Raw genomic sequence first — 57,249 nt, 5'->3', positions numbered from 1 at the left:
TCGGCTTTGGCGTCATCATGTATGTTTTGATGGACGGCTTCGATCTGGGTGTGGGCATTCTGTTCCCCTTCGCCCCATCGGAGCAGGATCGTGACATTATGATGAACTCGGTCGCGCCAGTATGGGACGGTAACGAAACCTGGCTGGTCCTCGGCGGCGCCGGTTTGCTTGGCGCCTTCCCTCTGGTCTACAGCGTTGTGCTTCCAGCACTGTACATTGGCGTATTCCTGATGCTGGCGGGCCTGATTTTCCGTGGCATTGCTTTTGAGTTCCGCTTCAAAGCACGCACCTCGCGCTATCTCTGGAACTGGGCGTTTGCCGGCGGATCCACCGTGGCCGCCTTCGCCCAAGGTGTCGTCGTTGGCACTTACATCCAGGGCTATGAAACTGCCAATGGCGTATTCACAGGGGGCGCTCTGGACTGGCTTACCCCATTCACCGTTTTGACCGGCCTTGGCCTGCTTGCAGGCTATGCGCTGCTGGGCTCTACCTGGCTAATCATGAAAGCCGAAGGCCGCTTGCAGGAGTGGGCGTATAAAATCACCCTGCCCCTGTTGGCGGCTGTGTTGGTGGTGTTCGGTATTATTGGCGTATGGACACCGTTTATTGATGAGATGGTGCGTGAGCGCTGGTTCAGCAATCTGAGCATTATCTGGGTGTTGCCCGCACTGACTCTGCTGTGTGCTTTCCAGATTTTCCGCTCTGTACGTAACCGGTTTGAAGGTATGCCCTTTGTGGCCACTATGGGGCTGTTCATAACGACCTACCTGAGCCTGATTGTCAGCCGCTGGCCCTACCTGATCCCGCCCGACTACACCTTATGGGATGCCGCGTCGGCATACGACTCGCAGCTGTTCCTGCTGATCGGTTTGCTGATAGTGATTCCTTTCGTACTGGTGTACACCGCCTGGACCTACTGGGTATTCCGGGGCAAGGTACGTGCCGGCGAGGGCTACCACTAAGTGACAAAGCCAGCTCTTGACCAGCGCGCAGTCCGGCGCTGGCTGTCAGGGCTTACAAGCGGCAACCGACGCTGGATTCAGGGTACGGTTGCCGCTGGTACCCTGGCCGGCGTCGCAACCATCATACAAATGGTCTTTCTGGCGCAAATTGTTCACCTCGGAGTAATTGAAAAAGCGCCAGCCTCCGCGTTGGCGCCTTTCTTTATCGGGCTTATTCTGGCCATTGTAGTAAGGGCTATAGCTCAGGGCGCTCAAGCTCATCTTGCTGCAAGGTGTAGCGAGCAGGTTCGCCGCACTGCCCGGCGGCAAATCCATCAGCATTGGCGTAATGCCGGCCCTTTGGCACTGGGGCAAACCTCTGCGGGCAGCCTGGCGCGGGAGTGGATTGACCACGTTGATGCACTGCACGGATACTTTGCCCGCTTTCTTCCACAGATGACGCTTTCCGTTGTGGTTCCTCTGCTGATTCTGGCCCTTGTGTTCTATCTGGACTGGCTGGCGGGGATCTTTCTGCTTCTATCAGCCCCTTTGATTCCTTTTTTTATGGCACTCGTCGGCATGGGAGCCGAGAAGCTTAACCAGCAGCATTTTGAGACCATAAGCCGGTTATCTGGCCAGTTTCTGGACAAGGTGCGAGGCCTGACCACCCTGCAACTGTTTGGCCAAACCGAAGAAGCGGCAGAGGTGATTCAACAGCGCTCGGATCACTACCGAAAAATCACCCTGAAAACCCTGCGCGTTGCATTTTTATCATCGGCAGTTCTGGAATTCTTTGCTTCTGTCGCGATCGCCGTTATCGCCATTTATATCGGCTTTGGTCTTCTTGGGTACATCACTTACGGGCCTTCTGCCGATTTAACCCTGTTCTCTGGACTACTGATTCTGCTGCTGGCACCGGAATTCTTTCAACCGTTGCGCACGCTCTCCCAGCATTACCATGACCGCGCTGAAGCTCTTGGCGCCGGTACGGAGATTCTGGCAAGGCTGGCCGATGACGAATCCGCAGGCCCCGTCAGAAACACCGATGCAGAGGATTCTGGTGCAAGGCCTTTAATCGGTGAATCCATTACCGACAACGATGCGATTGAGGTTAACTCCGTATCACTGGGATTCCGCCCGGATCACAAGGTTCTGAAGGATGTATCTCTGGCGGTCAACAAAGGTGATGTAATTGCACTCACGGGCCCTTCAGGAGGCGGTAAATCAACGCTGCTGAATCTTCTGGCAGGCTTTCTGACGCCACACAGCGGCGACATTCACCTGTTTGGCAGGCCCGCAGGCAGTTTTGCCTTTGGCTGGCTGGGGCAGAGCGGCTTTCTTGTGCACGGCACCTGGGCCGACAACCTTCGACTGACCAGCCCGGACGCTTCCGATGTAGCCATTGAAACCGCGCTGCGAAACGTTGGCCTTGGGCCCTTGCTGGACAGCCGGGAAGACGGCATTTTCAGCAGGGTTTCAGAAGATGGCCAGGGTTTGTCCGGCGGGCAGGCCCGGCGCTTGAGTCTGGCCCGGATTTTTGTGGCTGATTATGATGTGATTCTTCTCGATGAGCCCACTGCCGGTCTCGACAGCGACAGTGAGATTTTCGTGTTGGAAGCCCTGCACAAGCTTGCGCTAGCTGGCAAAACACTGATCTTTTCCACCCACCATCAGGCGCTGCTGGCGCTTGCCAACCGTGTGCTTCTGGTTTCTGCTGGGGAGGTCAAAGATGTCTGAATTAAAACCCTGGTTGAAGCTGATTTTTGCACGCCCGGGCAGGCTTTTCGTTGGCGCCTTTTTGATGCTGGCCGCCCTGCTCTCCGGGCTTGGCTTGCTTGCGCTTTCCGGTTGGTTTATCACTGAAACCGCGCTCGTAGGCATTCTGCTGGCAGCCAGTATACCCGCCACCATAAACCTGTATGTGCCTGGCAGTGGTATCCGGTTTTTTGCGGTATCCAGAACGGTTTCCCGCTATGTGGAGCGATTGTATAACCACGATACCGTGCTGAGATTACTAACGGATATTCGCGTAGCCCTGTTCCGGAAGCTTGCCGCCGCCGGACGCGGCCAAAGGCGCGAACTGACCGGGGCCCAATGGTTATCCAGGCTCACCAGCGATGTGGATGCGCTGGATACCCTGTACTTGCGCCTGATTGCACCCGCAGCCCTGGCGGCTTTCGTAACCTTGCTGATCTTCGGACTGGCATGGATACTTTTTGATATCCGGATTGCCGCTTTCATCGCTCTGATACTCGCATTGGCTTTCGTGCTTGCGACCCTGGCGGTTTACGTGCGAACGGTAAACATTGCTTCGCGCCAGAGTGATCAGCAGGAATATCTTCGTATGGCAGTTGTTGAGCACCTGGAAGGCTTTGCTGAGCTTACAGCCGCTGGCCGCACCGGCAAACACGGCGCATGGCTTTTGCGCCAGGCGCATCAGGCCTCGTCGGATCAGGTAAAAGCAGACTCCCGCACTGGCTGGCATCAGGCCGGCTCTCATTTGCTGATCAACCTGTCTGCCGTGTTTGCACTCTGGGCTGGCTTCGAGCTGTTCCGTTCTGGCGCCATTTCCGGGCCGGTTCTGGTTCTGTTGCCTATTGCCCTGCTTGGCCTCGCAGAAGTGTACAGTATGCTGCCCGAGGCCTTCGGTAAGCTGGGTGCCACGCAGGCCTCCGCTGCACGCCTGAACCGGGACTGCAGGGATGCCGACCATGGTGATAGTACTGCTGAAGCTGCAAGCCTGCCTGAGTACACGGCGCTGCTGGCGAAGGGTCTGACAATAAAGCACCCCGAACATGCACCGCTGTTTACCCACTTTGATCTACAGGTAAAAACAGGCGAGCGGGTGGGTATTCTGGGGCATTCAGGAAGCGGTAAGTCATCCCTTGCAGATGCCTTCTCCGGGCTTCTGGCGCCCTCAAATGGGGCCTTTGCAAGCCTTCCGTCTGCTTATCTCACCCAGAAAACCGTGTTGTTTGAAGATACCTTGCGAGCAAACCTGCTGCTGGGCGCACCCGATGCAAGCGATGCACAACTGTGGCGTGTTCTGGAAATGGTGGATCTTGCGGAACGGTTCCATACAGAGGCGGACCAGCTTGATACTTGGCTGGGGAGCTCAGGAAGCCGTCTTTCCGGCGGCGAGGCACGTCGTGTTGCCCTTGCCCGGGTGCTTTTGAGCCCTGCCCCTTTGCTGATACTGGATGAGCCGTTTACCGGGGTTGATACAACCACGAGAGAAAAGATTACCCGGCAGATGGATACCAGGCTGCAAGGCCGAACCGTGATTAGCCTGGCGCACGGGCCGGACGCCCTTCCGGGCACCGACCGTGTGATTCAGCTTGGTTAATTGAACCTGCTTTTTAGCGGGTTTCAACAACCTCAAACGACAGCCCGGCTTTGTTGGTTAAACGCTCCAGAAGCTTGTCACTCAGTACTGAAGCGGGCGTCAAAAAACCGCCGGGCTGATCGGCCGGAACATCGAATGCCAGACACATACCGGCCTGCCCCAGCATCTTGCTGGTGGATCCATAGCCAGGATCAGCATCGCCAGTCACCTTGGTGATCATGGTTTTACCGTCCTGAGTACGCCCTACAAAGCGAATATCGTAAAACCCTGTTTTTTGTGCTTCCGGGCTCGGGCCCTCACCAGGCTGGGGCACAAACTTTTCGACCAACCACCGCGTTGGTTTGATGGCTGATGCCGTCAGGAACCCCGCCAGTGCTGCAGTAACACCGTAGGCTGTGAGGCGGCCCTTGGTACCCGCACCTGTCATTATGGCTTCATCGTAGGTAAATTCCGTGCCATAACGAGCACCTTGCAGAGCGTTAGAGCGGTGTACTACGCGAGTGTTGATAGCACCCATAACAAACGGTGCGAGCCATGTTTTAAACGTTTTGTCGAACTCAGCGCCTTTCAGGCTTGGCTGGCGCGCCTTTGAACGATGGCCCGCGGGGCTGATTGAGAATGGATTTGCCAGTTCCTTGCGCAGCTTTGGGTCCGCCGCAACTTCTTTGGCTATGTTGATCATGGAAGCCACTGTGCCGCCAGAAAGGCCGCCTTTAGCAACCTTCACGCGCATGCGCACATCCTGACAAGTCTCACCAAACGTTTTCTCTGACTGTTGTTGCAGGAACCACACGCCCATGTCCGATGGGATGGAATCAAACCCACAGCAGTGCACAATTCGTGCTCCGGATGCTTTCGCCTGATCTTCGTAGCGGTCAACCATACGGCGAATCCACTGAACTTCACCGGTCAAGTCGCAATAATCGGTGCCTGTCTCAACACAGGCTTTTACGAGCGGCTCACCGTATAAAGCGTAAGGTCCGACCGTAGAGATAACCACGCGGGTTTGCTCACACATTGTCTTCAGGGACGCGTCATTGGTGGAATCTGCGAGTATAACCGGCAGACCATCAGCGCCGGTTCCCAAACCGGATTTTAACGTGCTGAGCTTGGATTCCGAACGGCCGGCAATGGCCCACTTTACCTCGCCTGTCACGCCGTAAGAATCAAACAAATATTGCGTAAGTATCTGGCCAACGAAGCTGGTAGCGCCGAAGACAACCAGGTCGTAGGTGGATTCTGCTGATTTGGTCATTGCCTGTCCTTTTTATGGAGAATGCACATTATGAAAAGTTCACAGAGTTTGCGGAATGTTTGCCGGAATTCGTTATTAGTGGATCTTAGCAGTTTTATGTCGGTGATCTAACTTCACACTGACACCACTGAGTACGTCGTCACGGCCAATCGCACAGCCCGGGCTATAGGGCACACTGCTGACTAACGATCAGATGAATTCACGGAGACTTGAATTGGCTACTTTCCTTCTGATACTCAGTTTACTTCTCGCCATTTTCAGTGGTGTTCTTTGCTGGCAGTTTTTTGAGCAACGCACGATCATCGCCCGCCTGATGGATCAAACCCTGCAGGTTGATCCGTCGGCTGACCTCAAGAAAGAACCCGACTTGATTCTTACGCTTAAAGTGCTCAACCCGATTGCTGTGGCAAAGCGAGAATCCCGCTCTGCAAGGGTTCTTGCAGACAAATTACCCGTAATGGTCCGGAAAATGGTGTATCAGGGAGTAATGAAAGAGCTTGAGAAAGAGATGGTCGAGCGTGAAATCGACGTGGAGCTGAACATTGAGTATCGCTAGGAGTATTGCGGAGTGACTATTCAGCTGGCCTTTGCATTGGTGTTATTGCTTATAACCTCTTCCTCACTCGGCTATGGGCTTGTTCAGGCCCAGCGGTCGAGAACTCTCCTTCGCAAACTCAATGCGCATCGAATTTTTACTAACAGTGCTATTCAAAAACGCCGGCTGGATCTATATGAGGTTCGTAATCGAGCAAAACTTTTGGAAGACACTGTATCTGTAAGCGCAAGTGCAGTGGAAAAAATGCATAGAGCCATCGCCAATAGCACCTTCAGCCTGGTTGACCGGCTTTCTAAAGATGAAGAACTCCGGCAAAGTGCCTATAAAGCCCGCAAGACCCACGATCATGCCAGCAAACAGGTTTATCATGCCGTGCGCACCACTAACAAAGCCATTCACATCCTTGCCGACGCCCTGATTATTACAAAAGCTGAGAAACGAGTGTTAGTCAGAAAAAGTTCGAGAAACAAGCAAGACGATGATCAGTAGGCTGTCTAACCCGTGTTTCAGCTCTTTTTGAATCGACTCACTGTCGCTTCTACAGTCACTGTGAGTGATTCAAGTGCATTCGCTCGTGCAATACCTTCGGCGCTCGCTCGATAGAGATGCGGAGTCATGGCCAGCAAGTCCAAAATGGAGTTTTTATCTGGAAGTGTCAGGTTGTAGCGAACAACGCTTGCCTCCATAAACTCAAATCCTTCGGGCGCTGCATGCTTCGCTTGTCGTGGGACTTTAAGTTCCGGATAGATTATTTGCCGAAGCTCTACAAGATGCTCTGGCCCTGCATCTACCTGAATAACCTCACCTCCTGATTTCAGTACCCGCGCAAATTCCTGGTACACAGGAAAGCCAAACAAGCAGAGTATGCGGTCCAATGATTCAGCAAGCACTGGCAGGTTTGCGTTACTACCTACAACCCACGCTGGAGCTTTGAACTGCTTTGCAGCGGAGAGTATCGCCCACTTGGATATATCCACGCCGAGTAGACTCAAGCTCAATGCTCCCGGCGCAGTGTCGGCGAGACAGCGAAGGTAATACCCCTCTCCACACCCGGCATCAAGGCAGCTAATTTCTCCAAGATCAAGGCCGCTCTCAAGGACAGTTTGGCAAACGGCTTTTGCAATGGGCTGGTAATATCCCGAGTTCAGAAACCTCTGTCGTGCAGCAACCATTTCCTTGTTATCGCCCGGATCTTTAGATCGCTTATTCTGCACTGGCAACAGATGCACATAACCCTGCCGGGCAACATCAAAACTGTGGCCCTCACCACACTGCCAACTGCTCCTTTCTAGCTGAAGAGGGCCCCCGTCCAGCGGACAGGCAAGTGCATGGAACCGGCTGATAGTCATGAGGTTTTTCCTGGTTGGCAGATAGGATAAGGGTGTATGCAAACAGTTTATGATCCAGCAACAAAAAAGACACCCGAAGGTGTCTTTTTTGTTTCCTGAAAGAAGGTTACAGAACCTTCTTCAGCTCTTCCTCAAGTTGCGGCACTGCTTCAAACAGATCCGCTACCAAGCCGTAATCAGCAACCTGGAAGATAGGCGCTTCTTCATCCTTGTTGATCGCAACGATCACCTTGGATTCAGACATGCCCGCCAAGTGCTGAATAGCACCGGAGATACCAACTGCAATGTACAGCTGCGGAGCAACAATCTTACCGGTCTGGCCTACCTGCATGTCGTTCGGCACAAAGCCGGCGTCAACTGCAGCACGGGAAGCACCCATACCAGCGCCCAGCAGATCAGCAACTTGTTCCAACATCTTGAAGTTTTCGCCATTCTGCATGCCGCGGCCACCGGAGATAACAATGCCGGCACTGGCAAGATCAGGGCGATCAGATTTGGCTTTCTCTTCACCTGCAAACGAAGACAGGCCTGCGTCTTTTACAACATCTACCTGTTCAACGGATGCAGAACCACTGTCCGCTTCTACCGGATCAAATCCTGTCGGGCGTACAGTGACAACCTTGATACTATCGGTCGCCTTTACCGTCGCAATGGCGTTACCGGCGTAGATCGGGCGAACGAAGGTGTCTTCAGACTCAACGCGGATGATGTCAGATACCTGAGCAACGTCCAGCAGCGCCGCAACGCGGGGCATGAAGTCTTTACCGGTGGTACCGGCCGCGGCCAGGATGTGGCTGTAGCCTTTGCCCAGCTCGGCAACCAGTTCGCCCAAGTTCTCACCCAGGAAGTGGCCATAAGCGGCGTTATCGGCGACCAGTACCTTGGCAACGCCTTCAGCCTTGGCGGCGGCTTCTGCAACAGCGCCACAGTTTTCGCCAGCAACCAGTACATCGATATCGCCACCGATGGCCTTGGCAGCCGCTACAACGTTCAGGGTGGCCGGAGTCAGGCTGCTGTTGTCGTGTTCAGCAATAACAAGGATGCTCATTTAGATCACCTTCGCTTCATTCTTCAGTTTATCGACCAACTCGGCTACGTCCGCTACTTTAATACCTGCTGAACGGGCAGCCGGTGCTTCCACTTTCAAGGTGGTCAGGCGCGCCGCAATCTCAACACCCAAATCAGCCGGGCTCATGACATCGAGTGGCTTCTTTTTGGCCTTCATGATGTTTGGCAGAGACGCATAACGCGGCTCGTTCAACCGCAGGTCGGTAGTTACAACCGCTGGGAGGTTCAGGGAAACGGTCATCAGACCACCGTCTACCTCACGGGTAACATTTACTTTTTCGCCATCAACAACCACTTCAGAAGCAAAGGTACCCTGCCCCATGCCGGTCAGAGCTGCGAGCATCTGGCCTGTCTGGTTGTTATCAGAATCGATGGACTGCTTACCAAGAATAACCAGTTTAGGCTCTTCTTTCTCAACCACAGCCTTCAGCAGTTTGGCTGCATCCAGAGACTGAACTTCTTCGTCGGCTTCAATGTGGATGCCACGGTCAGCGCCCAGCGCCAAAGCAGTACGAATTTGCTCCTGGCAAGCTTTGGGGCCAATGGAAACCACGACAATTTCGGTTGCAATGCCCTTTTCTTTCAGGCGAACCGCTTCTTCAACAGCGATTTCGCAAAATGGGTTCATTGCCATTTTGACGTTGGCGAGATCAACACCAGTGTTATCCGGCTTGACACGTACCTTTACGTTGTAGTCGATTACTCGTTTTACAGCGACCAGAACCTTCATAGATTCCTCGTTCTTCTACGATGGGTTAATGACTCTCAATTAACAACACTCCAAGACAGGCCTTATACAGGGCGGGTACAGAGCATTCTCAATTGCTGCATCTCGGCAGATACCAGTAAAAAGGTATACAGACCGAACGTTACAAACAGCGGCCTCGCACTGGGGCCATCCGTCACGGCGCACTAATACTGAAGGCAAAGAGTAAATGGGTCAATAGTCCAGTTAGACGCGCCACTCATGTTTCCTGAGCCAATCAACCAGGGTGCTACCCGCAGTTAAGGGCCAAAACTCACAGGCTGAGCGGCTCAGCGCGCTGATTTACAGCACAAATCTACAATGCCAAACCTTTGTCTGAAATTCAAACAAACGTTTGTTTGAATAATCAAATACGTTATCCTTTAAGCGTATAAAAGCTGAGTATTGGCCTGTGGGTAGTCGTCTGGGCGCACATTTACCGGTATGATGGCGCCCCAGAATTTTAAAAAAGCCTGCGGGCATACAATATCCATTAAAGATGTTTGAGGAGACCAACGTGGAACGCGAATCGATGGAATTTGATGTTCTTATCGTCGGCGGCGGCCCTGCTGGCCTGTCGGCAGCTTGCCGAGTGATGCAGCTGGCACAGGAAGCCGACGAAGAACTGACGGTATGCGTAGTGGAAAAAGGTTCTGAAATCGGCGCACACATTTTGGCCGGAACTGTATTCGAGCCAACTGCCCTCAACGAACTCTTCCCGGACTGGAAAGAGAAAGGCGCTCCACTGAATACTCCGGTTACCCGTGATGATATTTTCCTGCTGAAAAACCAGGACAAGGGAACCAAGATACCAAACGCGTTCGTACCAAAGAACATGCACAACCACGGCAACTACATTATCAGTCTTGGTAACCTGTGCCGCTGGCTGGGCGAACGAGCGGAAGAGCTGGGCGTTGAAGTTTATCCAGGATTCGCTGCGGCCGAGACCATTGTGGAAGACGGGCAGGTAAAGGGCATTATCACCGGTGACATGGGTGTTGCGGCCGACGGCTCGGAAAAAGATGGCTATATGCCGGGCATGGAACTTCGCGCCAAGTACACGCTATTTACTGAAGGCTGCCGTGGCCATCTTGGCAAGCGCCTGATCAAGGACTTCAAGCTGGATGAGGGCAAAGACCCCCAGCATTACGGTATCGGCATTAAAGAGCTGTGGGACATAGACCCAGCCAAGCATGAGCCAGGCCTTGTTGTACACACCACGGGTTGGCCCCTGACCGAAAGCGGCTCTACTGGTGGTTCCTTCCTTTACCACACCGATAATGGTCAGGTTTATGTGGGTCTGATTGCCGACCTTTCGTACAGCAATCCCCATATGAGCCCGTTTGAAGAGTTTCAGCGCCTCAAGACTCACCCGGAATTCAAGCAATATCTGGAAGGCGGCAAGCGCGTGTCTTACGGCGCCCGTGCATTGACCAAGGGTGGGTATAACGCTCTGCCCAAAATGAGCTTCCCCGGTGGCCTGCTGCTTGGGTGTGATGCGGGTACGTTGAACAGCTCCAAGATCAAAGGTTCCCACACTGCCATGAAGTCCGGGTTGCTAGGTGCTGAAGCGGTATTTGAGGCGCTGAAAAACGGTCAGTCCGGTGAGGAAATCACCAGCTTTGCCGAGCGTTTTGAGAACAGCTGGTTGTATAAAGAGCTATACGACGAGCGCAACTTCGGCCCAGCGATGCACAAGTTTGGCAACTTCATTGGTGGCGCAATCGCATTCTTCGAACAAAATATTCTGCGTAGAAGCCTGCCCTTCACACTGCGCGACCTGACACCAGACTACGCAGCAATGAAGCCTGCGTCTGAGTGCAAAAAGATCAACTATGCCAAGCCGGATAACAAGCTGACTTTTGATCGCCTCACATCGGTGTTCATTTCCAACACCAACCACGCAGAAAACCAGCCGGTTCATCTGAAGCTGACCGATCCCGATATCCCCATCAATGAAAACCTGCCGAAGTACGATGAGCCCGCTCAGCGCTACTGCCCTGCGGGGGTTTACGAGGTGATTGAGAAGGATGATGGCAGCGGCAAGCGGTTCCAGATCAACGCCCAGAACTGTGTTCACTGCAAGACCTGTGACATCAAAGATCCTGCTCAGAACATCACTTGGGTAACGCCAGAAGGCGGCGGCGGGCCAAACTACCCCAATATGTAACTTGGCCTGATAACCAAAAGCACTAAGCCTCTTAGTGCTTCAAAAGCGGAAATGTGGTTAAAGCTGCATTTCCGCTTTTTTATGGGCGTTTGTTGAATCCCGCCCCCCCATTTTCAGTGCGGAGATTACCGTTACAGGCACAAAAAAGGCTCCCGCAGGAGCCTTCTTCAGAAACTGCGGTAACGCTCTTAGTGAGCGTGGCCGTGCTCCTGCTCTTCGTCAGTGGCGTCACGCGCTTCGATGATTTCAACATCAAAGTGCAGAGTCTCGCCAGCAAGCGGGTGGTTTGCGTCGATAGTGACGGTTTCTTCGCTCACTTCCACAACACGAACAACCTGGGGGCCGCCCGGAGTCTGTGCCTGGAACTGCATACCTGGCTCAATCGTGTCTACACCTTCAAACGCGGTGCGTGGAACTGGCTGAACCAGCTCTTCGTTGATTTCGCCGTAGCCTTCCGCAGGCTCAACGGAAACTTTAACCTGGTCGCCTGCGTTCTTTTCGGTCAGAGCACTTTCAAGCCCACCGATGATGTTCTGTGCACCTTCCAGATAAGCCAGCGGCTCGCGACCTTCGCCACGGGAAGAGTCCAGCTCTTCTCCCTGGTTGTTGGTGAGCGTGTAGTGGATGGTAACAACGCGAGGTTGGGCCATGTGATCTCCTTGAGTGTCGCAATGACTGTTTGATTGATTAAGGGTAATCGAAAGTAATCATGAACAGCCAGACTGAACAGAGGGACTAACGACCACCGGGCCTCATTTGAGAGCCGGGCTCATAACAAGCACGAAAGTACAGTTTAACAACTGACAGAGTACCTTTTCCACCGTCATTTCTGGGGGCACCGCCAGGCTTTTCAACCGCCCTGTCCGATTTTGTAGAAATTTCCCTGGCTGAATACGCCCAGTACCGGCGTACCGTCGATCACCTGCTCTACAACATGCTCTGTCAAATCGTAGTAAGCCGCGGTTACGAGGCGGGCATCGACACCATGGCGAACCCGAACGACAGGGCGTGGTTGCCCAGAGTCGTCGTAGCTGCCAACGTCCAGAGGGTGCTCTTCGCCGACTTCCAGAGTTTCGCCCACGTTGGTGGTTAACTTTATAATCTGCTGTTCGCCACTTCCCTCAACGGTAAGTGAGTGGGCAAGCAAGGGCGTATCCTCAACCTGAATCCGCCATTTCTCAACGGGCGTTACCAGGTAATAATTCTGGTCTTCTTCGCGGCGGAGTATGGTTGAAAACAGTTTAACAATGGCTTCGCGGCTGATTGGTTCGCCCTTATGTATCCATAGGCCGTCGCGGCTTACCCGCAGGTCCATGTCTCCGGACAATTCCGGGTGCCATTTATCCAATGGTGGATGGCTGAGGTTCTTTCCGGCTTTCTGCACCTGTTTAACAAGATTGTCCGGGCTCTGGCTCATATCTCTGCTCCGCTAACCGGTAAATTACAACCCACGCTGCCACTCGGCCCTGAGCGGCACAGCGCCGGGGCTTGTGATGGCCAGGTTAACCTGATCCAGAAGCTTCTGTTTGTCACGGCCCAGAGTCCCTTTGAGGATCAGATAGTTGGAGGCATGGTCGCTTCTGAATACGGTTCGCTCCAGCTCCAGGTGCTCAAGGAAGGTTCGAATCTCTTCAAATAAGCCTTGCTGGGTAAGCGGTACAAAATCCTCACCAAAACCCTCGCGGAAGCGCTCTTCACCCTGAGGGAAACTCACGACCAGGGTTGAAAGATAATCCGGCTGGGTCTCGTTGCAAAGAGTTGCCGTGTTGATGGCATGTTGGCGCGAAAGGGTTTCGCCGCCCAAGCCATTAAGCACCATGACGGAACTCGTTAACCCAGCTTCACGGATTTTGACCAAGGCTGACCGTGTTGATTCCCAGGTTTCACCCTTATTGATACGCCGAAGTACTTCGTCGTCACCGGACTCCATACCAACGTAAAGAATCTTTAGCCCGGCTTCCCGAAGCTGCCTGAGCTCTTCTACGGTCTTCTTCGCAAGGTTTCTCGGCAGGCAGTAGCTGGACACTCGCTGTAAATCAGGAAAAGCGTCATTCAACTGGCCCAGGATCTCCAATAAACGGCGGGTTGGCAGCACCATGGCGTCGCCATCTGCCAGGAAAACCCGCCTTACACCACCCAGGCTTTTCGCTGCATTTTCAATATCCTGTCGCACATCTTCTGGCTTGCGAGCCCGGAATTTCTTCTGGGGCTGGGTGTACATTTCACAGAAGGTGCATTTATTCCATGAACACCCGTTGGTAACGGGGAGAATCAGTGATTTGGCTTCACTGGGAGGCCGAAAAACGGGTTCGATGTAATCAATAGGAAAACTGTACATAGTCTGCACTCAAAAAAAGAAATACCTCTTAATCTGAATAGATCAGGGTAAAAACTGGGTTTTCAAGTCTGCACAGCCAGGGCCAACCACGGGCATATCCAGAACCACAGCCTGTGCTGTCATAAAGGGAATGCCGCGGCGGTGTCCGTCCACGAGCAATGTGGATAACGCACCTACCAACGGCATGTGTGATACCAGCATCAAGGGAGAGTGTTTGTTTTCAAGCAACGCATTCAGGCACAGCCCGGGGTCGTCTTCGGGGGTAATAAAGCTTTTTTCTTCTACAGGACAATTCAGGATTTCTGAAACAATCGCGGCCGTTTGCCTTGCTCGCACATAGGGGCTGGTCCAGATCTTTTCAGGCCGCCAAGGCGATTTGGCGATCTCTGTTGCACATTGGGCAACTTGCTGACGACCAGCTTCGGTGAGTGTTCTGTCTTGATCCAGCGAATGCCAGCCGGCTTCGCCATGGCGCATGATGAGTAGATGCACAGTTAACCTCCGGTGGCGGTTCCCCTATTGCTCAGCGATGGTTCGGGGAAGAATAAACTCCACGTCGGAATTCTGAATAGACATCATCAGACTGCTGATCACTGCACTGATGGATGCGTTGCCGTACAGAATTTCATAGAGCCCCTTAACCAGAGGCATATATATCCCTATAGCTTCGGCCTTTTCTTTCACCAGCTTCAGCGTATAGATGCCTTCGGCAACTTGCCCCAGCTCCGCCACGGCATCGTCCAACTTTTTACCTTCCCCTACCGCATAGCCAACACGAAAGTTACGGCTTTTTGGTGAGGTGCAGGTCACAATCAGATCGCCTACGCCCGCCAGCCCCATAAAAGTCATTGGGTTGGCACCGAGGCTCACCGCAAAACGGCTCATTTCCGCCAGCCCTCGAGTAATCAGCATAGCCTTGGCGTTCTCGCCCATATTCAGGGCAGACGCCAAGCCGGCAACGATGGCATAAATATTCTTTAGTGCGCCCGCCAGCTCAACGCCGTATATATCTACGTTGGCGTAAACACGGAAATATTCGCAGCCGAGCAGATTCTGAACAGTGCTGCGTAGCTCAGGGTCCTTGGAGGCGATCACCGTGGCGGTAAGATCCCGGTTTACAATTTCACTGGCCAGGTTTGGGCCGCTCAGTACACCAATCCGGCAGCGGGGAACCTCTTCCTGGAGTATTTCACTCATGAGTTTGAAGCCGTGGGCTTCGATGCCCTTTGTCAGGCTTACTACGATCTGTCCTTCCCGGAATTTATCGCAGTTCTCACGAATGACCGTGCGAAAAGCCTTGCTCGGGATGGCAACAAACACGATTTCTGCCTTGCGTACGGCACTGGCAAGATCGGTAGTCGGCTGTATATCGCCTTTTAGCTCGACTTCGGGCATGTACCGGCTGTTTATGCGGGTTTGGTTGATTTCCTCGACCTGGGCCTCATCTCGCATCCAGAAATGAACCCGGTGGCCATTCTCTCCAAGTACCTTTGCCATGGCAGAGCCAAAGCTGCCGCCTCCAAGAACCGCCACATCATGCACCGGCTCTTTGGCCCCGTTTTCAAGGAGCTCATTTTTTTCAGGCATAGTTCTTCCGTTTGTGTTGTATCAGGTCCGAATCTGCAAGCCACCACATGGACAGCACGGCAGGCACCCTGGCTTAGCCAGGTTCTTCGCATTCCAAAGCGCGCACCAGATTCTTGAACTCTTCCCGGTTTTGTTTGTTCAGCCCCATAAGTACTTTATGGGCGGCCAGTACACTGTCACGAACATCTTGTTCACTGGCTCTTAGCACAGGTATTTCTTCGAGTTCTTCAATGCGGGAGGCTGGCTCACGGACAATGATAAAGATTTTGTCAAAACCCATGGAGGTAATGATGCGGGTAATGTCCGGGTTGGTGGAAATCAACGTAGGCAAAAAGTTGCTTTGCTTGTGAGCAGCCATCGCGATTTTAGCGAGCAGCCCAAGGGTGGTGCTATCGATTATTTCCGTTTCCGTGAGGTCAATCACCACGGTTTTGAACAACGGATCCAAAGTGATGGAATCAACCAGGTTGTCCAGCGTGCAACATAAGTTCAGCCGGATTTCCCCAATAAACTTCAGGACATAAATGCCCTGTTTTTCAGCCTGTAGGATCTTATAACCAGCCATGTCTCTCACACTGCCACTATTTCAACGATGTGTTGTCTGACACTGTAACCGTATCAGTGACCGTCACTATACCGATATCGTCCGGTAACTCCGTGATCTCATCGAGATTGAGAGCCTCGCTTAGAGATGCGACAGTGTGACGACCTCCAGATACGAGTTCAAGTAGTCTCTGTTCCTTTTCGTCCAGACTCTTTTGCCGGATGACTTCGAGAATTCCATCTGAAAAAAGAATCAGGTGGAAAGGTTTATCCAGTACGACTTCGTAAACCTCCCACTGTGGGGATTCAAAAAGCCCCACTGGAAGTCCACTACCCTCCAGAAAAGCTGTCTCTCCGCCTTCAAAAGAGAGCACAGGCATCGGGAAGTGGGCGCCTACCGAATAACGTAATTTACGCTCACTAACCGAAATTATACCAACAAAAATTGTAACGTGTTTGCCCAGGCCAGTATCAAGCAACTCCGAGTTAATTCGCTCGAGGAATTTGTCTGGGTAAAGAATATCGTCTGTAGAGCCTCGGCGAAGATTCCTCTGCAATCGATTGCTGAGGTTTTTCAGCAGCACAGTTACGAACGCGGAGCTGGCTCCGTGGCCAGAGACATCCGCAATATAAACCAGTGTTTTGTCATTACTCAATGGAAAGTAATCGAGAAAATCGCCACTCAGATACAGTGAAGGTTTAATAAGGTGTTCGGCATGAAGGCCGCCAGTCAACTGCACTTTTTCCGGGAGCATCCGCATCTGAACTTTGCGCCCGGCCCTCTGATCAGCACGCAGCTCCGCGATGCCGTTTCGCAAATCCCGATTGGCATCTTCCAGTTCCTGACGGTATAGCTGGTTGAGACGGCTTAGCCTTACACGATCAAGCAACTTTCGAATCACATCGTTCAGGGCTTTTTTGTCTTTGCTGAACGGTTTGAGAACAAAATCGGATGCGCCGGCACGCAGTGCATCAACAACCTGCTTGCTGGACTCAGTTGATGAAAAGGCAACAATAGGCGTGGGGGATTCCACCTGATCCAGATGATCGGCAAGGCTCTCTATTTGAGGTGCTTGCAAATCTGCAAAGATCACATCGGGCATGTTACTGTCGAAAATCGAAATTGCCGTGGTGAGATCCCGATAGCCGGAAACGTAAAAGCCCCTTGTTTCAAGGTAGCGTGCAAGCTCGGTGCGAGCTTTCTCGTCTGCATCAATGATCAGTATTTGAATGAGTAGGCGCCCGGTGCGCGAGGTCATGGCTACTGCCCTAAACTACCAGCGATAAACGAAAATCGTCGTTTCAAAACCTATTTTGGCACGCCCTTGTGATATAACAAGGCCAGATTGACGAAACCCGGAGATTCCTGCGAATGAGAAGTGCGGTCAATGATCTGTTAGGCGCTTATGACAAGTTGATTATGGACCCGGTTCACGGTGCCATCCCTTTGTACCGGCATGAGGTTCAGGTGATTGACCACCCCCTGTTCCAGCGCCTGCGCAACATCTGCCAGAACGACATTCTTAGCTTGGTGTTCCCGGGGGCCACCCATTCACGCTTTCTTCACAGTATTGGTGTAATGCACGTTGGCACACGCATGTTCCGCTCAATGATCAACGCCTATTTGCGCGAGCGCAAACTTAGCGACCGTACCGACCTGAGCTTGAACCAGCTGGACGCCATTGATTACCTCGCCAAAACCATCCGCATGGGGTGTTTGCTCCACGACAGTGGCCACTCAAGCTTCTCCCACCAGTTCACCAAGGCCCAACGGATTCGTGAACTGATGAGCCGGCCCGGTCGGTTTACAGATCTCTGGGAAGGTACAGACTATTCGGCCTATCACAGCACCGTTCCGGAAGAGCTGGAGCATGAACACTATTCTGTTCGAGTAGCCCATGATGTGCTTGGTGCTATCGATCTCGCCTCCGCTGGGCTCCATGCCGAGGATATCATCGGGATTATGGAAACTACGGAAGTGACCCCCAGCGAGACCTTCTGCCGCCACGCCCGCACCTTCTGGGGGTTTATTGCAGGGGAAGATGCCGAGGCTGGTTCACTAATCAGTGAAAACATTCCACAACTGGTGTTAGGCCTGCTTTCATCCATTGTCTCCGGAGAAATTGATGCCGATCGTGCCGACTACATGCTGCGCGATGGGTTCCACTCATCCGTTACTATCGGCGGGTTTAACCTCGACCACCTGCTCAGTAACCTGCGCTTTGGCTGGGATGAGTCAGAGCCCTGGCTGGGGCTGGCAATAACTCAAAAAGGACTGGGGGCGCTGGAGGACTTTGTATACAGCCGTTATCAAATGTACCGAAAGGTTTATGCCCACAAAACCGCACTGGGCTTTGACTGGTTGTTGCGGGAAGCCATCAATGAGGTGCTGGAAGACCCGGAGAATTTTGAGTGGGTAGATACCTGCCTGAGTAACATGCAGTACTTTGCCGAACTCACAGACAACTTCTTCTGGGAGGCTTTCCGGAAAGTTGCACGCAAACGACCGGACAGCTTTTCCTTCTGCATTGTAAACCGTGTAAAGCTGAACCACCTGGATACCCGCGAGGACCTTTCACCCAGCAGCATTGAAAGTCACAGCGCCTGGTTGGCGCAAGCCATGGAATTGAATCCGGCCCATGTAGTTACCTGCTCCATGCGGGCTCGCTTCTCCAATATTCAGGACAATTTCAACGGCATCAAAGTGCTGGTTCGGGACCCGGTGAACCGCACGCGCTCGCTGAAAAAGATCACCGATGTCAGTGCCTTTTTCAGCAAGTTCAGTGATGGAACCATTACTCATTTCTACACTCGCCCAGACACCACCGTATATGCCGGGAAAGAGATTACTGGCTAACAGGTTGTTCCGTGCAGGCAGATACCAGGCTGCAGGCGCTGTCGAAGGCGCCTTCAACCCTGCCACCACTGAGCCAGTCGCCTGCAAGGCCAATGCCCTGCTCCGGAAACCAAAGATGACCGCTGTTCGCTCCACCTTCAGAACGAGCATACAGCCAGCGATGGGCCACTGAATCGGTAACAGCGGCCTTTGTACCTGTCAGCTCCCGAAATGCTGCTACCAGCTCAGCTGTAACTTGTTCAGGCGCTGTATCAACGTTCCGCTGCGTCCATTCAGGGGCTGCATGCATTACCCACCAAGCACCCCTGCCGTGCTGATCCTGGTCTGAGCGCCCCGGTTTGCTTGAATTGTTGGCAACCCAGTAAAGCACTGGATGATCACACCGCATCCCAACATGGCGCGACCATGGATTCTCCTCAAAACGAACGGCTACAGCCCAACAAGGCAATACTCGGAATACTGCATCGTCAAGCTGCTTAGCCAGGTGGGGTAAACGGCTTTGTGCCAGCAAATCCCGGGCCTGAGCAGGAGGCGCGGTAATAATGATCTGTTCGAATGTGCCAAGCTGTTGGCCACTGGTATCAACAAGAGCCCAACCATTGTCATCCCGGACAAGACTTTCAATCCTGGTTTCTGCAACAACGTTCACGTGTGCAGAGAGTGCGCGGGAAATTGCGGTCATTCTTGGCAACCCGACATAGCGCGGCTCATCTGGAAATGCCTGCCACTCGCCCTCCTTGTCTTGAAACCCGAACTCGCCCTTCCACAACGCAAAACGGTTATTGCCGGCGAACTCGGCGAGAAATGGCAGGAATTCCGGATTACGGGCAGTGAAATACTGTGCGCCAATATCCGCAGAACCGTCAGCCAACCTTTTTGCGGCAAGCCGACCGCCGGGGCCACGGCTTTTTTCAAATACAGTTACCTCATGACCCTGCTGCTTCAGTTTGATGGCTGCAGTCAAACCAGCCACGCCTGAACCAACAATCGCGATACGGCGTATATCATTTTCACATAGCGTTTTATCTAACATGATTAATCGTACATCCAATTGCGGTGATCAGTGCGTATAAGCCAGCAGGCGAGCAGTCCCGGCCTTTCCATACGCCTCGTTAAACAGGTTCAATTCAAAGTAAAAGGGCAATCAGGGTATGACCCGAGTGCAAAATGTGTTCTTGAACATTCTGAGGTGGTTCGATTCTGATGCAGGTTTGGATCACATCGACGTAACCTCCCGTTCATTCAGCTTCGTGCGTGTTATTCCATTTATTGCACTGCATCTGGTATGTCTGCTTGCGTTTTACACCGGTGTAAGTGCGTTGGCAGCCACTTTTGCCTTTATCTTTTTCTCAGTGCGAATGTTTGCAATTACCGGATTCTACCACCGCTACTTTGCACACAAGACGTTCAAAACAAGTCGGTACGCCCAATTCATATTCGCCATTCTGGGTGCCAGTGCCGCACAGCGGGGCCCTCTTTGGTGGGCGGCGCACCACCGCCATCATCATCAGCATTCGGATCGGGAGCAGGATTTACATTCGCCACACCAAGGGGGATTTTGGTGGTCCCATGTGGGGTGGTTTACCTGTGATGCCGGTTTTATTACCGACGAAAGGCGCGTACGCGACTGGTTAAAGTTTCCGGAACTCAGGCTGATTAATCGATTCGATGCCCTGGTACCCGCCATTGCAGCAGTATTGATCTACAGTCTTGGCGAAGGGCTTGCGGCCTGGGCCCCGGGGCTGGGCACCAACGGGTTACAGATGCTGGTTTGGGGCTTTTTTATCTCAACAGTCGCCCTGTTTCACGCCACAGTATCCATTAACTCGCTCTCCCATGTTTGTGGAAAACGCAGGTTTGAGACTCCCGACGACAGCCGCAACAATTTCTGGCTTGCCCTCCTTACATTCGGTGAAGGGTGGCACAACAACCACCACCGTTGGCCTCAATCGGTTCGGCAAGGCTTTCGCTGGTACGAAATTGATATGACCTGGTATGGGCTCTGGTTGTTATCAAAGCTGGGAATCATCTGGGATCTGAATCCGATACCTGAGCGAATTCAGCAGGAGACCCTCAAACTTGATCAGATAAGGAGGAGGGATAAGTGACACGCACCCCGATCATTGAAGTGGGTCAGTCTGACTCTGCAGTGCCCGCAACATTAGAGCGATTCAAGACCCTGTTTAACCAACTCGACAAGGGTAATCTGAATAAACTGCCTGCTGTGTACAGCGAAGACATACAGTTTCAGGACCCTCTTGGCTCTGTAGAGGGTCTTGATGAGCTAACCCATTACTTTGCCGGCGCCTACTCCAACGTTGTTTCGTGCCACTTTGTATTTGAGAAGGCCATCATTCAGGACAGCTCTGCCACTATTCCCTGGGTGATGCATTTGCGCCATAGACGCATTCGCGGCGGCAAAGAGATACAGGTAGCAGGCATCAGCCATGTGGCGGTGAAATGCGGCAAGATTTGTTACCACCGGGATTATTTCGATGCCGGGCAACTGCTGTATGAGAATCTGCCGGTGATCGGCGGTGTTATTCGCTGGGTGAAAGGTTATGCAGGATGAGGAATCAGCGTATTGCAGTGATAGGAGCCGGGGTATCCGGCCTCACTGCTGCATGGCTTCTGGCAGAAAAACACGATGTTGAGATTTTTGAAGCCGGCGATTATGCCGGCGGCCACACCAACACTGAATACGTAGAAGCGGGCGGCCGCACCTGGCCGGTAAATACCGGCTTTATTGTGTTCAACGACTGGACCTACCCGAATTTCATGCGCTTGATGGAGCGCTTGGGTGTGCCTTCGGAAGTCAGCGACATGAGCTTCAGTGTGGACAGCACCACCACCGGCCTGCAATACAACGGCACCAGCCTGAATACGCTGTTCGCCCAACGTAAAAACCTGCTCAATTTGCGATTCCTGAATATGGTTCGTGAGATTCTCCGGTTCAATAAAGAAACCCGTGCCGATATGACGGCTGGAAAGATCGAAAGCACCGAGACTCTCGGCGCGTACCTGAACCGCAATGGCTACTCCCGCTATTTCCGGAACTACTACATCGTGCCCATGGGGGCTGCTATCTGGTCAGCGCCGGAGATTGTGCTGGAACAGTTCCCGATACGTTTCTTCCTGCAGTTCTTTAACAACCACGGCATGCTGTCAGTGGATGATCGCCCCACCTGGCGTGTTATTTCCGGTGGCTCTGCCCAGTACGTGAAGGCAATGATGAATCGACTTGGGGACTGCACACGCCTCAACACGCCCGTACAAGCTGTCAGCCGCAGTGAAAGCGGCGTTACGGTAACGGCAGAAGGCCAGGCCCATGAGTTTGATCAGGTCATATTCGCCTGCCATAGCGATCAGGCACTCGAGATGCTGACCGACCCCAGCGATCAGGAGAGAGACATTCTTGGGGCTATTCCCTATCAGAAAAACGATGTGGTTCTGCACACTGACAGCAGCGTGCTCCCGAGCAATCAAAGAGCCTGGGCCGCCTGGAATTATTTCATCCCGAAACACAGCACTGAACCGGTTTCAGTCACCTATAACATGAACATTCTGCAGAATTTCCACCAGGCCCCAGAGGTTTTCTGCGTCACCCTGAATCGCAGTCATGACATCGCACAGGATAAGGTGATCAAGCGCTTCAACTATGCCCATCCCGTATTTACGCTCGATGCTGTTCAGGCCCAGGAGCGCTACACCGAAATTGGCAACAAAAACCGAACCCACTACTGCGGCGCATACTGGTTCAATGGTTTCCATGAAGATGGCGTGCGCAGTGCCCTGCGGGTTACGGGTGATTTTGGAATGGAGCTCTGATTATGGCCAGCCAATGGTTGCATGGCTCAATCCGGCATAGGCGCTTGTATCCGGTTCGGCACGAGTTTGAGTACCACACCGGCATGCTGGCCTTGGATACGGATGAATGGCACCAGGTCACCCAGGTAAGCCCTTTCTTTTCACTTGAGCGCTTCAACTGGATGTCTCTCAAGCGCAAAGACTATTTCCACCCCGAAGCGGATGATCTGTCCCAAGCCGTTCGGGATCAGGTGCAAACGGCAACAGGCTGGTTCCCTGACGGCACGGTGGAGCTGATTACCCACCCCCGCTACGCCGGCTACATATTCAACCCGGTGAGTTTTTACTTTTGCTATCGAGCTGGTGAAAGTGGCGCCAACGGCGATGTTCCTGCTGTGATCATGGCGCAGATTACTAACACCCCCTGGCATGAACGCCACGTGTATTGCCTGGAAACCACAGGCAGCGAGCCCAATTCTGCAGGCTGGCGCACGGAACAGTTCGGGTTTACCAAGCGTTTTCATGTATCTCCCTTCAACGCCATGGCGCAGCATTACGAGTGGACATTCAGCTTTCGCGGGCCGGAGCTGAGAATCCACATGAACGTGCTGGAAGAAGGCAAAAAACATTTTGATGCCACCCTGGTAGTCCAGAGAACCCCTCTCACACGTAAAACCCTCCATAAAAGTCTGCGCCAGTTCCCGGTGGAAGCATTCAAGGTTGCGGCGGGTATCTACTGGCACGCGCTGAAGTTGAAACTCAAGGGTGCGCCCTTCTACACCCACCCGGACAAACTCGCTGACGGCGACCCTGCCCACAGGTTGGGGAATACCGATAAGGGTGTCGATGTGACAAGCGCAGACGACGCAAACAAGACTCGAGGAAAGGTAAGCTCATGGAGAACATAAACACGTCGGCCAATACCACCGCCAGCTCTCAGGCAAGCACCTCCCTGGCGAGCCGGGTCGCCCGCCATCTGGTTATCCAGCAGCTGAAGCAATTGGGAGAAGGCTCTCTCACCATTCGTGAAGCCGGCATGGACGACCTGGTGTTTGGCGATGGTAGCCCTGAGCACGCTCCTGCCGAGTTGATTATTCACCACCAAAGCACCTGGCGTGACCTGCTCACCGGCGGGAGTGTCGGCGCGGCTGAAGCCTATGTAGCGGGAGACTGGTCTTCACCGGATCTTGTTGCCCTGCTCCGGTTCTTCACCCGCAATATAGACCGGATGAACGAGTTCGAAGACAAGTTCAGCTGGGTCACCAAACCTGCGTTGAAGGGGTTGCACTGGCTCAACCGCAACACAAAAGACGGCTCCAGAAAGAACATCAGCGCCCATTACGATCTGGGCAACGATTTGTTCGAAACCTTCCTCGATCCCACCATGATGTATTCCTCGGCAATTTATCCCAGCGAGGAATCAACACTGGAAGAAGCTGCCGTTCACAAGCTGGACACCATCTGTAAAAAACTGGACTTGCAGCCCGGTGACCGGGTGATCGAGATAGGCACCGGCTGGGGTGGCTTTGCTATTCATGCTGCCAAACATTATGGCTGCCATGTGACCACCACCACAATATCCAAAGAACAGTTGGAGCTTGCCCGGGAGCGGGTTCGCAGCGAAGGCCTGAACGACAAAATCACCCTGCTCTTCGATGATTATCGTGACCTGGCAGGCCAATTCGACAAGCTGGTTTCCATAGAAATGATTGAGGCCGTTGGGCCACAATATCTCGACAGCTATTTCAGCCAAATTAACGCCTTGCTGAAATCAGATGGCCTGGCCCTGATTCAGGCCATCAACATGCCGGAACAGCGTTACGAGCGCGCTCTGAAGAACGTCGACTTTATCCAGCGCTTTATTTTCCCTGGGAGCTTTATTCCATCCTTCGGAGCCATTCTGGAATCGGTGCGCGACCAGTCCAATCTGGTTCTGACTCATTCGGAAGATACTGGTTTTCATTATGCCCGCACGCTCCGGGATTGGTGTACCCGCTTTATGGCCAGTAGTGAAGCCCTTGAAGCCATGGGCTACGACCAGGCCTTCCGCAAACTCTGGCACTTCTATTTCGCCTACTGCGAAGCAGGGTTCAGCGAGCGGGCTATCGGCGTATCACAGCTGGTATTCGCCAAACCCGGCAACAAGCGGCAAAACATCTCGAGTGTATGATCACTTCATAGCCCTCTGAAGAGGGCCATTGTGGACAAGGGTGCACCGGTTTGAATGTGTTAAACTCCTGCGGCAACCAACGCCGGAGAGTTTTTTTGCCATGATGTTTGTGTCTTTCAACGTGAATAGTATTCGTACCCGCCTGCACCAGCTGGAAGCCCTGGTCGAAAGCCATAACCCGGATTTTATCGGCCTTCAGGAAACCAAGGTAAGAGATGAAGAGTTCCCGGTAGAGGCCATTCGCGAACTGGGTTATCACGTGCATTTCCACGGCCAGAAAACCCACTACGGTGTAGCCTTGCTTTCCCGCATGGAGCCTGACCAGGTTGAGAAAGGTTACCCGGGGGATGACGAAGACGCCCAGCGTCGAATGATTACCGGCCAGTTCACCATCAACGGAAAAAAACTCACCGTTCTCAACGGATATTTCCCCCAGGGAGAAAGCCGCTCCCACCCGATCAAGTTTCCAGCCAAAGAAAAGTTTTACGCCGACTTGATGGCGTATCTGGACGAGCTTAACGACCGGGATGGCCACGTGGTAATTATGGGGGACATGAATATCTCCCCCACCGACAAAGACATCGGCATTGGCCCGGATAACGCCAAACGATGGCTACGCACGGGCAAATGCTCGTTCCTGCCGGAAGAGCGGGAATGGCTGGCACAGGTTGAGGCCCGCGGCTATACCGACGTGTTTCGCCACCTGCATCCGGATGAAGCACAAACGTTCAGTTGGTTTGATTACCGCAGCAAAGGGTTTGAGCGGGAGCCTAAAAGAGGGCTGCGCATCGACCTGATCATGGCCAGTGATGGTCTGTTAACGAAAGCAAAGGAAGCTGGCGTATCTTACGATTTCCGTGGGATGGAACGGCCATCTGATCACTGCCCGGTTTGGGCAACCTTTGACCTCTGAATTCTGACCGGGCCTGATATGCCAAAAATAAAAACCCGAGACCGGATACTCAATGCCAGCCTGTCGTTATTCAACAGCTTGGGCGAGCCCAATGTAACCACCTTGCTGATCTCGGATGAGCTGGATATCAGCCCCGGCAACTTGTACTACCACTTCAAGAGCAAGGGCGATATCGTCGAGGAGCTGTTTACAGGATTTGAAGCCGAAATGCTGGATTTGCTCAGTGTTCCGGAAGACGTGGATATCAGCCTGGATCAACAGAGTTTCTTCCTGCATATGCTGTTTGAAGCGGTGGCGCGGTACCGGTTTCTGTACCAGGACCTGGTCAACGTGTTATCCCGTCATGAACGTTTGCAGTTGCGCTTCAAGCGGATTCTGAAGAAGAAAACCGGGGCTTTTCGCAGCATCTGCGAAAGCTTGCGCAATCAGAGCATGATGAGCATTGAAGAAGATGATCTGGATTCACTGTGCGAACAGCTCACTCTGACTGCCTGTTACTGGAGTGCGTATGACACGCTCTCGCACCTGGACGACCGGGAGTCAGTGGACCCCGGTCGGGGCGTTTATCAGATGATGCACCTGATGCTGCCCTATTTCGCGCCTGGCGTGCAGGAGCATGCGAAACTGATTAGCCAGGATTACCTGATGTAATGCGCCCTTATTCCTCTTCGTCTGAGGGGTGACCGTCCCGCAACAGTGAGAGCTCCGCTTCGAGCGCTTCAATTCTATGCTCCAAGGCTGTGATATCTTCCCTGCGATGAATACCCAACCTGCGCAATGCCCCGGAGACACGCTCATCAAAAAGATGCTCAAGCCTGTCCCAAGTGCCTGTTGCCCGCTCCCGAACGCCCTCAACCCGATCTTCTACAGAGCGAATTTGTTTCTCAACCGCGCCACGAGTTTTATTCTCCAGCTGCTCACCTTCTTGAACCAGGCGGTCAAAAAAACGACCGGTATCTTCCTCCGCCTTGGTATAGGCTCCAAGGCCAGCTAGCCAGATCTGCCTGGCAGAGTCCTTTATTTTCGCAGCCAGCTGCGGATCGTTTTCCGGCTTCTTGTCATTTTCATCAGACATGTAACAACCTCAGGGAAGAGAAAGGGCGCTAATTCATCATTGTATTACAGCTGACAGACAATTTCAGTCGGCCTGAAAGCCGCATTGCAGCTAGCCGCAGTATAAGGGTGGGGTTTATATGCAAAAATGTTCCCATAGGGAGTCGCCGCAAGCTTGAACTGTTCGAAAAACAGTCAATACTTGATTAAACCGGAGTCCCTGCTGACACCGGTTTATATGGAAGCCTTTCATGGATACTACTCGCACGCCTCTGCCCGGCATTCCCGCCGGGCTTTTTTTTGGGTATTATACCCCATGATTATAAGCTTATTCCAAGGCGCTGATTTTGAAGCCTGCTTAGTTTTCAAGAGTAAATAGAATATTCTATCTGATGTCTCGAATTGGAGGATTTACTGAATGATCGAAATTGCCTGGAGTAACTTTACTCCCTGGTCAGCTCTTATCGGTGGCGTACTCGTGGGCCTCGCAGCTGCGAGTTTTCTTTTGCTGAATGGCAGGATTGCCGGTATCAGTGGCATTCTGGGCGGTTTACTGACCCCGTCTGCAGGCGACATAAACTGGCGCATTGCCTTTATCGCTGGACTGATTGGTGCACCGATTGTCTGGATGCTGGTTGCAAGTTTGCCACCCATCAATATTCAGGCAGGTTACCCAGCTCTTGTCTTGGCAGGTCTCCTCGTTGGGGTTGGCACCCGATATGGTTCTGGTTGCACGAGTGGCCATGGGGTATGTGGTTTGTCACGCCTCTCGCCTCGCTCATTGGTAGCGACTCTCAGTTTTATGTTTGCCGGCTTCACCACTGTTTACATTATCCGCCACGTGCTGGGAGTTTAATCCAATGAAATCTGCTCTCGCATCCTTGTTTTCTGGCCTGCTATTTGGCTTCGGGCTTCTTATCTCAGGGTTGGCAAACCCTGAAAAAGTATTAGGCTTCCTTGATATTGCCGGCCCTTGGGACCCATCACTGGCTCTCGTTATGGGCGGCGCTATTATCGTTGGGCTTTTTGCTTTTGCTGTCGCACGTAAAAGAACCTTGTCCTTCCTTGGCTTCAGTATGAAGTTGCAAGGGCAATCCGGCATCGACAAGCGCCTGATTATCGGAGGCTTGTTGTTTGGTGTTGGTTGGGGGATTTCCGGGATCTGTCCAGGCCCAGCCCTCGTAGGTATAGGCGCAGGGGAGATGAAATCCGTCGTGTTTGCAGCCTCTATGATTGCCGGAATGGCACTATTTGAGCTAGTGGAACGTGCCCGTGCAGGTTCGTCCACGCAGAAATCGACAGGCGGTTGGAGCACCACCGCACAAGAGTAATCCGGACAGGGTTGCTATTCTGACAGGCGCCATCACCTGTGAGATGATGGCGTCGTTTGCTTTACTGAATCCGGAGATGAACCGCCCCATGGATATTCGAAAAATTGATGACAACATTTCTGTAGCGCCCCAGATCACTTACGCTGATGTGGCAAATATCGCCAGGTTTGGGTTCAAAACTCTGGTTGCTAACCGGCCAGATCAGGAAGAATTCGGGCAGCCAGCCATGGCCGATATTGAAGCAGCGGCCCTGGAAAACGGGGTGAACTGGATATACATGCCCGTAGCATCGGGAAACATCACAGACGCAGACGTTGATAGTTTCAACACTATGATCCAAGATGCCGAAAAGCCCGTATTGGCCTTTTGCAGAAGCGGAACCCGGTGCACAGTATTGTGGGCACTAAGTGCTGCTCGCTACACTCCTGCTGAGGAGATTTTTACCAAGGCGCGCGCCGCCGGATACGATATTAGCGGTCTTGCCCCGCGTATTGCTCACCAGTCCGGGAATCGGTAATTACTGCTCAACTTTCAACGATCAACGCTCAGGATCCACCTCCCCATGCAATACAAAGGTACAGAGAACTTTCGGCATAATCAGCCGGAACGGATTGGTGTGCTGATAACCAACCTTGGTACCCCGGATGCCCCAACCCCTTCAGCATTAAGACGTTATCTCGGGGAGTTTCTTGCAGACCCCAGGGTCGTTGAAGTACCTCGTCCTCTGTGGTGGCTAATTCTTCACGGTATCATATTACGCATTCGCCCCAAACGCAGTGCAGCAGCCTACGCAGGTGTATGGCAGCCTGAAGGCTCCCCTTTGCTAATTCACACGGCAAAGCAGGCTGAAGGCATTCAGGAGGTCCTTAAAAAGAAATATGGCACTGACATAGTGGTAGGGTTTGCCATGCGTTACGGCAACCCATCTGTACCAAGAGTACTTGATGAAATGGCACACCAAGGCGTAAGAAAGCTTCTGGTATTGCCCCTTTACCCTCAGTATTCTGCTTCCACATCAGCATCCACCTTCGATGCGATTGCCAAGGATTTCACAAAGCGTCGGTGGCTACCTGATTTTCGTTTCATTTCGCACTACCCGGATTATCCACCCTATATCGAAGCTATGGCACGCCACATAGAAAATCACTGGGAAAACCACGGGCGAAACCAGAAGTTGATACTCTCCTATCATGGAGTGCCTCTGAAATACCTGACCAAAGGTGACCCTTACCATTGCGAGTGCCACAAAACCTCAAGGCTGCTTGCTGAAAGGCTTGGACTGGGAAAAGAGGACTACATGACCACCTTCCAGTCTCGCTTCGGCAGAGAAGAGTGGCTAAAACCCTATACAGACGAAACACTCAAGGGGCTGCCCGGTCAAGGTGTCAAGTCAATCGATGTGTTTTGCCCGGGGTTCTCATCTGACTGCCTTGAAACCATTGAAGAGATAGACGAAGAAAACCGCGGGTACTTTATGGAGGCTGGTGGAGACAGCTTCAGTTACATCAGTGCACTGAATGCGACGCCTGGTCACATCGAAGCATTGGTGCAACTTATTGAAGAAAACCTGCAAGGTTGGCAGTTACCAGATAATCAGCCGGAAACATTGGCTGCTCGCCAGAAGCATGCAGACGAACAGAAAGAGGCTATCTATCCCGGCAGGGATCTCTGAGCTAAAGGCTCAGTAGCGCTGATCAAAACCGCTGCTGAGCCAAACTTCATAAATCTGAAAGGCCTCCCTGCGCCCCCTGCTTTTCCTCTTTGCCTTTCTGCTCCTGATCTGAATCAGAGAGATCTGGCATGGCTTCACAGAAAGTACATTCATCAATATCCACGCCGGCACCGCCTGCCTCAACATAACGCACGCGATGGCTGGCACTGCCCCGGTTTGTGGATACGGCAAATTTACGATCGCGGCGCTCCACCCCACCCATATCTTTTTCTGTATCTGACTTATCGCCTGACATACCAAACTCCTGAAAACTGCGCATTAAATGCAAAGTTGGGTTATGAGAGATAAGATGGGGGTACTTTCTTCAGGTTTAAAGCCTGGAAGCCATAATTAGAGTACGCAGGGGGATTGTGGTTGAAAAAAGCCACAAGATTTCGACTGGCACAGGAAGCAGCGCGACAGGATAAGCACTTGAATCTATTGGAAAAAATGGCGGTGGGCCAGGGATTCGAACCCCGGGAGGGCTACTAACCCTCGGCGGTTTTCAAGACCGCTGCATTCGGCCACTCTGCCAGCCCACCGTTTTTCCATTGCTGCCTAGCGACAGCGGTGTGCATGATACCGGAATTGTCAGTGCTGTCAACGCCCTGCACAAAACTCCATGCACATTTGAACATTAACTGTGTTTAATGGAATCTGAGGGCGACTTTCGTGTCGTAAATGATTGAAAGTTGAGATTTCGACATTATGATGGTGTGTAATTCCAAGTGATTGGCGCTCACCAGGCTTTCCGCCTGAAGCGCGTAACCAATCAAATTGCATTTAACCGGAGATCAGAATGCAAAACAGACAATACAATGTTCAGCAGAACCGCAACGGCATGATTGCCCGTGGATCCGCTACCGCACCGATGAGTGCTTCAGCCACCAAGGTTTTGCGCAACACCTACACCCTGCTCGCAATGACGCTGGTTTTCAGTGCGGTCATGGCAAGTGTATCCATGTCTATTGGCCTGAGCCAAGGCGCTAGCCTTGTTTGCAGCCTGGGTGCGCTTGCACTGATCTGGTTTGTACTGCCACGTACCGCCAACAGCTCTGCCGGCATCGCCGTTGTGTTCGCTTTCACGGGCCTCCTGGGCCTATCCCTTGGCCCTATTCTGTTCTATTACCTGCAATTCCCTAATGGTGGCCAAATCATCATGCAGGCTCTGGGCGGTACAGGCTTGGTATTCTTTGCCCTGTCCGGCTATGTGCTCACCACCAAGAAGGACTTCAGCTTCATGCGCGGCATGCTGGTTGCAGGCTTGGTCGTTGTTCTGATTGCCGCGCTGGGTTCAATGGTTGCAGCCATGTTCGGCGTTGAAATATCAGCCTTCAGCCTGGCCCTGAGCGCAGCAATTGTCTTCCTGATGTCAGGCTTCATCCTTTACGACACTAGCCGTATCGTTAACGGTGGGGAAACCAACTACATCATGGCGACCACTGGGCTGTACCTGAACATTTACAATTTGTTCGTTAGCCTCCTGCACCTGATTGGCGCTTTCTCCAGCGACTAAGATCCGGACTCATTTCCGAAATTCCTGGTTAATAAAACCCCGGCCCTTTGCCGGGGTTTTTGCTATTGGTAAACTAGGTCAACTCCAAGCAAGAACTGTCTTCATGGCTGCTATCCCAGTGCAAAACTACACTCTGGTTATCACCGGAGCCCCCTACTCCTCTCAAGCCCCACAAACGGCTCTACTGTTCGCTGAGGCGGCTATTACAGCCGGCCATACGGTGGATAGAGTGTTCCTCTATGGTGATGGGGTTCACCTTGCCTCGGCACTCGTCACACCTCCTTCCGATGAATCTCACTGGCCAGCGTTGTGGGCGAAATTCCTGACTGACAATGCCATACCCGGGATCGCCTGTATTGCGTCGGCACTGAGGCGGGGATTGGTGAACGAGTCGGAACAGAAAAGATACGCGCTGCCAGCAAGTAACCTGCTGGACCCATTCACTATTGCCGGCCTCGGTGAATGGGTTGAGGGAACTATGACCTCGTCACGAGTTATTTATTTCCACGGAGGAGGCTAGCCGTGAGCAAAAGCACTCTCATTGTCATTGACCAGCCACCCTACGGAGCCTGGGCCGGACGCGAAGCCCTCGATATGGCCTTTTCTTTGGCTGCATTTGACCAGCGGGTATCCCTATTGTTTATGGGGGCTGGCGTGAACTGGTTACGAAAATCGCAGGAAACGAGCGAAATTGAACAAAAATCCGTGGAAAAAAACCTTTCCGCGGCACCTGTTTTTGGTGTTGAAAAGCTATATGCAGATGCAGCGGCATGCGATCAGTATTCACTTTTTCCGGAAAGTATGATCGCAGGTGTCGTCATTACCGAAAGCAGCTCTGAATTAATTCGCCAACACTCACACACCGCTTTTGCAGGCTGACACACAGGGCCGCCCCATATGACGCACATTCATGTCCTTCATATTCTAAACAAAGCACCCTCGCATCCACGATCAGTGGAATGCCTCAGTGCCCTGATGCCGGGAGACACACTGCTTCTCATTGAGAATGCCGTGCTGGCTGTAGCTAGCTTAAACGAATACAGGGCTGGCATACCGGTTTTTGCGCTGGCACCAGACGTAATCGCACGCGGCCTTGGCGAGTGCTCTGAAAACACAACTCTGGTGGATTTCGCCGCCATGGTTGATCTGACAGCACAAGCGCAACAAATAATAAGCTGGTGACCTATGACACACCCTGTAATGCCCGCCAGAAACAATGAAGGCTTTCTCGAAAATGCCAGCGATTGGTCACATGAAATTGCATCATGCATTGCCGCGGATGACAATATTGAGCTTAACAAAAAGCACTGGGAAATCATTGAGTTCCTGCGTACTTTTTATAAAGAGCATGAGATGTCGCCACCTTCAAACCGACTGTTCGTGAAGTCGGTGAAAGAGGCTCTGGGCGAAGAACGGGGCAACAGCATTTATCTTATGCAACTCTTCCCTGGCACCCCTGCGAAAACAGCGTGTCGGATAGCCGGCCTGCCACGACCAACAAACTGCCTGTAGTTTTCGGAGCCTATGATGCCTGCCCCGCTTAGTTATCGGACGTCGACCCTGTTGACTCGTCATCAGCTTTCCCGGCTGATGGGCGCCCCTGCTGCTTACGACGCTCAAGGTCTGCAGCGCCACCAAGTAAGCTGCTCAAACCATTCTCGAAAATGCCCGAGCCGAATTTAAGGAACTGACGGGTAGATTCTCTAACCGTTCCATCCCAGGCGTTCTCTGGTAGCTCACGAATTGTATCTGTAATGCCCAGTTTTACGCCCCGGGCCACGCGCGGCTCAATTTCCTCGGATACAGCAATAAGCTCTGAAACTTTTCGGTCCAGGTACGGCCGAATCACATAGACCCAGAAGCCAAGCACAACCGTCAAAACAGCTAGAGCAGTAACGATAAACTGTGCGACAAGCATTGCCCAGAACGGCATAACGTCCTCCTGTTTATATTTACATGCGTTTTCGGGCTAAAAAATCGGGTACGTCAAAGCGAGAAATTGTGCGGCCCCCGCAATCAGGCCGAATAGGCCGCCCACAAACATTAACTGCACTTCTTCCTCTCGGAATGCTGGTCGAAGTATGTCCTGAAACTCAACCGGTTGGAGGGCCTTCATTTGACCGGCCAACACACTGGCGACCACTGGTGCCCGCTCCTTGTTAAAAGCAGGATCACTGAAAACATCGCGGGTTGCGTGAAGCGCCTGTTGATTCATCGCTTTCTTCAATTCAGTATAGCCACTCATTCCTACAGCTACCTGAGCACTGAGTTTCATCAGCAATGAGTTATCCAACAAGGGCCTCATGTGCTTCTGTATGATAGCTCGGGTTCGGTGGCCCCGGTTGCCATTTATCATCGCATCCGCAACCTTTTCTACCGTAATCAATTCGTTCGCAACCAGCGTTGCCCAAACCTCACTGATCTCCGGCTGGCGCTGCAAAAACAACCCCTGAATATTCCAGAATAAAAACTGGCGAGGCTTCAGGGGCGCAAAAATAAGATTAATTGCAAGCCAATTGGTAACAAAGCCAATCACGAACCCGCCAGCAGGCAACAGCCAAGGCTCAGGATAAGCTGACCAGACCGGAGCTAGCCCCAGGCCCAGAACCCCACCGATGATAGCGCCCCGATTGATAACAGACCTCAGCTCAACCGACCCGGCCTGCTGAAATATTCGATTCATAAGGTCGGGGTGCTGTGCCAGCTCACGGCTCAACAGAGCTTTCAGATCCACCAGCTCATCGAGATCCTCGCCAAAATCCTCAACCAGGTCTTCAATGCAATCCGGTAGCTGCTCACGAGCCCACTGATACACACGTTTGCGCAAAAACAGAGGCAAGTTATCCCAGAGCACCGGCTGTATTTCATACATCACTTCATCGATGTATTCATCAAGGCGTGGTGTTACCTGTGAAATGACCTGCTCAACAATGCGCTGGGGCTCAAGTTTCTGATAAACAGCATTCAGGTCGCCAAACTGCCGAAGAGTTCTGTCGATACAGATATGCGCCATTTTTTCCGCTTTACGAGGAATAACACCCTGCCAACCAACACTGCCAATGCCGATGAACTGAACCGGGTAAAAAGACATCTGTATAGCAAGCCAGTTAGTAAACCAACCTACCACAGCGGCCATGATGGGCACGGAAACAAGCGCAGCGTCAAACAAACGGAACCCCGGTATTTTCAAAGTCTGGCAATCAGCCTGCAAACTTAATCATTGATGGTCAGGCGTGTTAGCAGTCATCGCCTCAGCTTAGTGGAGCAAATCATGCGGGAGCAGGAATTATGAGGCATTGGCCGAACAGCCATAGATTGCTAGCAAGTAGTGCACTGCCAGCCTGGATGCATTCCAGCTAGCGGGAGGGCGCGGTGTTAAAGCAAGCACATTAAACTACCCGGGCTTCCTGCATATGTTTCAGCAGGTGCCCGGGGAATAACGCATGAATGCTTCCGCTAAATAAACCCCCTAATGGGGCCGAATCATCACTGATAGTATGCGTTTTCGGTTTTCGTGTGATCTGTTACATCTCGAACCCCTGTAATTTCAGGGACCCTGTCTTTGAGAGTGGTTTCAACCCCCTGCTTCAGGGTAAGGCTGACCGCAGAACACCCCTGACAGCCGCCACCAAAGCGCAGCACAGCAATCGACTCATCTACAATCTCAACCAATGAAACGTCACCACCATGTGCCGCAAGGTTCGGGTTGATTTCCGAGGCCAGCACGTAATTTACCCTGTCCGGTAAAGGTGCGTTCTCATCAACATTCGGAACCTTGGCGTTTGGCGCCTTGATCGTCAGCTGCCCTCCCATTTGGTCCTTGGAGTAGTCTACAAAAGCTTCTTCAAGGAATGGAACAGAGTTGTGATCCAGGTAAAGAGTGAATTTTTCGAGATCAACCTGTTCATCTGTCGGCACAATCTCATTAGGTGGGCAGTATGCCAGGCAGGTTTCAGCATTCTTAGTGCCCGGCTGGGTTACAAAGATACGCACACCCATGCCTTCTACATCCTGCTTTTCGATAAGTTGTGCAAGATAATCCCGTGCGGGATCTGTCACAGTAACCAATGCCATGTTTTCAACCCGTTAGTAAGTTCAGATTCATTTTAAGGCAGTTCGGTGCAACATGAAAGACCAACCAATTTAGTTGGTCTTTCCCAGCGTAGTGACTTTCCCTTATCATAGGCGGCTTACACGAACTTGACGCAAGTAAAAAAATAGCGGGTGTGGAACTAAGACTCGCCACAGCATTTTTGCTATGATCCCGCGCCATTGAACCAAACACGCAGTTAAAGACGACATCCGGAATACTGACTATGACCGAACGCAACGCTCGCCTGGAACAACTTCACAAAGCTCTTGAAGAGCGCATTGTGATTCTCGACGGCGGTATGGGAACCATGATCCAGAACCTGAAACTGGACGAAGCAGCGTTCCGGGGCGATCGGTTTGCAGACTATGACCGTGAAGTTAAAGGCAACAACGACCTGCTTAATATCACCCAGCCTGCTCTTCTGCGAAACATTCACGCAGATTACCTGGATGCTGGTGCCGACATTATCGAAACCAACACATTCAACTCCACTCGGGTATCCCAGTCAGACTACGGCTTGGAAGAGTACTCCAAAGAGTTGAACGTCGCTGCTGCCAAACTGGCACGGCAAGTGGCAGATGAGTATACCGCCAAAGATCCCTCCAAACCGAGGTTTGTTGCAGGCGCCGTTGGGCCAACCTCAAGAACAGCCTCTTTGTCGCCTGATGTGAACAACCCGGGATTCCGTAACACCGATTTCCAGAGCCTGGTAGACAACTACTACGAATCCGTTGAAGGCTTGGTTGAAGGTGGTTGCGATATCATCCTTATTGAAACCATTTTCGACACGCTGAACGCTAAGGCAGCTATTTACGCAACTCAGCAGTATTTCGAAGACAGCGGTATTGAGCTGCCGATTATGATTTCGGGCACTATAACCGACGCTTCCGGCCGTACACTCTCAGGCCAGACAACCGAAGCCTTCTGGAACTCGATTGCCCATTCCCGCCCGATTTCTGTGGGTCTTAACTGTGCCCTGGGTGCAGACGCCTTGCGTCCGTATGTTGAAGAACTCTCAGGCAAGGCTGAAACCTACGTTAGCGCCCACCCTAATGCTGGCCTGCCTAACGAATTCGGAGAGTACGACCAAACTCCCGAAGAAATGGCCGAAATCATTGAGGGCTTTGCTCGCGATGGCTTCCTGAACATTATTGGCGGCTGCTGTGGTTCACGCCCGGATCACATCGAAGCGGTAGCAAAAGCCGTAGCCAAGTACCCTCCCCGCATGATTCCTGAGCGCCCAAAAGCACTTCGCCTTTCGGGTCTGGAACCTTTCACGGGTGACGAAAACACCCTCTTTATTAACGTGGGTGAGCGCACCAACGTAACGGGCTCCAAGCGCTTTTTGCGCCTGATCAAAGAAGAGCAGTACGAAGAAGCCCTGAGCGTTGCCCGGGACCAAGTTGAGAACGGCGCTCAAATTATCGACATCAACATGGATGAAGGCATGTTGGATTCCAAGGAGGTTATGGTCACCTTCTTGAACCTCATCGCCTCCGAGCCTGACATTTCACGCGTTCCCATCATGCTTGACTCGTCCAAGTGGGACGTTATTGAAGCCGGGCTACGCTGCATTCAGGGCAAGGCCGTTGTTAACTCTATTAGCCTTAAAGAAGGCGAAGAAGCGTTCATTCACCACGCAAAAATTTGCATGCGCTATGGCGCTGCGGTTGTGGTTATGGCCTTCGACGAACAAGGGCAGGCAGATACCTTTGAGCGTAAAACCGAGATCTGTAAACGGTCTTACGATGTCCTGGTCAGCATTGGCTTCAATCCGGCCGATATTATTTTTGACCCGAACGTATTTGCGATCGCCACAGGTATTGAAGAGCACAATAACTACGCTGTGGACTACATCAATGCCTGCCGCTGGATTCGCGAAAACCTGCCACATGCGTCTATCTCGGGTGGTGTGAGTAACGTTTCTTTCTCTTTCCGTGGCAACGATGTGGTGCGTGAAGCAATCCACTCCGTGTTTCTTTACCACGCGATCAAAGCCGGCATGAACATGGGTATCGTAAACCCAGGCCAGCTGGTTATTTATGATGAAATTGAGCCTGAACTGAAAGAGCTGGTTGAAGATGTTGTGCTCAACCGTCGCGATGATGCCACGGATCGCTTGCTGGAAATTGCAGAGCGTTTCAAGGGCAAAGGCGGAAAAACCCAGGAAGAAGATCTCGCTTGGCGCGAATGGCCGGTAATCAAGCGGCTAGAGCACTCGCTGGTAAAGGGCATTACCAACTTCATTATCGAAGATACAGAAGAGTGTCGCCAGCAGGCCGAGCGCCCGATTCACGTTATCGAAGGGCCATTGATGGATGGCATGAACGTTGTTGGCGACCTGTTCGGCGACGGAAAAATGTTTCTGCCCCAGGTGGTCAAAAGCGCCCGGGTTATGAAGCAGGCAGTTGCGCACCTGATTCCCTTTATTGAAGCAGAGAAGTCTGACGACCAGCAGGCCAAGGGTAAAATCCTCATGGCTACTGTAAAAGGCGATGTGCACGACATCGGCAAGAACATCGTAGGCGTGGTACTGCAGTGCAACAACTACGAAGTGATTGACCTTGGAGTTATGGTGCCCAGCGATAAGATCCTGGCCGCTGCCAAAGAACACAACGTCGACATCATCGGCCTGAGCGGCCTGATTACTCCGTCTCTGGACGAGATGGTTCACGTTGCCAGAGAAATGCAGCGCCTTGATTTTCACCTGCCCCTGATGATTGGCGGTGCTACCACATCGAAAGCGCATACTGCTGTAAAAATTGAGCCCCATTACAAAAACGACATTGCTCTGTATGTATCCGATGCGTCTCGCTGCGTAAACGTTGCCTCCCAATTGCTCAGCAGCACCTCCAAGCCAAAGCTTGTCAGTGATGCACGCGAGGAATACGACAAGATCCGGGAACGTCGAAAGCAGCGCGGTGACCGCACCAAGCTGGTCAGCCTTAAAGAAGCCCGCGAACGAGCTCCTGAAATCACTTTCGAAAACTACGTACCACCCAAACCAACCTTTACAGGCACGCGAGTGTTTGAAGAGTACGATCTCAAAGAACTTGAGCCCTATATTGACTGGACGCCCTTCTTTATCTCATGGGATATTGCCGGAAAGTATCCACAAGTATTCGATGACCCAAAACGTGGGGAAGCGGCTAAAAACCTGTTTGATGACGCTCAGATAATACTTCGCAAAATGGTTGATGAAAAGCGTGTAAGTGCTTCTGGTGTAATTGGTTTCTGGCCAGCACATCGTCGTGGTGATGACATCGTGGTGTACAAGGACGAAAGCCGCTCTGAAGAACTGACCACGTTGCACCACTTGCGCCAGCAGGACGAAAAGGCGCCAAACAAGTCGATGATGGCGCTTTCAGACTTTGTGGCAGAAGAAGGCTCAGAGCATTGTGACTACATTGGTGGTTTTGCCGTAACAACCGGCATTGGCGCAGAAGAAATGTCATTGGAGTACAAGAACGCCAACGATGATTACAACGCGATCATGGTGAAAGCACTGGCTGACCGCTTGGCTGAAGCCTTTGCTGAACGCATGCATGAACGCGTTCGTAAGGAATTCTGGGCTTATAACAGCAATGAGCAATTGGATAATGAAGATCTGATCAAGGAGCGTTATCACGGCATTCGCCCGGCTCCCGGGTACCCGGCCTGCCCTGATCACACGGAAAAAACGTCTCTGTTCAATCTTCTCGATGCCACCGCGCAAACAGGCATTGAGCTGACAGAGAGCTTTGCCATGTTCCCAACAGCCGCCGTTTCGGGCTGGTACTTCTCACACCCGGAATCGAAATTTTTCTCTGTGGGCAAAATTGGCGTAGATCAGGTTGAAGACTATGCTGAGCGTAAAGGGCTGACCAAAGCGGAAGCAGAACGTTGGCTGGCACCAAGCCTGGCTTACGATCCTGCAGAGTAAGGGCGCTGCTAACACGCACACAGGATGGGTTTTATGGCCGTTAAGCCAAACACCGGGAACAGTAAAAACAAAAAACCCCAGGGACCCGGGGTTTTTAAAGTCATACAGAGCGTGGCTGCTGGCGCTCTGGGCGTCCAGTCCAGCAAGCGCCGAGAGGAAGATTTCGGGAGCCACAGCCCTTGGCCCTATATCATTGGAGCCTTACTGTTCACTGGCCTTTTTATCGGCACACTGGTTATGGTTGTGAAGCTGGTCCTGTCTGGTCACTAGCATTACTGCCCTGACACCCAGATCACAGCGAATGCTACAACAAGTGCAATAATTACCACCGCAGCTACCGCGTCGGCATTGCTGTCTGACCGCGTTTGGTTCTTCATCACCTATTCCTTTTGCAGAGTCTGCCAAGTTGGCATTAAGCGAAACGGGCACCTACCTGCGTTTCTGCCTATCAGTAAAGCAGTAATTTGACATTCGTCCAGCCCCCACCCGCGGCCTTATCGCCTTAATCGATAAACATATCTTGAAATAATCGTTTCTAGTATAAGAGGCGGCTGTTATCCTTCGTTTCAGCTATAAGGCACCCGCTTTCGGGGCCATGCAATTACGATATTATTACCCAGGATCTTTCTACTATGTACGTATACGATGAGCACGATCGGCAAATGGCCGCCGAACGGGTTGCACAATTCCGGGACCAGACTGAGCGCGCGCTGGCCGGGGAACTGGCTGAAGATGAATTCCTGCCCCTCCGCCTTCAGAACGGGCTTTACGTACAGCGACTTGCGCCCATGTTACGCATTTGTGTGCCTTACGGTATGCTGCGCTCTGTTCAACTACGTCGTTTGGCGCGCATCACACGGGATTACGACAAGGGCTATGCACACTTCACAACTCGCCAAAACGTGCAACTGAACTGGCCTGAACTGAAAGATGTGCCAGACATTCTTGCCGAACTGGCAGAAGTGGAAATGCACTCCAACCAGACCAGCGGTAACTGCATACGAAACACCACAACGGACCAGTTTTCAGGCGTACAGTCCGATGAGATCACAGACCCCCGCCCTTACTGCGAGATTATTCGCCAGTGGTCTACGTTTCATCCGGAGTTCGCGTATCTGCCCCGGAAGTTCAAGGTTGCCGTAAACGCCTCTGAAAAAACCGACAGGGCCGCCATACAAGTGCACGATATAGGCCTTCAGATCGTGCGCAACGACGCAGGCGAGTTGGGCTTTCGGGTACACGTGGGTGGTGGTCTCGGACGAACGCCCATGGTTGCCCCGGTTATTCGTGAATTTCTACCGGAACTGGATCTGCTGACCTATCTCGAATCGGTTCTCAGGGTGTATAACCGCTATGGCCGCCGCGATAACAAGTTCAAAGCTCGTATAAAGATCCTGGTGAAGGCTTTGACTCCTGAAGGTTTTGCAGAGAAGGTCGAGGCCGAATGGGCTCACATCAAGGACTCCCCTAGTAAGCTCACACCTGAAGCTATCAACCGCATCAAGACCTATTTTACTGAGCCTGCCTATCTCGCACTGAATAATGCGACGGAACTACTCGCCCAACAAAGATTCGAAAACCGTGAGTTTGATCAGTGGCTGAAGTACAACGTGGATACTCACAAAAAACCGGGGTATGCCATTGTTTCGCTCACCATGAAGAAGACGGGAACCCCGCCAGGCGATGTTACTGACAAACAACTTGAACAAATTGCAGACCTAGCCGACGAATTCAGTTTTGGCGAAGTGCGGGTAACCCATGAGCAAAATGTGGTTCTGGCTGATGTGCGGCAAGACCGGTTGCTTGAGCTTTGGGGGCAATTGGGCCCAATGGGTTTTGCCACTGCAAACCTGAATATGCTCACAGATATCATCTGCTGCCCTGGTGGTGATTTTTGTGCACTGGCGAATGCCAAGTCTATTCCTGTTGCAGATGCCATTCAGCGTCGGTTCGACAATCTGGATTTTCTATACGACCTTGGCGAAATCGATTTGAACATTTCAGGCTGCATGAATGCCTGCGGTCATCACCACGTTGGCAACATCGGCGTGCTAGGTGTGGATAAAAAAGGTCAGGAGTTCTACCAAGTGAGTCTTGGTGGTGCATCACAGCACGATGCGACAATCGGCAAAATTCTGGGACCGTCTTTCGCTCGGGATGATATGCCGGAGGTGATCGCCAAGATTATTGATGTGTACGTTAACAAGCGCACGGAGGAGGAGTCGTTTATTGATACTTATCGCCGTGTTGGAATTGATCCATTCAAGGAGCGGGTTTATGCCTGACATTATTTTTCGGGATGGCAGCATCCGTCAGAACCAGTGGACTGTGGTTTCCCGCCCTGAGGGCGGCGAAGCTCTGGATATTCCTGAGCAAAAGCGTGTGTTGATTCCTGCGGATCTTTGGCTTGAGAGTCGTGAGCAGTTTGCGGGCGATGAGAATGTGGGCGTATGGCTGGATAGCCATGATGAGCCTGAGATTCTGGCGGATCACGTGAATGAGCTGCCTTTGATTGCAGTGAACTTTCCGAAGTTCAGTGATGGCCGAGGCTATAGTATTGCCCGCCTTTTGAGGGAGCGGTACGGGTATAAAAATGAGTTGCGAGCTATTGGTGATGTGCTGCTCGATCAGCTTCAGTTTATGAAGCGATGTGGTTTTGATACCTATGAACTGAGACCTGACAAAGATATTCGTAAAGCGACCCGCGCCTTGAACTTTTTTAGTCAGGGGTATCAGGCGGCTACGGATACTGACCAGCCCCTGTTTCGGCGTCGGGCATCTTAATCTGAAACATCGGAATCCACAGTCAGGGGCGGAAGTCCTGTCAAAACACGCTGTTAATACGTCCATGTACGCTCGGCTCCGCCATCCATGGCTCCGCACGGTTTTGACAGGACTTCCGCCCCTGACTGTTCAAGCTTCGGCGTTAGACTGCGTGATCCAATACAACTTTCCCTGCTGACTCGCCTTTCAAGAACGCTTTTAGCGCACTATCAAGGTCAGCACGGCCAATTGTTTTCGCAGATGCTTCCGCCTTCGGGCACTTCCAGTCACCCACAAACTTTTTCCATACCACCTCTTTTTCTGTCAGCGGAATTTCTACCGAATCCACCCCTAAAAGGTTTATACCTCGCAGGATGAAGGGAAGAACAGTGGTTTGCAGCTGAGGGCCGGCAACCAGGCCGCAGCAAGATACAGAGCCACCCGGTTTGATTTGTTTTAACAACTCCGCCAGAGGTGACCCGCCTACCGTATCCACTGCATTGGCGAAGGCCGGTTTTAGTACGGGTTTCTTGTCTTCCGTCAGTGCGTCGCGGCCAACTACTTCTATGGCACCCAAGGCTTTGAGGCTATCTGCGTGATCGGTTTTGCCACTGATTGCGACAACATCGAAGCCGAGTTTTGCAAGCAATTCTACGGCAACGCTACCAACTGCGCCTGAGGCTCCGGTTACAGCAACTTTACCCTGCTCTGGTTTGGCTCCCATAGTCAGGATCTTTTGGACGCACAAACCGGCTGTGAGGCCAGCGGTGCCGTAGATCATGGCTGTTTGGGAATCCCAGCCGGACGGCATGGTAACGCACCAGGCGGCAGGTACCCGGATGTACTCGCCGAACCCGCCAGCGGTGTTCATGCCCAGGTCGTAGCCGGTGACGATAACCTGGCTGCCTACAGCCGGGCTTCCGGTGGCAGATTCAACAACTTCTCCGGCGGCGTCTATGCCGGGTGTGTGTGGGAAGGAGCGGCTGACGGCTTTGTTGCCGGAGGCAGAGAGCGCATCTTTGTAGTTCAGTGAAGAGTGGCTGACCTTAACCAGTACTTCGCCTGCTGGAAGATCAGCCGTGTTTAGAGTCTGTTCTGTACCTTTATAGTTGCCATCTTTTTCTTCAACTCGCCAGGCTTTGAATTCGACATTGCTGGTCATGATCGTCTCCAATTTGAATAACTACTGGATTTTCTGGTTACGAAAAGCGCTCAGCACTTTCCATACCGTATGTTCAAGAGCCGCACTGGTTGCCAAACCGAGTTTTTCTGGCAAGGTTCGTTTGCGCTCGAATGACACTGATACTACGTCTGCCCTGTCACAGGCCTCTATGAGATATTCGTCGGAGGTTTTCACTTCATCAATGAGTTTAACGTCCAGTGCACGTTTGCCAAACCAGATGTCACCAGTTGCGACAGCGGCAATATCCAGATCTGGTCGACGCTCTCCTACATAGTCCTTGAACAGTTCGTGCGTATCCTCAAGGTCTGCAAGAAATTTCTCACGCCCCTTATCGGTATTCTCACCGAATATGGTCATGGTGCGCTTATGTTCGCCAGCAGTCAGCACTTCAAAGTCGACGTCATTCCGCTTCAGCAGGCGGTGAAAATTAGGCAGCTGTGCCACAACGCCGATGGAGCCGAGGATGGCAAATGGGGATGCAACAATTCGGTCTGCTACACAGGCCATCATATACCCGCCACTTGCCGCAACTTTATCCACGCAGGCTGTGAGGTGTATGCCCTTACTGCGTATCCGGTCAAGCTGCGCTGCGGCCAGGCCATAGGAGTGCACCAGTCCGCCGCCGCTTTCCAGCCTGATAACAACTTCATCTTTGCCCGGTTCGGCAACGCTTAGCACCGCATCAATGGCGCGGCGAAGCGGGTCCGTATCACTGGCTTTAATGTCGCCATCGAAATCCAGCACATAAATGCGTGCCGGCGTTTCTTCCGGTGCCTCTGAATCCGCTTTCTTCGCTTTGCCGGCTTTCTTTTCAGCTTTTTCTTTTTTCTTTTTGGCCTTGCTCCAGGCTTTTCGCTCCTGATCAGACATCAGGCGCGCCTGGATGGACTCGCGCAACTTGCGATAACGCTCGTTAAGCTTGCGTATCTGCAACTCTCCGTCGTCATCTTCTCCATCTTTGTCCTTTTGGGTGGCGGCAAAAATAATAGAGACAACAACTACTGCCGCAATAACAAAAGTGACCACTTTGGCCAAAAACAAACCGTATTCAGTCAGGAACTCCAAATCGCTTCTCCAGGCAGTTAAGCAAGCACGAGAGTGTAACTTACCGAATCTCTGGTGATAAGCAGAGCAAAAAAATTAAAACAAGCGTTCGATCGGGCTTGACAGTGATTAAGTCTCACCATAAAGTCGGGAAGCGAAGTCGGCTCTATCCGGCAGCTGCCAACGATGGCTTGTAAAGCCAAGCATACAAAGCAGTTTTCAATACAAGACAACCACCAAACAAAGGGTAAACAAATGTCTGTAGATCAAATTTTTCAAAAGCTCGAGCAGAACTTCAACGCAGACGCCGCTCAGGGCCTGGATCTGGTATTCCAGTTTGATATCGAAGACGACAAGACCCATCACCTAGTCATCAATGACGGCACATGCAAGCTGCACGAAGGCCCACACGACGATCCTTCTGTCACACTGATCATGAACTCCGAAACTCTGCAGGGTATCGTTTCAGGCGAGACCGACGGCATGCAAGCTTTCATGGCTGGCCAACTGCGCGCCGAAGGCGACATGATGCTGGCTACCAAACTGGGCGAGCTTTTCAACATGGGCTGATCGAGCCCTGTTGGCAATCACTTAGGCAAACAAAAAAACCCGCGCTTGGCGCGGGTTTTTTGTTGCTCGGAAGATGGTTTCAAGCTGACACTAAAGATCTACATCATCCAACGAGGTTTCTGCCAGCCGGAGCAGGTCCGCATTATTTTCCTCTCGCTTTCCAATGCTCTCGATATAGTATTCAAGAGACGTCAGAGCGTCTGCCAATGCTTCCAGCACCTGTGTGCCAGGTGCCTCACGGGCATCCAGCATGCGTTCCTGTATGGAAGCGGCAACACGCTCCAGTACGTGGGCGGCACCCGGGTCATTAATCATCTGCAAACCGCCCCAAATACTGTGCAAGGTTGCAGGCAGGTTCGCCAAATGAAGCTTGTCGTAGTCTGATTCCACGAAAGCAGTAATCGCCCGCTTGGCGAGAGTCAGTGCGCCACGCGCCTCTTCGGCCACCACATACAAGGCTTCCTTGAGATACATGGATTCTTCCCGGCTGTGCTCACTGCCGGCCAACGCATCTGTTTCTGATGTAATACCACGGCTGACAATCTGCATAACAGCATCTTCGATGCCCAGCACGGAGTCAGCAAGCCGATAAAGTTCTTCTTCACCCGGCAATCGGGATTCGGATTCCCAGTCACGGAGCCTGTCCGCTTCGTCCCGGGCAATACTTGCCAAGCGAGTAAGGTCCAGCATAATCAGTGTGTTGGAAAGGCGATCCAGAGTATCGGCAATAGACGATAGTTCAGCCAAGTCCGGCTCTATACCGCGCTCGATGATATCCAGCTTGTCTTTGAGCTGATTGAGCTCATCCTGCAGAGCCTCTGAAAGCGACTCCAGTACGTCGGTACCGGGGCCATACAAACGCCGAGCGTGAGCTTCAAGAATGGAATCCGGAAACTCAGCGGGCGCCAATTGAACCCCGGAAAGAACACGAGTCACTTCCGGGTTTCCGGAGCCACTGCGGTATAGCAAATAAACAAGGTCGCGAATAAGTGAGTCCGGGGCATCTTTTGCGGCTGCCACCTTGCCCACATACACCAATTCTCGCGAGTATTTCTCAATGCGCATAAACGTGCGCTTACGAGCCTTGGTGAACGGCATTGCCCTATCAAGCATGGTGTCTGCCACAATTGCGACCAGGCACCACATTTGCCCCATGGGCGCGCCCTGGCACAAACGTACAAAGCCACGAGCAGCACGGCTAATGAGTTTTTGACTTACCACAGGGTTTCGATCCCTGAGGATACCCAGCAAGGCCACCTGATAGGTCAGCCGCATACGCCGGGCAGCAATTTCGTATTCAGCCTCATTACCTTCAAAAACCGGCACCGACAAACCACCACAAAAGTCCTGCGAATCCTTTAGGTCAGCTTCGAAGAAACAGGATTCCGGGTAAGGCTTTTCACGGCGGGCTTCGCGCAGTTCATTGATTACGGGCAGCAACAGCTCAGGATGATCCGCGCGCTGCTGATGATAATATTCCACGTAGCGGCGAAGGATAAAAAGCGCATTGTTCAAGGTGGTGAGGAGTATGTTCTTGTCGTCGTTAGCCCCAACCGGAACATCGTTTGCCATGGCCACGGCCTCCTGGCAGAGCAACGTACCACCACGAAGTTCGACCAGAATAAATATGCCGCGGAGCTGATTGAGGAAATCCAGGCAGTTTTGCAAATCCTCACCGCTTTCACGGTTTACCTGAAAGCGCTCAAGACTGGACTCTGCCTGTTTGATGGTCTGCTCAATTTCATTTTTGACCAGGTCAAACGACTGCGATTTCGTCGCAAGAGACGACTGAACCATAAACGCTTCCCGTTAAACTGCGGAGACTACCGCACCTTCCTAGTGAACTATGGCCTGACAGGAGTGTATGCCAGGTTTTTTGTTATTGAGCCGGCCGGACCTGTCCCGGCCTGGATGCTCACCAAGAGCACGACAGAAAACTGAAGTACTAACCATTACTTATAACATAAAACTCAAGTACCTCAATAAAGCTGCCATGTAACATTTGGTACAGGCCGACACAGTTCTCATTCTAGGCCTCAAGTTTGCTCCATAGCGTTTCACCAGCTTTCTTTTCCATGGCTGCCATGAACGCCCGATGAGCTTCACGCTCAGCTTCGGTCGCCTCAACAACCGGCAGTGCGGGCCGGCTTGAATTCAGTCGGCGGATACCGCCATTAGTCCCGCCATTTTCAGACCCGGCATCCAGAGACAAAGCCGTCTGCCCACCGGTAAGTAACAGGTACACTTCTGCCAGAATCTCGGCATCCAGCAGTGCTCCGTGAAGTTCACGGTTGCTGTTATCAACGCCGTAACGTTTACACAAGGCATCCAGATTGTTTTTCTGGCCAGGGTGTTTTGCACGGGCAATGGCCAGAGTATCCACAACACCACAGTAATCTGCGGTTTTGCGCACGGGCTTGATCCGGGCAAACTCCGCATCCATGAACCCCACGTCAAACGCGGCGTTGTGAATAACGAGTTCGGCGCCTTTTATGAATTCGAAAAACTCGTCGGCCACTTCGGCAAATTTTGGTTTATCCACGAGGAATTCATTCGTAATTCCGTGGATGGTAATTGCTTCCGCCTCAACCTCACGCTCAGGATTGATGTACACATGATAGTTGCGGCCGGTGAGCTGGCGCTCCATCATTTCAACACAACCAATCTCTATAACCCGGTGCCCTTCCGCCGGATCAATACCAGTTGTTTCAGTGTCCAGTATAATTTGTCTCATAATTCCCACACTATTTCAGTTCAGCAACACCCTTGTTCGCTAGTTCGTCTGCGAGTTCGTTGTCCGGGATTCCTGCATGGCCTTTTACCCAATGCCAGTTGACCTTGTGCCTGGTGGTTTCCGCATCCAGAGCACGCCAAAGGTCATCGTTTTTCACCGGTTTTTTAGCCGATGTCTTCCAGCCGTTGCGCTTCCATCCTGAGAGCCATTCCGTAATACCCTTACGGACATACTGTGAGTCGGTATACAGCTCCACCTCACAGCCACGCTTGAGCGCTTTTAAACCCTGAATAGCAGCCATAAGCTCCATACGGTTATTGGTAGTATGCAACTCCCCGCCATGCATGGTTTTGACCGCATCGCCGTAGCGCAGTACCACGCCCCAGCCGCCGCGCCCCGGGTTGCCTTTACAAGCACCATCGGTATACAAAATCACCTTACCGGTCATTCAAACTCCCTTGTCTATATCACTTCGGAGACCCCGTAAGGCCAGTCACTCATCAGAAGGGGCCAGGCTCTGCGAAGGATGGCCTCTCGCCGCTCCCACGGTACCTGTTCCCGACAACCCCATTACCTTGCTCTGACGCCAAACGTTACGCCGGGGAATCCGGGCGCAAACCTGTTTTTTTGCAAGGATACAGTAATAGGCACCAACCGGCAGAACCCCATACCCGGACAAGCGCTGCACAAACCCACCGGAAACCTTGCGACCACTGCGCTGAAATGGAAGATGATAAAAACGGGTGAGAGAAGTCTCTACCTGAAAATCCAACAAGTGAAGCCAGTCTTCCATTCTGCCACGGGAAAGAAAGCGCCCTCCCCAAGGCCCGGCATGATGCCGTGAGACCAGCCTGCGAATACCCCAAACACTCACCGGGTTAAAACCGATGAGCACTATCGAGCCATCTCCCCGCAAAACCCGTGCCGCCTCACGCAGAACCTGGTGGGGATAAGGGGAGAAATCCGCCGTATGGTGAAGCACAACCAGGTCCATGGAATCCCCGGGAAAAGGCAGTTCATCGGCATCGCAAACCACGACTCCCTCGGGTATGTCGCTGAAGCATCTGGGTGTAGTTATTATTTTCTCGGAAAAGTCAGTGCTATTCGCGAGGGGAATCCGGTGGCTGACCCCGACCTGAAGTTGCCTGGCACCTGTCAGCTTTACAAGGCGGCGATCGAGATAATACCGTTGATCTGCCAGTAAACTTCGACCGAGCGGAGTCTGAAACCAGTTCTCGAAACTTTCACATCGGGATGGATAGTCGACGTTATGATTGCTCTTCACACTGCCTTTACTCCCGCTTTATTATCATCCGGCAAGAAACCAGGGACTTACTGATTGTTGGGACTGCGGCTTTAATGCTCTATCATACCAGCCAAACTTGCCAAGCATATACGGGGACCTCTGATGCTAACCATCTCTGCCATTTCCGCATTCAGTGATAACTATATCTGGTGCCTTGCAGATACAGATACCGGTAAAGCCCTGATTGTGGATCCCGGACAAGCAAAGCCTGTGCAGGACTACCTCGCTGCAAAGGGGCTCAAACTCGACACCATTCTTGTCACACACCACCATCCTGACCATGTTGGCGGCATCAAGACCCTCGTGCAAGACAATCCCGGTTGTCGCGTAACTGGGCCTGCTGAATCCCCCTTCAAGGGCAGCACCAACACCGTTCACCCGGGTGATGAAGTGGTTTGGGGAGGCGTCACTTTCGAGGTTATGGGAGTGCCCGGGCACACGCTTGATCACATTGCCTACTTTACCGACGCTAAAATAGACGGCCGCCCCGCTCTGTTTTGTGGCGACACCCTCTTCGTGATTGGCTGCGGTCGTCTTTTTGAAGGTACCCCCTCCCAGATGCTGGAGTCCTTAAGGTCAATTCGTGAACTCCCCGGCGAAACTGCAATTTATTGCGCCCATGAATACACCCTCTCCAACCTGCGGTTCGCTCGTAGTTGGTTGCCGAACGACAGCAAACTCGAAGCTTTTGAGCGAGAGTGCAAAGAAAAACGGCAAGCAGGTGAGCCCACTGTGCCTTCCGTTCTTGAAAAGGAAAAACAACTTAATCCGTTTTTACGGTGGGATGACCCCATGGTTGTCAGCGCCGCAAAACGCTATTGCTCCGAGCAGGGTCTCGCATCGGATTCCGATAGCGCCATTTTCGCTGCCATACGGCATGGCAAAGATAACTTCTGATCTGTTAACAAATTCTCTCATCGTCGTAACGAGAGGCTTCTTGACGATTTTAAACGAGCGCACATAAAATCGGTTACCTTTTAGCTCCTAACCTATTAAATATGACGGGGTTTCAGACACAACCCCAGTCATACTTCAGAGCCGGAAAATGCCTATGTTGGTTAAACGATTGCCCCTGCTACTAGTTGTTAGCGCCTTGGCAGGTGGCTGCAGCTCGCTCTACCTGTCTAGAGACATCACTACAGATAACCCTCTCGATTCAGATGAGGTAACCCTTGCTGCCGGCGATGAAGGGCTTAAAAAATCCGTGGAAACTGGCAAAAGCAACGGCCTTGTGCGAAATGAGCCGCTGGATGATGCCATGGCTCCCGAACTCAAGGTTGCCGCAAGGGAAGCCAGGGAAAAGCTCGACAACCCGGAGCAGAAAACCACCTCCGACGACGTTGTGCAAACCGATATGTGGAACCGCCTGCGGGCGGGCTTCATGCTGGATCACGATGTAGATAACAAACGAGTACAAGATCAGCTTAACTGGTACGCCAGACACCCAGGCTACATCAACCGTGTAGTGGAACGTGGAAGCCGGTATCTGTACCACATAGTTAATGAAACAGAGAAACGCGGATTGCCCGCTGAGTTTGCCCTGCTACCTATCGTCGAAAGCGCATTTGATCCTTTTGCATACTCCCATGGCCGGGCTGCCGGACTATGGCAATTCATACCCTCAACCGGCAAGTACTTTGGCCTTACGCAAAGCTGGTGGCACGACGATCGCCGCGATGTACTCGCCGCTACTGACGCTGCCCTGACCTATCTCGACCGCCTGACGAACCGATTTGATGGTGACTACACCTTGGCTCTGGCTGCTTACAACAGTGGCGGCGGCACTGTATCCAGCGCCATGCGACGAAATCGCAAAGCCAGCAAACCACAAGACTTCTGGTCCCTGCAATTGCCACAGGAAACCCGCCACTACGTACCCAAGCTTATCGCACTTGCAAAAATTTTCGATGACCCGGAGGCCTATGGAATTGAACTGCCAGCCCTTCTGGACGAGCCCTATTTCGACATTGTTGAAACCGGTGGGCAGCTGGATCTTGCACAAGCAGCAGAGCTTTCCGGAGTGGATATAGATGAGATTTACTTGCTCAATCCCTCGTACAACCGATGGGCAACCAATCCGGAAGGCCCGCACCGCCTGTTGGTTCCCCATCAGAACGCAGAAGACTTCCGCACCGCGCTGGCAGAGATCCCATCAAACAAACGGGTCTCATGGCGCAATTACGTAGTTAAATCCGGTGATAGCCTGAACACGATCTCGCGGAAATTCTCCACTACACCTTCGGTGCTGCAACAAGTTAACAACCTGAACAGCGATCTCATCCGCATCGGCCAGCGATTGATGATCCCCTCGGCATCCCAAGACTCCAGTACCTATGCCCTGAGTGCATCCAAACGTCTTGAGCGCAAGCAAGCCAAAAAGCGGGATGGCAACAAACTGCGCTATACCGTACGCCGTGGCGACACCTTTTGGGATATCGCGCGCGAGCATCGGGTTAGCGTACGCCAAGTGGCGGCGTGGAACGGCATGGCTCCCGGAGACCCGCTTATCCCTGGTAAAAAACTGGTGATCTGGTCAAAAACTGCCCAACCTGTGCTCGCCTCGGCCGACACTTCAAGGGGTAAGGCCATGGTCCGGAAGGTAGGCTACCGTGTTCGCAAAGGTGACTCCCTTGCCCTCATTGCTAATCGTTTTTCAGTAAATGTTCGAGATATCGCAAGCTGGAACGATCTGAACACCTCTCGTTATCTGCAACCAGGGCAAAGTCTGGTACTCTACGTCGACATCCGGAATAGCCCCTGAACTTCACAGGTTCACTGCCGGAACTTTCAGTAAACATAAGAATCATAAAGATTTTGCGGACAAGAGCGCCGGGCAGGATGCCTGGCGCGTCGGCCTGAAACTCCTGAATGTGCGAGACCCATGACAAGAACCTCTACCGCCCCACGCCTTACAACGCTCGTTTCACTGCTATCCTTTCTGGCATTCCCCATTTTTTCGCATGCCAACGATTCAACATCTGGCTCCGGTGATCCTCAAGTACAGCCGGTTCACGGTATGGCCATGCACGGCGAGCCGAAGTATCCAGAAGGGTTCACTCATTACAGCTATATCAACCCGGAAGCCCCAAAGGGTGGCGCTCTCAAAATGGCCGTAGTGGCCAACGGGTTCGATTCCTTTAACCCCTTTGTGATTCGAGGCGTGGCTGCAGCAGGCATTAGCAACTATCTCTATGACACCCTGCTTGAGTACTCGGCAGATGAGCCATTTTCCATGTATGGACTTATTGCAGAGTCGCTGGAAACGCCCGACGATCGAAGCTACGTAGTGTTTAATCTGAGGGAATCGGCGCGCTTTCAGGATGGCGAGCCCATTAGAGCAGGAGACGTAAAATTCTCATTTGAAACCCTGACTACCAAGGGGCATCCGTTTTACCGGAACTATTATGCAGATGTGAGCAAAGTCACTGTTGAGAATCCACTTCGAATCCGTTTCGATTTTCAGGAAACCAGTAACCGGGAACTGCCTCTTATTCTCGGGCAGATACCTATCCTCCCTGCGCACTACTGGCAGGATCGCGAGTTCGATAAAAGCGGTCTTACCCCGCCTGTGGGCAGTGGCGCCTATCGTATCGGTAGTTTTGAAGCTGGTCGCTCGATCGAGTATGAGCGCCTGAATGATTACTGGGCAAAAGATCTTGCTGTCCGCAAAGGCCAGCTCAACTTTGACCGCATTCGTTACGATTATTATACCGACGACACCGTTGCCCTTGAGGCTTTCAAGGCCGGTAGCTTTGATTTCAGAGTAGAAACGTCTGCGAAGAACTGGGCTACAGCCTATACCGGGCAGAAGTTTGATAACGGAACCATTATAAAAGAAGCGATTGAACACCATCGGCCAACCGGCATGCAGGGTTTCGTGTTCAACACCCGCAAAGAGGTTTTCAGTGACTCGCGGGTACGAGAAGCACTGACTTACGCATTTGATTTCGAATGGACAAACAAGAACCTCTTCTACGGCCAGTATGCCCGCACCAACAGTTATTTTGAAAACAGCGAATTAGCCTCTAGTGGTCTGCCAATGGGCCGGGAACTGGCAATACTTGAAGAGTTCAGGGATCAGCTGGGCGAAGACATTTTCACCAAACCCTTCAAGGCGCCCTCCACCGACGGCAAGCAAGGCTTGAGGGGCAACCTGAGAGTGGCGATGGAACTATTGCGTTCGGCGGGTTACGAAGTTCGTGACGGTAAGATGGTGTACGCAGAAACAGGCACTCCATTGAAGTTCGAAGTTTTGTTATTTCAAAAGACCTTTGAGCGAGTCGTACTGCCCTTCAAGAACAACCTGGCTCGGCTTGGTATTGATGTATCTGTGCGCCTGGTGGACAGCAATCAGTACGTTCAACGTGTACGCGAATTCGACTACGACATGATCACTCAGGCAATTGGTCAGTCAGACTCCCCCGGCAACGAACAGCGAGAGTACTGGCACTCGTCCACCGTCAATGCCAACGGCTCCCGCAACTATGCAGGTGTGAATGATCCTGTGGTCGATGAGTTGGTCAGCCTGGTTATTCAAGCCCCGGATCGAGAAGAACTGGTACAACGCACTCGTGCTCTGGACAGGGTTCTTCTGCAAGGGCATTACGTGGTACCTCACTGGCACCTTGCGAAAGACCGGATTGCCTACTGGGGCCACCTGATGCACCCGGAGACTACGCCCAAAAATGGAACTGACCTCGATCATTGGTGGGCAGAGCCCTGAGGAAGTTACCGCTAAATGGGCATTTATATACTACGGCGCCTGGCGCTGATTATCCCAACATTGATCGGCATACTGCTGCTCAATTTCGTGATTGTTCAAGCGGCGCCCGGTGGGCCCGTTGAACAACTGATTGCGGAAATGGAAGGCCATGGTGGCAGCGCCCTGGCCAGAGCTTCAGGCGGAGATACCGGGGGGGAGGTAGCCAGCGCTTCCGGTGACCGGCGGGGCTCTCGGGGTATTCCCGATGAAATGCTTAAAGAAATTGAAGTCATGTACGGCTTCGACAAGCCAGCCCATGAGCGTTTTTTCAAAATGCTCAAAGATTACGCCACCTTCAATTTCGGTGATTCCTTTTATAGGGACAGAAGCGTAACCCAGCTGATTGTCGACAAGATGCCCGTTTCCATATCCCTGGGGCTATGGTCAACGTTGATTATCTATTTCATTTCCATACCCCTGGGTATCCGAAAAGCCGTTTCAGACGGCTCCCGCTTCGATGTCTGGAGCAGCTCTGCGATAGTCATTGGCTATGCCATTCCGGGTTTTCTATTCGCTATACTGCTGATTGTTCTGTTTGCCGGAGGCAGTTACTTCGACTGGTTTCCTCTTCGCGGCCTCACGTCTTCAAACTTCGATCAGCTTACCTGGTATCAACAAATCGGGGATTATTTCTGGCACCTGGCCCTGCCGGTCACTGCCAACGTGATTGGTGGTTTTGCCACCCTCACCCTGCTCACCAAAAATTCGTTTCTCGATGAAATCGGGAAACACTACGTTGTGACAGCGAGAGCCAAAGGCCTGGATGAGAAGCAGGTGCTATACGGGCATATTTTCCGCAACGCCATGCTGATCGTCATTGCCAGTCTTCCCGGGGTGCTTGTGTCGCTGTTTTTTACGGGCTCACTGCTCATTGAGGTGATCTTCTCTCTCGATGGCCTTGGCCTGCTGGGCTTTGAAGCCGCCCTTAACAGAGACTACCCGGTTATCTTTGGCACGCTGTTCATCTTTACGCTGATGGGATTGGTGTTAAAGCTGATTTCCGATATCACCTATGTACTGGTAGATCCCCGCATCGACTTTGAAAGCAGGGAGGGCGCGTAACATGAAAGCCCTTACCCCCATCCAGCAACGTCGTTTACGGAACTTCCGCAAAAACCGTCGGGGCTTCTGGTCTTTGTGGGCATTTCTGGCCATTTTCGGGCTGACTTTGATGGCGGAGCTCATCGCAAACGACAGGCCCCTTGTTGTCTCCTATCAGGACACGCTGTATTTCCCGGTGGTTGAGAGGGTGCCGGAAGAAACGTTTGGCGGTTTTCTGCCCACAGATGCAGATTACCGGGATCCATTTATCGCCGATGAAATCCTCGCCAATGGCTGGATGCTCTGGCCCCCAATCCGCTTTAGTTACGACACCATAAATTACAACCTGGAAGTACCCTCCCCTGCACCCCCCAGCGCCGAAAACTGGCTTGGCACAGATGACCAGGGGCGGGATGTCGCAGCGCGGGTGATTTATGGTTTTCGTATTTCCGTGCTTTTTGGGTTAACCCTTACCATTGCCAGCTGCATTGTCGGGGTTACGGTTGGCGCGATTCAGGGCTTTTATGGCGGAAAAACAGATCTGATCGGACAACGATTTATTGAGATCTGGTCTGGATTACCGGTGTTGTACCTGCTGATTATTCTTTCCGGAATTGTGCAACCAAACTTCTGGTGGCTACTCGGTATCATGTTGATGTTCAGCTGGATGGGCCTGGTTGATGTGGTGCGTGCGGAGTTCCTCAGGGCGCGTAACTTTGAATACGTTAAAGCAGCAAGGGCACTGGGGCTGGATAACAGAAAGATTATGTTCCGACACATACTCCCCAATGCCATGGTGGCAACCCTGACCTTTCTGCCGTTCATCCTGACTGGCGCCATTACCGGCCTCACCTCTCTGGATTTTCTGGGCTTTGGCCTGCCTTCCGGCTCCCCCTCCCTTGGCGAGCTGATTGCCCAGGGCAAAGCAAACTTGCATGCACCCTGGCTGGGCATATCCGCCTTCGTTTCCTTGTCACTGATGCTGACCCTGCTGGTATTCGTGGGCGAAGCCGTGCGCGATGCCTTTGATCCCCGCAAAAATGGTTAAGAGCGAGCTGATATGAGCGAACTGTTAGAGATAGCCAATCTTTCCGTCTGCTTCAACCAGGGGCCAAAGGCTGTCGATTCTATATCTCTGAGCTTGAAGAAGGGAGAAACCCTGGCGCTGGTGGGTGAAAGCGGTTCGGGAAAATCTGTCACTGCTCTGTCTGTGCTGCGGCTTCTGGACGAACGCCACGCCAGCTATCCCAGTGGCGAAATCCGCTACCGCGGAGAAAACCTGCTAAGTGCTCCCGAGAAACGCCTGCGTCAGGTGCGTGGGCGTGAGATCAGTATGATTTTCCAGGAGCCCATGACCTCTCTGAACCCACTGCACACGGTGGAGAAGCAGATTTCTGAAACCCTGGAACTGCACAAGGGAATGCGGGGCGTTCAGGCCCGGGAACGCTGCCTGGAGCTGTTAAGCCTGGTGGGTATTGTAAACCCCGAAAGCCGGCTTGGCGCCTACCCCCATCAGCTTTCCGGCGGCCAGAAACAGCGTGTCATGATAGCCATGGCGTTAGCCAATGAACCAGACCTGCTGATTGCTGATGAGCCAACCACCGCTCTGGATGTAACCGTACAAAAGCAGGTGCTTGAACTACTCCAGAATTTACAGCAAAAGCTGGGCATGGCTATTCTTCTGATTACCCACGATCTTACCATCGTACAGCGTTATGCCAGCCGGGTTGCGGTTATGGAGCACGGCAAGCTGGTGGAACAGGCCGAAACCACTACCTTGTTCGCATCACCCAATCACCCATACACCCGCAAGCTGTTGAGTGCAGAGCCTCCGGCCGCACCCCTGTCTCTCGCGAAGAGCGGGATGCCATTATTGAACATTCGCAACCTTGATGTGCGCTTCCCCACTCGAAAGGGTCTGTTCGGCAAGGTAAAAGAGTACTTTCATGCCGTTAAAGAGGTGAGTTTTACCCTGCATCGCGGCCAGACTCTCGGCATTGTAGGGGAAAGCGGTAGCGGCAAGACCACCATCGGTCATGCCCTGCTTAAGCTTACAGCCAGCACGGGTGAAATCCAGTTGGACGAAGAAGAGTTATCGGGCCTGGATCAACGTGCATTCCGGCCTTGGCGACGCCGGGTACAGATTGTATTTCAGGATCCTTTTGGCAGCCTTAGCCCACGAATGTCCATTGCCGAAATAGTCCGGGAAGGCCTGGAAATACACGATGCCGAGAACCGCGACACCCACGATGCGAAAGTGATCAGGGCACTCGTTGACGTAGGTCTGGATCCTGAAGCCAGGCACCGTTACCCCCATGAATTTTCTGGCGGGCAGCGCCAGCGGATTGCCATAGCCCGGGCACTGGTGCTACAGCCGGATGTTATCATTCTGGACGAACCCACATCGGCGCTGGATCGCACGGTGCAAAAGCAGGTTATCGAGCTGCTTCGCGATATTCAGGCACGCTATGGTCTAAGCTATATCTTTATCAGTCACGATCTTGCTGTTGTTCGGGCTCTCAGTCATCAGTTGCTGGTACTTCGGCAGGGTAAGATCGTGGAATACGGGGATGCC

Annotated in this window: 57 protein-coding genes and 1 tRNA gene (2 of these 58 running past the window's edge); 34 read left to right on the top strand and 24 right to left on the bottom strand. The window is 52.4% G+C overall.

The window, feature by feature from the left end; all coding sequences use genetic code 11:
- The 3 genes in view from cydB to cydC are tightly spaced (each overlapping or abutting the next) and all read left to right on the top strand, a layout consistent with a single transcriptional unit that may run on beyond the window.
- Positions 1-962 carry the 3' portion of a cytochrome d ubiquinol oxidase subunit II gene (cydB, locus tag CDH47_RS14555; RefSeq protein WP_100640652.1) on the top strand. The gene continues 40 nt to the left of window position 1, outside the view, so the window shows 962 of its 1,002 coding nt (coding positions 41-1,002); its start codon lies beyond the left edge, outside the window; it ends in the stop codon at positions 960-962.
- On the top strand, positions 963-2,678 hold the full coding sequence (cydD, locus tag CDH47_RS14550; protein ID WP_100640650.1) for a thiol reductant ABC exporter subunit CydD: 1,716 nt from the start codon (positions 963-965) through the stop codon (positions 2,676-2,678).
- Positions 2,671-4,287: a thiol reductant ABC exporter subunit CydC gene (gene cydC, locus CDH47_RS14545; protein ID WP_100640649.1), complete on the top strand. Its 1,617-nt coding sequence runs from the start codon at positions 2,671-2,673 to the stop codon at positions 4,285-4,287. The genes cydD and cydC overlap by 8 nt, the downstream gene beginning before the upstream one ends.
- A gap of 13 nt (positions 4,288-4,300) precedes the next feature.
- Here cydC and CDH47_RS14540 read toward each other — a convergent pair whose 3' ends face one another.
- Positions 4,301-5,542 (bottom strand): saccharopine dehydrogenase family protein, encoded by a 1,242-nt coding sequence (locus CDH47_RS14540; RefSeq protein ID WP_100640647.1) that lies wholly within the window; start codon positions 5,540-5,542, stop codon positions 4,301-4,303.
- A gap of 214 nt (positions 5,543-5,756) precedes the next feature.
- Here CDH47_RS14540 and CDH47_RS14535 point away from each other — a divergent pair, with 214 nt between their 5' ends.
- Positions 5,757-6,098, top strand: coding sequence for a hypothetical protein (locus tag CDH47_RS14535; protein WP_100640645.1), 342 nt, complete (start codon positions 5,757-5,759; stop codon positions 6,096-6,098).
- 12 nt (positions 6,099-6,110) lie between these two features.
- A complete protein-coding gene (locus CDH47_RS14530) occupies positions 6,111-6,587 on the top strand; it encodes a hypothetical protein (protein WP_100640643.1) in 477 nt (158 codons plus the stop codon).
- 17 nt (positions 6,588-6,604) lie between these two features.
- Here the strand turns inward: CDH47_RS14530 and CDH47_RS14525 are convergent, their stop codons facing one another.
- The 3 genes from CDH47_RS14525 to CDH47_RS14515 all read right to left on the bottom strand — a co-directional run bounded on the left by CDH47_RS14525 (position 6,605) and on the right by CDH47_RS14515 (position 9,245).
- Entirely contained in the window at positions 6,605-7,447 is an 843-nt protein-coding gene (locus tag CDH47_RS14525; RefSeq protein ID WP_100640641.1) for a putative RNA methyltransferase, read from the bottom strand.
- A gap of 106 nt (positions 7,448-7,553) precedes the next feature.
- Positions 7,554-8,495, bottom strand: coding sequence for an electron transfer flavoprotein subunit alpha/FixB family protein (locus CDH47_RS14520; RefSeq protein WP_100640639.1), 942 nt, complete (start codon positions 8,493-8,495; stop codon positions 7,554-7,556).
- A complete protein-coding gene (locus CDH47_RS14515; protein ID WP_100640637.1) occupies positions 8,496-9,245 on the bottom strand; it encodes an electron transfer flavoprotein subunit beta/FixA family protein in 750 nt (249 codons plus the stop codon).
- 532 nt (positions 9,246-9,777) lie between these two features.
- Here CDH47_RS14515 and CDH47_RS14510 point away from each other — a divergent pair.
- The gene (locus CDH47_RS14510; RefSeq protein WP_100640741.1) at positions 9,778-11,430 is read left to right on the top strand and encodes an electron transfer flavoprotein-ubiquinone oxidoreductase; all 1,653 of its coding nucleotides are present in this window, start codon (positions 9,778-9,780) and stop codon (positions 11,428-11,430) included.
- A 188-nt stretch (positions 11,431-11,618) separates the two neighbouring features.
- Here CDH47_RS14510 and CDH47_RS14505 read toward each other — a convergent pair whose 3' ends face one another.
- The 7 genes from CDH47_RS14505 to CDH47_RS14475 form a co-directional block, all read right to left on the bottom strand.
- The gene (locus CDH47_RS14505; RefSeq protein ID WP_100640635.1) at positions 11,619-12,080 is read right to left on the bottom strand and encodes an FKBP-type peptidyl-prolyl cis-trans isomerase; all 462 of its coding nucleotides are present in this window, start codon (positions 12,078-12,080) and stop codon (positions 11,619-11,621) included.
- Positions 12,081-12,280: 200 nt separating this feature from the next.
- Positions 12,281-12,847: a DUF1285 domain-containing protein gene (locus CDH47_RS14500; RefSeq protein ID WP_100640633.1), complete on the bottom strand. Its 567-nt coding sequence runs from the start codon at positions 12,845-12,847 to the stop codon at positions 12,281-12,283.
- Between the two features lie 24 nt (positions 12,848-12,871).
- Positions 12,872-13,768: a radical SAM protein gene (locus CDH47_RS14495; RefSeq protein ID WP_100640631.1), complete on the bottom strand. Its 897-nt coding sequence runs from the start codon at positions 13,766-13,768 to the stop codon at positions 12,872-12,874.
- A 42-nt stretch (positions 13,769-13,810) separates the two neighbouring features.
- Positions 13,811-14,260: a phosphohistidine phosphatase SixA gene (sixA, locus tag CDH47_RS14490; RefSeq protein WP_100640629.1), complete on the bottom strand. Its 450-nt coding sequence runs from the start codon at positions 14,258-14,260 to the stop codon at positions 13,811-13,813.
- Positions 14,261-14,284: 24 nt separating this feature from the next.
- Entirely contained in the window at positions 14,285-15,355 is a 1,071-nt protein-coding gene (locus CDH47_RS14485; protein WP_100640627.1) for an NAD(P)H-dependent glycerol-3-phosphate dehydrogenase, read from the bottom strand.
- Between the two features lie 73 nt (positions 15,356-15,428).
- Positions 15,429-15,920, bottom strand: a complete 492-nt coding sequence (locus CDH47_RS14480) for an STAS domain-containing protein (protein WP_100640625.1) — start codon at positions 15,918-15,920, stop codon at positions 15,429-15,431.
- 16 nt (positions 15,921-15,936) lie between these two features.
- A complete protein-coding gene (locus CDH47_RS14475; RefSeq protein WP_100640624.1) occupies positions 15,937-17,157 on the bottom strand; it encodes a PP2C family protein-serine/threonine phosphatase in 1,221 nt (406 codons plus the stop codon).
- 113 nt (positions 17,158-17,270) lie between these two features.
- Between CDH47_RS14475 and CDH47_RS14470 the strand changes: the two genes are divergently transcribed.
- Positions 17,271-18,755 (top strand): HD domain-containing protein, encoded by a 1,485-nt coding sequence (locus tag CDH47_RS14470; protein ID WP_100640622.1) that lies wholly within the window; start codon positions 17,271-17,273, stop codon positions 18,753-18,755.
- Here CDH47_RS14470 and CDH47_RS14465 read toward each other — a convergent pair.
- Positions 18,745-19,788: an NAD(P)/FAD-dependent oxidoreductase gene (locus CDH47_RS14465; RefSeq protein ID WP_100640620.1), complete on the bottom strand. Its 1,044-nt coding sequence runs from the start codon at positions 19,786-19,788 to the stop codon at positions 18,745-18,747. The genes CDH47_RS14470 and CDH47_RS14465 overlap by 11 nt on opposite strands.
- A gap of 118 nt (positions 19,789-19,906) precedes the next feature.
- Here CDH47_RS14465 and CDH47_RS14460 point away from each other — a divergent pair, with 118 nt between their 5' ends.
- From CDH47_RS14460 to CDH47_RS14430, 7 genes are all read left to right on the top strand, one after another.
- Entirely contained in the window at positions 19,907-20,863 is a 957-nt protein-coding gene (locus CDH47_RS14460; protein WP_100640618.1) for an acyl-CoA desaturase, read from the top strand.
- Positions 20,860-21,327, top strand: a complete 468-nt coding sequence (locus CDH47_RS14455; RefSeq protein ID WP_239985809.1) for a nuclear transport factor 2 family protein — start codon at positions 20,860-20,862, stop codon at positions 21,325-21,327. Before CDH47_RS14460 ends, CDH47_RS14455 begins: the two co-directional genes overlap by 4 nt.
- Positions 21,324-22,583 (top strand): NAD(P)/FAD-dependent oxidoreductase, encoded by a 1,260-nt coding sequence (locus CDH47_RS14450; RefSeq protein WP_100640616.1) that lies wholly within the window; start codon positions 21,324-21,326, stop codon positions 22,581-22,583. The genes CDH47_RS14455 and CDH47_RS14450 overlap by 4 nt, the downstream gene beginning before the upstream one ends.
- Positions 22,584-22,585: 2 nt before the next feature.
- Positions 22,586-23,470, top strand: a complete 885-nt coding sequence (locus CDH47_RS14445) for a DUF1365 domain-containing protein (RefSeq protein ID WP_100640614.1) — start codon at positions 22,586-22,588, stop codon at positions 23,468-23,470.
- Complete coding sequence (locus tag CDH47_RS14440) at positions 23,458-24,732, top strand: class I SAM-dependent methyltransferase (RefSeq protein ID WP_100640613.1); 1,275 nt, start codon at positions 23,458-23,460, stop codon at positions 24,730-24,732. The genes CDH47_RS14445 and CDH47_RS14440 overlap by 13 nt, the downstream gene beginning before the upstream one ends.
- 100 nt (positions 24,733-24,832) lie before the next feature.
- Positions 24,833-25,645: an exodeoxyribonuclease III gene (xthA, locus tag CDH47_RS14435; protein WP_100640611.1), complete on the top strand. Its 813-nt coding sequence runs from the start codon at positions 24,833-24,835 to the stop codon at positions 25,643-25,645.
- Positions 25,646-25,663: 18 nt separating this feature from the next.
- A complete protein-coding gene (locus tag CDH47_RS14430; protein ID WP_100640609.1) occupies positions 25,664-26,296 on the top strand; it encodes a TetR/AcrR family transcriptional regulator in 633 nt (210 codons plus the stop codon).
- Between the two features lie 7 nt (positions 26,297-26,303).
- On the opposite strand, the gene CDH47_RS14425 is transcribed toward CDH47_RS14430, so the two are convergent.
- Positions 26,304-26,720 (bottom strand): phasin family protein, encoded by a 417-nt coding sequence (locus CDH47_RS14425; protein ID WP_100640607.1) that lies wholly within the window; start codon positions 26,718-26,720, stop codon positions 26,304-26,306.
- A 396-nt stretch (positions 26,721-27,116) separates the two neighbouring features.
- Here CDH47_RS14425 and CDH47_RS14420 point away from each other — a divergent pair, with 396 nt between their 5' ends.
- The 4 genes from CDH47_RS14420 (at position 27,117) to hemH (ending at position 29,701) form a co-directional block, all read left to right on the top strand.
- Positions 27,117-27,554 carry a YeeE/YedE family protein gene (locus CDH47_RS14420; protein WP_100640605.1) on the top strand — a complete coding sequence of 146 codons (438 nt, stop codon included), beginning with the start codon at positions 27,117-27,119 and terminating at the stop codon, positions 27,552-27,554.
- A gap of 4 nt (positions 27,555-27,558) precedes the next feature.
- The gene (locus CDH47_RS14415) at positions 27,559-28,029 is read left to right on the top strand and encodes a DUF6691 family protein (RefSeq protein WP_100640603.1); all 471 of its coding nucleotides are present in this window, start codon (positions 27,559-27,561) and stop codon (positions 28,027-28,029) included.
- 88 nt (positions 28,030-28,117) lie between these two features.
- Positions 28,118-28,546 (top strand): protein tyrosine phosphatase family protein, encoded by a 429-nt coding sequence (locus CDH47_RS14410; RefSeq protein WP_100640737.1) that lies wholly within the window; start codon positions 28,118-28,120, stop codon positions 28,544-28,546.
- Between the two features lie 45 nt (positions 28,547-28,591).
- Positions 28,592-29,701, top strand: coding sequence for a ferrochelatase (gene hemH / locus CDH47_RS14405; protein ID WP_100640602.1), 1,110 nt, complete (start codon positions 28,592-28,594; stop codon positions 29,699-29,701).
- Between the two features lie 46 nt (positions 29,702-29,747).
- Here hemH and CDH47_RS14400 read toward each other — a convergent pair whose 3' ends face one another.
- Complete coding sequence (locus CDH47_RS14400) at positions 29,748-29,996, bottom strand: hypothetical protein (protein ID WP_100640600.1); 249 nt, start codon at positions 29,994-29,996, stop codon at positions 29,748-29,750.
- 195 nt (positions 29,997-30,191) lie between these two features.
- A tRNA-Ser gene (locus CDH47_RS14395) sits at positions 30,192-30,282 on the bottom strand.
- A gap of 257 nt (positions 30,283-30,539) precedes the next feature.
- Between CDH47_RS14395 and CDH47_RS14390 the strand changes: the two genes are divergently transcribed.
- The 5 genes from CDH47_RS14390 (at position 30,540) to CDH47_RS14370 (ending at position 32,768) form a co-directional block, all read left to right on the top strand.
- Positions 30,540-31,256: a Bax inhibitor-1/YccA family protein gene (locus CDH47_RS14390; RefSeq protein ID WP_100640598.1), complete on the top strand. Its 717-nt coding sequence runs from the start codon at positions 30,540-30,542 to the stop codon at positions 31,254-31,256.
- Between the two features lie 103 nt (positions 31,257-31,359).
- On the top strand, positions 31,360-31,776 hold the full coding sequence (tusD, locus tag CDH47_RS14385) for a sulfurtransferase complex subunit TusD (RefSeq protein ID WP_100640597.1): 417 nt from the start codon (positions 31,360-31,362) through the stop codon (positions 31,774-31,776).
- Between the two features lie 2 nt (positions 31,777-31,778).
- Entirely contained in the window at positions 31,779-32,135 is a 357-nt protein-coding gene (locus CDH47_RS14380; protein WP_100640596.1) for a DsrE family protein, read from the top strand.
- A gap of 18 nt (positions 32,136-32,153) precedes the next feature.
- On the top strand, positions 32,154-32,438 hold the full coding sequence (gene tusB / locus CDH47_RS14375) for a sulfurtransferase complex subunit TusB (protein ID WP_100640595.1): 285 nt from the start codon (positions 32,154-32,156) through the stop codon (positions 32,436-32,438).
- Positions 32,439-32,441: 3 nt separating this feature from the next.
- The gene (locus tag CDH47_RS14370) at positions 32,442-32,768 is read left to right on the top strand and encodes a TusE/DsrC/DsvC family sulfur relay protein (protein WP_100640594.1); all 327 of its coding nucleotides are present in this window, start codon (positions 32,442-32,444) and stop codon (positions 32,766-32,768) included.
- 28 nt (positions 32,769-32,796) lie between these two features.
- Here CDH47_RS14370 and CDH47_RS14365 read toward each other — a convergent pair whose 3' ends face one another.
- The 3 genes from CDH47_RS14365 to nfuA form a co-directional block, all read right to left on the bottom strand.
- Positions 32,797-33,189, bottom strand: coding sequence for a hypothetical protein (locus CDH47_RS14365; protein WP_100640593.1), 393 nt, complete (start codon positions 33,187-33,189; stop codon positions 32,797-32,799).
- A gap of 36 nt (positions 33,190-33,225) precedes the next feature.
- Positions 33,226-34,425 (bottom strand): DUF445 domain-containing protein, encoded by a 1,200-nt coding sequence (locus CDH47_RS14360; RefSeq protein ID WP_193601663.1) that lies wholly within the window; start codon positions 34,423-34,425, stop codon positions 33,226-33,228.
- A 317-nt stretch (positions 34,426-34,742) separates the two neighbouring features.
- Complete coding sequence (gene nfuA / locus CDH47_RS14355) at positions 34,743-35,330, bottom strand: Fe-S biogenesis protein NfuA (protein WP_100640592.1); 588 nt, start codon at positions 35,328-35,330, stop codon at positions 34,743-34,745.
- A 242-nt stretch (positions 35,331-35,572) separates the two neighbouring features.
- On the opposite strand from nfuA, the gene metH reads away from it, so the two are divergent.
- The 4 genes from metH (at position 35,573) to CDH47_RS14335 (ending at position 42,055) form a co-directional block, all read left to right on the top strand.
- Positions 35,573-39,271: a methionine synthase gene (gene metH / locus CDH47_RS14350; RefSeq protein ID WP_100640591.1), complete on the top strand. Its 3,699-nt coding sequence runs from the start codon at positions 35,573-35,575 to the stop codon at positions 39,269-39,271.
- Between the two features lie 33 nt (positions 39,272-39,304).
- On the top strand, positions 39,305-39,541 hold the full coding sequence (locus CDH47_RS14345) for a DUF2970 domain-containing protein (RefSeq protein ID WP_100640590.1): 237 nt from the start codon (positions 39,305-39,307) through the stop codon (positions 39,539-39,541).
- A 362-nt stretch (positions 39,542-39,903) separates the two neighbouring features.
- A complete protein-coding gene (locus CDH47_RS14340) occupies positions 39,904-41,556 on the top strand; it encodes a nitrite/sulfite reductase (protein ID WP_100640589.1) in 1,653 nt (550 codons plus the stop codon).
- Entirely contained in the window at positions 41,549-42,055 is a 507-nt protein-coding gene (locus tag CDH47_RS14335) for a DUF934 domain-containing protein (protein WP_100640588.1), read from the top strand. The genes CDH47_RS14340 and CDH47_RS14335 overlap by 8 nt, the downstream gene beginning before the upstream one ends.
- A gap of 142 nt (positions 42,056-42,197) precedes the next feature.
- Here CDH47_RS14335 and CDH47_RS14330 read toward each other — a convergent pair whose 3' ends face one another.
- Together CDH47_RS14330 and sohB are read right to left on the bottom strand one after the other, a co-directional pair.
- Positions 42,198-43,196 (bottom strand): YhdH/YhfP family quinone oxidoreductase, encoded by a 999-nt coding sequence (locus CDH47_RS14330; protein ID WP_100640587.1) that lies wholly within the window; start codon positions 43,194-43,196, stop codon positions 42,198-42,200.
- A 21-nt stretch (positions 43,197-43,217) separates the two neighbouring features.
- A complete protein-coding gene (gene sohB, locus CDH47_RS14325; protein ID WP_100640586.1) occupies positions 43,218-44,282 on the bottom strand; it encodes a protease SohB in 1,065 nt (354 codons plus the stop codon).
- Positions 44,283-44,516: 234 nt separating this feature from the next.
- Between sohB and CDH47_RS14320 the strand changes: the two genes are divergently transcribed.
- Positions 44,517-44,831 (top strand): SCP2 sterol-binding domain-containing protein, encoded by a 315-nt coding sequence (locus CDH47_RS14320; RefSeq protein WP_100640733.1) that lies wholly within the window; start codon positions 44,517-44,519, stop codon positions 44,829-44,831.
- 90 nt (positions 44,832-44,921) lie between these two features.
- Here the strand turns inward: CDH47_RS14320 and CDH47_RS14315 are convergent, their stop codons facing one another.
- From CDH47_RS14315 to CDH47_RS14300, 4 genes are all read right to left on the bottom strand, one after another.
- Complete coding sequence (locus CDH47_RS14315) at positions 44,922-46,628, bottom strand: FimL-related protein (RefSeq protein WP_100640585.1); 1,707 nt, start codon at positions 46,626-46,628, stop codon at positions 44,922-44,924.
- 232 nt (positions 46,629-46,860) lie between these two features.
- Positions 46,861-47,565 carry a DNA polymerase III subunit epsilon gene (dnaQ, locus tag CDH47_RS14310; RefSeq protein WP_100640584.1) on the bottom strand — a complete coding sequence of 235 codons (705 nt, stop codon included), beginning with the start codon at positions 47,563-47,565 and terminating at the stop codon, positions 46,861-46,863.
- Positions 47,566-47,575: 10 nt separating this feature from the next.
- Positions 47,576-48,013 (bottom strand): ribonuclease HI, encoded by a 438-nt coding sequence (rnhA, locus tag CDH47_RS14305; protein WP_100640583.1) that lies wholly within the window; start codon positions 48,011-48,013, stop codon positions 47,576-47,578.
- A 45-nt stretch (positions 48,014-48,058) separates the two neighbouring features.
- Positions 48,059-48,850 (bottom strand): class I SAM-dependent methyltransferase, encoded by a 792-nt coding sequence (locus CDH47_RS14300; protein WP_100640582.1) that lies wholly within the window; start codon positions 48,848-48,850, stop codon positions 48,059-48,061.
- Positions 48,851-48,973: 123 nt separating this feature from the next.
- Between CDH47_RS14300 and gloB the strand changes: the two genes are divergently transcribed.
- The 6 genes from gloB to CDH47_RS14270 form a co-directional block, all read left to right on the top strand.
- Positions 48,974-49,768 (top strand): hydroxyacylglutathione hydrolase, encoded by a 795-nt coding sequence (gene gloB, locus CDH47_RS14295; protein ID WP_100640581.1) that lies wholly within the window; start codon positions 48,974-48,976, stop codon positions 49,766-49,768.
- Positions 49,769-49,922: 154 nt separating this feature from the next.
- On the top strand, positions 49,923-51,632 hold the full coding sequence (locus CDH47_RS14290) for a lytic transglycosylase (protein WP_100640580.1): 1,710 nt from the start codon (positions 49,923-49,925) through the stop codon (positions 51,630-51,632).
- Positions 51,633-51,752: 120 nt separating this feature from the next.
- Entirely contained in the window at positions 51,753-53,594 is a 1,842-nt protein-coding gene (locus tag CDH47_RS14285; protein WP_100640579.1) for an extracellular solute-binding protein, read from the top strand.
- A gap of 15 nt (positions 53,595-53,609) precedes the next feature.
- On the top strand, positions 53,610-54,695 hold the full coding sequence (locus tag CDH47_RS14280) for a microcin C ABC transporter permease YejB (protein WP_100640578.1): 1,086 nt from the start codon (positions 53,610-53,612) through the stop codon (positions 54,693-54,695).
- A gap of 1 nt (position 54,696) precedes the next feature.
- Entirely contained in the window at positions 54,697-55,722 is a 1,026-nt protein-coding gene (locus CDH47_RS14275; protein WP_100640577.1) for an ABC transporter permease, read from the top strand.
- A gap of 12 nt (positions 55,723-55,734) precedes the next feature.
- Positions 55,735-57,249 carry the 5' portion of an ABC transporter ATP-binding protein gene (locus CDH47_RS14270; protein ID WP_100640576.1) on the top strand. Its footprint extends 102 nt past the window's final position, so 1,515 of the gene's 1,617 nt are visible here — the first part of the coding sequence; the start codon lies at positions 55,735-55,737; its stop codon lies off the right edge, out of view.

The organism is Marinobacter salexigens (assembly GCF_002806945.1).
In the GTDB taxonomy this organism is placed as follows: domain Bacteria; phylum Pseudomonadota; class Gammaproteobacteria; order Pseudomonadales; family Oleiphilaceae; genus Marinobacter; species Marinobacter salexigens.
Note: the sequence above shows the minus strand (reverse complement) of the source record. Positions and strands in the feature narration are given on the sequence as shown.

Coding starts and splice junctions, on each gene's coding strand:
- metH (WP_100640591.1), top strand. CDS start 35,573: ATGACCGAACGCAACGCTCGCCTGGAACAACTTCACAAAGCTCTTGAA.
- CDH47_RS14440 (WP_100640613.1), top strand. CDS start 23,458: ATGGAGAACATAAACACGTCGGCCAATACCACCGCCAGCTCTCAGGCA.
- tusD (WP_100640597.1), top strand. CDS start 31,360: ATGGCTGCTATCCCAGTGCAAAACTACACTCTGGTTATCACCGGAGCC.
- gloB (WP_100640581.1), top strand. CDS start 48,974: ATGCTAACCATCTCTGCCATTTCCGCATTCAGTGATAACTATATCTGG.
- hemH (WP_100640602.1), top strand. CDS start 28,592: ATGCAATACAAAGGTACAGAGAACTTTCGGCATAATCAGCCGGAACGG.
- CDH47_RS14485 (WP_100640627.1), bottom strand. CDS start 15,355: ATGCCTGAAAAAAATGAGCTCCTTGAAAACGGGGCCAAAGAGCCGGTG.
- nfuA (WP_100640592.1), bottom strand. CDS start 35,330: ATGGCATTGGTTACTGTGACAGATCCCGCACGGGATTATCTTGCACAA.
- CDH47_RS14415 (WP_100640603.1), top strand. CDS start 27,559: ATGAAATCTGCTCTCGCATCCTTGTTTTCTGGCCTGCTATTTGGCTTC.
- CDH47_RS14285 (WP_100640579.1), top strand. CDS start 51,753: ATGACAAGAACCTCTACCGCCCCACGCCTTACAACGCTCGTTTCACTG.
- CDH47_RS14410 (WP_100640737.1), top strand. CDS start 28,118: ATGGATATTCGAAAAATTGATGACAACATTTCTGTAGCGCCCCAGATC.
- CDH47_RS14345 (WP_100640590.1), top strand. CDS start 39,305: ATGGCCGTTAAGCCAAACACCGGGAACAGTAAAAACAAAAAACCCCAG.
- CDH47_RS14335 (WP_100640588.1), top strand. CDS start 41,549: ATGCCTGACATTATTTTTCGGGATGGCAGCATCCGTCAGAACCAGTGG.
- CDH47_RS14540 (WP_100640647.1), bottom strand. CDS start 5,542: ATGACCAAATCAGCAGAATCCACCTACGACCTGGTTGTCTTCGGCGCT.
- CDH47_RS14515 (WP_100640637.1), bottom strand. CDS start 9,245: ATGAAGGTTCTGGTCGCTGTAAAACGAGTAATCGACTACAACGTAAAG.
- CDH47_RS14445 (WP_100640614.1), top strand. CDS start 22,586: ATGGCCAGCCAATGGTTGCATGGCTCAATCCGGCATAGGCGCTTGTAT.
- CDH47_RS14470 (WP_100640622.1), top strand. CDS start 17,271: ATGAGAAGTGCGGTCAATGATCTGTTAGGCGCTTATGACAAGTTGATT.
- CDH47_RS14460 (WP_100640618.1), top strand. CDS start 19,907: ATGACCCGAGTGCAAAATGTGTTCTTGAACATTCTGAGGTGGTTCGAT.
- CDH47_RS14520 (WP_100640639.1), bottom strand. CDS start 8,495: ATGAGCATCCTTGTTATTGCTGAACACGACAACAGCAGCCTGACTCCG.
- CDH47_RS14425 (WP_100640607.1), bottom strand. CDS start 26,720: ATGTCTGATGAAAATGACAAGAAGCCGGAAAACGATCCGCAGCTGGCT.
- CDH47_RS14340 (WP_100640589.1), top strand. CDS start 39,904: ATGTACGTATACGATGAGCACGATCGGCAAATGGCCGCCGAACGGGTT.
- CDH47_RS14365 (WP_100640593.1), bottom strand. CDS start 33,189: ATGCCGTTCTGGGCAATGCTTGTCGCACAGTTTATCGTTACTGCTCTA.
- CDH47_RS14330 (WP_100640587.1), bottom strand. CDS start 43,196: ATGACCAGCAATGTCGAATTCAAAGCCTGGCGAGTTGAAGAAAAAGAT.
- CDH47_RS14475 (WP_100640624.1), bottom strand. CDS start 17,157: ATGACCTCGCGCACCGGGCGCCTACTCATTCAAATACTGATCATTGAT.
- CDH47_RS14430 (WP_100640609.1), top strand. CDS start 25,664: ATGCCAAAAATAAAAACCCGAGACCGGATACTCAATGCCAGCCTGTCG.
- CDH47_RS14480 (WP_100640625.1), bottom strand. CDS start 15,920: ATGGCTGGTTATAAGATCCTACAGGCTGAAAAACAGGGCATTTATGTC.
- CDH47_RS14465 (WP_100640620.1), bottom strand. CDS start 19,788: ATGTTAGATAAAACGCTATGTGAAAATGATATACGCCGTATCGCGATT.
- CDH47_RS14315 (WP_100640585.1), bottom strand. CDS start 46,628: ATGGTTCAGTCGTCTCTTGCGACGAAATCGCAGTCGTTTGACCTGGTC.
- CDH47_RS14320 (WP_100640733.1), top strand. CDS start 44,517: ATGTCTGTAGATCAAATTTTTCAAAAGCTCGAGCAGAACTTCAACGCA.
- CDH47_RS14420 (WP_100640605.1), top strand. CDS start 27,117: ATGATCGAAATTGCCTGGAGTAACTTTACTCCCTGGTCAGCTCTTATC.
- CDH47_RS14500 (WP_100640633.1), bottom strand. CDS start 12,847: ATGAGCCAGAGCCCGGACAATCTTGTTAAACAGGTGCAGAAAGCCGGA.
- dnaQ (WP_100640584.1), bottom strand. CDS start 47,565: ATGAGACAAATTATACTGGACACTGAAACAACTGGTATTGATCCGGCG.
- CDH47_RS14390 (WP_100640598.1), top strand. CDS start 30,540: ATGCAAAACAGACAATACAATGTTCAGCAGAACCGCAACGGCATGATT.
- xthA (WP_100640611.1), top strand. CDS start 24,833: ATGATGTTTGTGTCTTTCAACGTGAATAGTATTCGTACCCGCCTGCAC.
- CDH47_RS14505 (WP_100640635.1), bottom strand. CDS start 12,080: ATGGCCCAACCTCGCGTTGTTACCATCCACTACACGCTCACCAACAAC.
- rnhA (WP_100640583.1), bottom strand. CDS start 48,013: ATGACCGGTAAGGTGATTTTGTATACCGATGGTGCTTGTAAAGGCAAC.
- CDH47_RS14450 (WP_100640616.1), top strand. CDS start 21,324: ATGAGGAATCAGCGTATTGCAGTGATAGGAGCCGGGGTATCCGGCCTC.
- CDH47_RS14370 (WP_100640594.1), top strand. CDS start 32,442: ATGACACACCCTGTAATGCCCGCCAGAAACAATGAAGGCTTTCTCGAA.
- cydC (WP_100640649.1), top strand. CDS start 2,671: ATGTCTGAATTAAAACCCTGGTTGAAGCTGATTTTTGCACGCCCGGGC.
- CDH47_RS14525 (WP_100640641.1), bottom strand. CDS start 7,447: ATGACTATCAGCCGGTTCCATGCACTTGCCTGTCCGCTGGACGGGGGC.
- CDH47_RS14400 (WP_100640600.1), bottom strand. CDS start 29,996: ATGTCAGGCGATAAGTCAGATACAGAAAAAGATATGGGTGGGGTGGAG.
- CDH47_RS14280 (WP_100640578.1), top strand. CDS start 53,610: ATGGGCATTTATATACTACGGCGCCTGGCGCTGATTATCCCAACATTG.
- CDH47_RS14495 (WP_100640631.1), bottom strand. CDS start 13,768: ATGTACAGTTTTCCTATTGATTACATCGAACCCGTTTTTCGGCCTCCC.
- CDH47_RS14290 (WP_100640580.1), top strand. CDS start 49,923: ATGTTGGTTAAACGATTGCCCCTGCTACTAGTTGTTAGCGCCTTGGCA.
- CDH47_RS14275 (WP_100640577.1), top strand. CDS start 54,697: ATGAAAGCCCTTACCCCCATCCAGCAACGTCGTTTACGGAACTTCCGC.
- tusB (WP_100640595.1), top strand. CDS start 32,154: ATGACGCACATTCATGTCCTTCATATTCTAAACAAAGCACCCTCGCAT.